Consider the following 57,671-nt stretch of genomic DNA (forward strand, 5'->3'; position numbering starts at 1 on the left):
TTCAGCAGTTCAGTACAGCGCATCACTTGAGACAACATCAGTAGTAAGAGCAAACGAGATCACAACTAAGTTCTCACACACAAGACCGGACGGGACAGACTGGTACACAGTTAATGCAAACCTTCAGTACGGCGAGAACCTTGCAGAAGGCTACAACACAGCGGATGACGTAGTTAACGCATGGATGGCATCACCTACACACAGAGCAAACATCTTAAAGCCGGACTTCAAAACATGCGCAATCTCAACAACAACTCAGAACGGAAGAACATACTGGGCACAGGAATTCGGAATCTGATAAAAAGATAATAAACCTCTCCTTATAAAATATACCTCCATACATAAAAGACTCTATCGGAACCAAATCCGGTAGGGTCTTTTAGCTGGTTTATTCACCTTTGTAAATAACCCTTTGGATGTTTTATCAGATAAATATTTGCCATGTAGTCTGTGATACAATAGAAATCAGTTCAGTTACTGAAAATATCATAAATTAGCAATATAAGGGAATTAAAAATGAAAAAAATATCCGACAAAAAAATAAAATCCTTACTAATATGTGTTGTGGTTATATTCACAGCGTTTTTTATTGTATCGTGTGGGGATGAGATGATCTTTCCAAGGGAATCAGACGCAGAAAAAGTTACTACCACGAATGCAGTGTATCTTGGGATTAAAAATTATGGACAGGAGGAGGTCAATAAGGATAATAAAGACAGCTTCCAGTACATGTTTGAAATAGATGGCAAAGAGAGTACTTTCCGGATGGATAATGGAACCGTAAATGAGGATGGGGCATATGATTATCCAATTCAGAATATTCTGAAGGAAGGATACAGCTATTTAGTTGGTATAAGCGGTAATACTATCATTTCGGCGGAAGAGACAGGAGACGAAGAAGTGAGCTATGTACCTAAGGTCCAGGGAACTCCGGGAAAACGTACGCTTTTAAATTTTTTAAAGACCGCAATGATGCCTGTCGGAACAACGCTGTATATTTATGGCGGTGGCTGGGACTGGCAGGATGTAGGTTCCGCAATACAGACGAGAACAATCGGTGTTTCGCCGGACTGGGTAAAGTTTTTTGATGAGCATGATGAGGATTTTACCTACAAGTCAAAAGACGGGAATGAAGATAATTCCGATCCTTCAACCAGCTATTATCCTTATGGCGGATATAATGAATACTATTACGCAGGTCTGGACTGTTCCGGGTATTTAGGCTGGATTTTGTATAATACCTTTGAAACAGAGAATGGGAGAGATGGTTATGTGGGTGGCTCCACCGGTATTGCAAAAAGGCTCTCTAAAATGGGCTTCGGCGAGTGGACACAAAATGTCAAAGCACCGGACGGAAAGAACGGATATGAGATGAAGGCAGGGGATGTCATGAGTATTAACGGTCATGTGTGGGTAAGCCTCGGTACCTGCGATGACGGTAGTGTGGTCATAGTCCACAGTACACCTGCAAACAGCAGAACAGGGCAGCCCGGAGGTGGCGTGGAGATCAGTGCAATCGGAACCACAAAAGACTGCAAGGCATATATTCTGGCAGATCACTATATGTCAGAGTACTATCCCAAGTGGTATGAAAGGTATCCGGTAAAACTGGCTGAACCTGAAGTGTACTTCACTTTTGAGGGTGAAAATGCCGGTCGTTTTACCTGGAATACTGAAAATACTACAGATGGAATTACGGATCCGGAAAGGGTAAGTGAGAAAAGCCCGGAGAATGTTCTGAAAATGTTGTTTGCAGAATGAATGATAAGGGTGCCAGGGACTCTTACATACCTGCCAGGCTTCAGGCGCTAATGGTGCCGGAACTCTTGTTATCACAACTCATGATATTGAAGATTACCAGATTGCAGCATAAGAGATGCTTTATTTTTGGGACGGAGGAACAAGTTTATGAATCAGAAATTATTAATAGAGTTTAAAAATCATATCGATTTGGGGGATCTGATAAAAAAATATAATCACAGCTTCGATGAGTATGTAACAATGCAGATCGGCTTTGATGGAAACGTTTATATTTTATTCAATAAAAACATTCCGGAACGAATAGATGGAATGTTTGTTCCAACAGAGTCAAACAGTAATTATTCTGTTTTGCTATTACAGATTGACTGGAATGAAGAAAAAATAATAAATGAAAAGTATTATGATCTTGGAGTTCAGAAGATGAATTACAGCTTTGTCCAGCCAATTTCTGAGGGCCTTCTTTTGGTATCTTCGAGATGCAGATTTAATAAAGGAAATCCGGAAAATAATGCTGCAATAGTTGATTTTAATGGAAATATAATCGATGAATTCTGTCTTGGAGATGGGATATCTCATTGCTTTGTTCATCCTGATTTAGGAATTGTTATCGGGTACTTTGATGAAGGTGTCTTTGGAAATTACGGATGGAATAATCCGCTAGGTGCATGTGGTGTCAGGGTCTGGGGAAGAGGCGGTCAGGATATATGGCAAGCAGACAAAAATATCTATGATTGCTATGCTATGAATATAAGTGAGACAGGGACTATCTGGTATTACTACTATGATGAATTTAAACTTGTCAATGCAAGTATAAACAATTCTTGCGAAAGAGAATACATTCCTGAAATAGACGGAGCGGTGTCTCTTATTATTTCAAAAGATAATCTCACAATAATGATGGATAAAGGATACGATGCCAATGATGAATTCGTGGCAAAAAAGATAATAGACGATAAGCTTTGCGATGAAGTGAATATTAGCTTTATGTATCAGGGGAAATGCCGTAAAGTCAGTTTGATTTCTTCATATGGTTCCAAAGCTGCATTTGTTGAAAATGGAACTTGTTTATTTTTAAGAAGTTTCTAGCTTGAGCCTTTGAGCAGATTCAGACATAAATCCTCTGAAGGGACTTTTGAAAAATGAGTATTGAAATAGACAGTATAGTAAACACTTTCGTTGAGCTTAGCCGAATCGATGGTATCAGCTGCAAGGAACGACAAGTTGCAGATCACCTCATAAAAATATGGGGTGATTTTGGCGTAAGATTAATCGAAGACTCAGTCGGAGTAAAATTCGGTGGTGATACCGGAAATCTTTACGGCTTTATTCCGGGAACCGGAACAAAAAAAGATGCGGAGCCGATCCTTTTCTGTGCACATATGGATACGGTATCTCCGGGCCTCGATAAAAAAGTGATACTTCATGATGACGGTCGTATAACAAGCGACGGAACCACTGTTCTGGGAGCCGATGACAGAGCAGCACTTACATGTATCTATGAGGCCTACAAAAAGATTCTTGAAGAAGGGCTCGATCATCCTCCGATCGAACTTTTATTCACCGTGGCTGAAGAGTCCTACGGATTGGGATCAGATGCCTTTGACTATTCCATCATTAAATCAGAAAAAGCCTTTGTACCCGATGCCAGCGGTGATTTTGGAGTCTACTCATCCCAGGAGCCGACACTTGTTAATTTTGAAATAGAGATTTCCGGACGCTCTGCACATGCGGGATTCGAGCCGGAGAATGGCATTAATGCATTGGCCATAGCGGCACAGGCTGTTAGTAAAATAAAGCAGGGCTGGACAAACGACCACACTACTTTGAATTTCGGGACCATCAAAGGCGGCACAGTTAGTAATGCGGTTCCCTCATCAGTAACCCTGACGGGAGAGGTCAGAAGTTCTGTTCATGAGGAGGCGCTCTCCACAGTAGAGCATATAAAAAATGTCTTTGAAACGGAGGCTGCACATATAGGCGGGAGCATCAGCATGGACAGTGCTCCAAAGATCTACACCTACAGGATAGATCCTGAATCCCAAAGTCTGAAGCTTTATGAAAAAGCTCTTGCTGCTTTTTCTCTAAAGCCCGTACCAAAAAATCCTTCGGAGGCAGCGACAACAATATGCTTATCAGAAAGGGTATAGATGGTCTTTGCATATTCAATGCCATGCACGATATACATACCGTAAACGAGTACACTACGGTGGAAGAGCTGAAAAAAACAACTGAGCTCATAAAACTATTGATGTCATGAAGTCATGCTTTTTGAATGAAATAAAATGTGATAAATAACGCTAAAAGTGCCTCATAAAATGTGATGATGTTTATTGAAGTGGCTATTATTTTGTGATAATATGTGCTTGGAGGTAAAGAAATTGTATTACAGACGAAAGATTGATGATTATTTAAGTAATTGGAAAGCGGATCCAGCGCATAAACCTCTTATAGTAAAGGGGGCACGACAGATTGGTAAAACAGAATCAATCATGCATTTTGCTAAGGCTAATTATGAAAATGTTGTATATATAAATTTTGCTTTAGAGAAGAAATTCTCGCAAATACTTGCAGATGGATATGATGTTGCAAGTGTTATAAAGAATATATCATTGGCTGATCCATCTATAAAGTTTGTCCCTAACAAAACGGTTATCATTTTTGATGAAATTCAGGAAAACCCCGATGTTGCAACAACACTTAAATCATTTAAGATAGACGGTAATTATGACGTTATTTGTAGTGGTTCTATGCTAGGAATTAATTATAAGAAGATTCATAGTAATAGTGTTGGGCATAAAACGGACTATGAGATGTATTCAATGGATTTTGAGGAATTCCTTTGGGCTAAGGGCTATAATCAAGAGCAGATTGACTCAATCTTATCTCATATGATAGAACTCAAGCCATTTAATGATAATGAGTTAGCTATTTTTAAGAGTTTATTCCTTGATTATTGTGTACTGGGAGGAATGCCGGATGTCGTAAAACTATATATTGAAACCGGAACATTTTCTGGAACTCTCGATGTACAGGAACAGATTAGGCTTGATTACGAAGAAGACATAAGAAAGTATGCAGAAGGTCTTGATCAAACTAAAATTATAAGCGTTTATAGAAGCGTTCCTGCTCAGCTTGCAAAGGAAAACAAGAAGTTTCAGTTTAATAAAATTTCGAAGAATGCCCGTTCAAGAGAATATACCGGATGTATAGAATGGCTTATTGATGCTGGCGTTATAACTGAGTGTAATTGTTTACAGTATCCTGAGTTGCCATTAAAGGGAAATATCGAGGAAAGTAAATATAAGTTGTACTATCCCGATACTGGATTATTGGTATCTGCATTAGACGCGGAAGCCCAAGAGGATTTGAGAGTTAATAAAAATCTTGGCGTATATAAAGGTGCTCTTTACGAAAATTTTGTGGCAGAGGCTTTTGTTAAGCAAGGTTTAGGACTCTTTTATTATAAGAAAGAAAACTCAACATTAGAGGAAGATTTCTTTGTAAGGACTCAGAATAATTTGATTCCAGTCGAAGTTAAGTCAAATAGTGACCAGTCAAAATCATTATCTTCGCTGATAAAAAATGAGAACTATAGCGATATCTCATATGGGATAAAGCTGGGAGACTTCAATGTTGGTAATGCAAATAACATATATACTTTTCCATATTTTTGTGCATTCAAGACGAAAGAGTATTTAAAGAAAAGGGATTGATCGAAAATTAACGTCGTAAGGAAAAGAGGCACAGGCAGCTATCGCCGAGTGGCGGGAAGATAATAGATGGGACAGGAGAGATTATGACAGAATATGAACGAATGAAGAAGGGTTTAATCTATGATCCCGGAGATGCTGAGATAATGAAAGAACAGGTCCCGTTCCAGGATAAACTCTGGGAATTTAATCAGCTAAAACCTTCTGATTATGAGAAGAAAGAACTATATATGAAAGAGGTTTTTGCAGAATGTGGAGAAAGATGTTATATAGAGCTGCCTCTTCATGCTAACTGGGGAGGACATCATGTTCACTTTGGAAGTGGAGTATATGCCAACAGTAATCTTACTCTGGTGGATGATGGTCATATTTATGTTGGGAATAAGGTGATGTTTGGACCAAACGTAACTATCGCTACTGCAAATCATCCTATAGAAGCTTCTTTAAGAGCCAAGGGACTGCAATACAATAAGGATGTCCATATAGGGGATAATGCATGGATAGGTGCTAATACTGTAGTCTGCCCCGGAGTAACAATCGGACATGATACAGTTATCGGCGCGGGAAGCGTTGTTACAAAAGATATCCCGGATGGATGTGTAGCATTTGGAAATCCCTGTAAAGTACATAGACGTGTCTCTGACCATGATATGGAATATTTCTATAGAGATGAGAAGATTGATTGGGAAAACCTGAAAGATTAATGTAATTACCCCGGCTCTAAAGAGTCGGGGTTTAAAAGGTTTATGATGATTATTTCTCCTCGGATTATAACACTTAAAATCTAAACGATTCCTAAGTGATTTTCATATATGTGACCGCGCAGTATCCGGGGGATAGGATCTGACGGACAGATAATCGGAAATTATCTCCGCTCACTATGTCTGTAAAGTCGTTCTCCACGGTCTCACCGTTTATTGCCGCGCGCTTTACGTTCTGGAACCATGATTCCTCAATATAGGGATAAAGCGTTCTGACTCTTTGCCCGATGACCGAAGCGGCCGAACACCTTCCGTATTCCTCATATTTGTGGTTAACGTAGATGATTTCTGCGTCATACAGCTCGCTGTGCTCCGAATGGATCACATGGTAAACGCTGTAAGAAATGGGAAGATCATCGAAGAGGTGAAAGTCTTCCGCCCTGGGTGTCTGCAGCCGATTCCTGTCAGCCGCCTTTTTCTTCTGTGAGATATACAGCACAATCAGGTACGCCAGCAACGCCGCGACAAGCATTGCAAACAGGATACCCGGATTCTGCCTGAGGAAGCTTTGCAGGCTGATTCCGGCATCTTTCGTGTAATAGTAGGTTAGCGCTGCATTGACGGAAGGCGCCGGAATAGCACCCGCAGTCTTGGTAAGGATAGAATACAGAACCGTATCCGTCCGGTTTACCGCAAAGCAGTAGTCCATCTCCACACCGGTAGACCAGGTGGTAAGGTGGTATTTGTCACACAGGTTGGAAATGTTATTGAAGCGGTAATTGCTGATCAGCAGGCAGTCAGCATGCCCGTCCGCAATTGCCTTGAGGCATTCAGGTGTATTTGAAAAGTAGATAGCGCGCCATTTGGGGAAATGATCCAGCAGGAACTTGTCGTAGTTGGGATTGCCCACGTTTACCGCAACGGTCACACGTTCTTTGCTTGCAAACAGATTCAGATCAGACTCGCGTATCACCGCTGACATATCCGTGCGCATCAGTGCTGGCGTAATAAATACGCCGCTCAGCTCGCCGTCATATTCGGTCAGATTATTGGGAAACACACAGTCTACCTCTCCGCGCTTCAGCGCCTCCATGGCGTCTTCAGCTGTGGCGTAGCAAGTCGGTTCAAAATCGATATGGGCATTTTCCATACAGTTTGAAGCGATGTCCAGATAATCCTTCAGTGCGCCGGTCAGTTCTCCCGTCTTCGGATCCTGTGCGCAGAATGCCAGATAGTTGTCCTGATACCCCACCCGGACAGAGCCGTGAGAGGAAAGCCATTTGATTTCCTCTATGCTGAGATAACGGTTCGGGGCAGTGGTCTGCAGGTACTTGGCGTGCAACTGATGGTTCAAAGACACATTCTCATCCTGCACCCGATTCATTGCGTTGTTCAGCTCCATCAGAAGATCGGGACGCGATTTGCTGACGGCAAAAAAGAAATCGGATGTGCCAATCCTGCATATCGGTACGGCATACTCCTTGTCGAAAAATCCGCCGGGAGATAAATACATATCTATATCGCCGTGAACCAGCTTGGCAATATTTTCATCCTCATTGCCAGTCATCTCCACGATTTCCGCTTGGACCCCGTTTGCCTCCATCCACTCCCGAAACAGGTCGATCTGGATGCTGTCACGGTTTGCGCCGACCTTTTTTCCGTTGAATGTGGAATAGTCCTCCGGGGAAATCTTCGTATGATTGGGCGATACGAAGAGATAATACTCCTCTGAGCCCATGGGAAGGGAAGAATACAGCATTTGTTCCGCCCGTTCTGCGGTATAGGACACATCGCTCAAAAGGTCAATCCTGCCATCCTCCAGCATTTGGAGAAGCTCAGGCCAGCTTTTCTCCACATATTCATAGGTCCAGCCCGAATAGGCGGCGAGCTTCTGCTGGTAATCATAGGAATAGCCGGAACGTCGGCCGAGTTCATCCTTCATGTTGAACGGTGATTCAAACCATCCTACGCGGACGATTTTTTCTGGCTCCTGCGCATAAGCGCAGGTCAGCGGAAGCAGTATCGCTGTCCATGCCGCCAGTGTCAGCAGAAGCGCCAAACGCAGTATTTTGGAGTTCTGTTTTGTCTGCTTCATCGGTAACCTCCCTATCGGCTCCGTTTGCCCTGCTTACGGATACGTTTGTTTTCGTACATGCACTCATCCGCGCGCCGAATGATATCATTCATACTGCGGTCTGTCTGCGGGTTATAGGCGGCGATTCCCAACGAGACGTGTACCTGCTCCCACTCATTCTTTGCCGAGGCGCTGATTTCGACCATGGCAGTCTGAAACCATTGGACGAGGTCACCCCTGTTCCGAAAATCGTCCTTCTGAAGAACAACTGAAAATTCATCACCGCCGATTCGAAATACGGGGCTGTGCGAAAAGACGTGACATATCAGGCGGCTCGCTGTTTGAAGGTAAATGTCGCCTTTTTCATGACCGTATTTGTCATTGATGTACTTCAGGTTGTCGCAGTCAAATACGCCGATTGCAAATTTTGTTTCCTGCCCTTCCGCATCATTAAGGCGCAATTGAAGTTCCTCGATGTAAGTTGTATAGGCGCCCTTGTTGCGCACGGAGGTCAGCGAATCGACATATACCCTCTTGTTCAGCTCGGAGATATGATCCTTCATATGTCCGGACAGCCGCTTGAAGGTGCTTGTAAGTCTGCCGAGCTCGTCGTCGCAGTCATAGGTCAGCGGGTAATCGTAATTGCCCCGGTCCACCTGATTTGCAGCCTCGGTCAGTTCTACCAGGGGCTTTGTGATTCGTTTCGTATAGAACATGATGAAAGTGCTGGATACGACCAGAACAATGAAGGCGAGAACCATGATTTCCATAAACAACAGCTGCCAGTCTCCCTGTGTTTCCGAAATAGGCGCCGTAACGTTCAGGTGCATTCCGTTGCTCAGCGGCAGCCACGCAGAGATTTTATCAACTCCTTCATAGTTGTATCGGATGAAGGTGTTCTTTGAGGCCGCGCCTTCGGAAAATACAGGCAGCTCCTCCTTGGGCAATCGGCTGACGTCGATCCGCGGGTGATAAAAGAGATTACCCTTCTCATCGCTCAAAAACGCATAGCCGTTGCTGTAAAGCCGGATGCTCTCCACCTGCTCTGCCATGGTGGAATAGTCGATCTCAATCCCCACCACACCGACAAACGTGCCTCTCCAATAGATCGGAACATTATAAGATATCACACGCACACCAAGATTGTCCGTGATATACGGTGGGAGCCATACGGGTACTCCCTCGTATTTGGGAACTGTGAACCATACGAGATTTGATGTATCCGCCGTATTATAAAGCGTGATATCGGTAACCTCATGAACTGTAAAGCCTTCCCCTTCGAGGTCTGTGTACCAAAAGCCCTTCACCTTATCGGAGATCTCAGGGTCAATGCGATAATAGTAGGTCAGAACGCCATTCGTCTTGGACGCCATCTCTTCAAATTCTTTTTCCACGCGCTCCATGTGGCGCGCAAGCCTGTTGTCATCGAGCCCGTCCAGATCTGCTTCCACGAAAGTCGCGATATTCCTGACCGATTTCTGCACACTATCGAAATAGTAATCGAGATTTTTCTCACCGGTTTCACACAGAAGCAGCTGATTGGATTTCTGCTGCTCGGTGCGGACGATAAAGACCACACTGAGCAGCGCCATGCTGGTAACTATGGCGACGATCATAAGAAGCGTCACCAGTGTCATTTTCGTTCGTATGGATCGCATAATCATAACCTCTTTGAATAACCAGCCGCCGCATTCTCGTGTTTTTAAACTCGTGTGAGGCTTCACTCTGAAAGTAAAACTGACTCAAAATCGCTCGGATGAAGCGGACGGGAGAAATAGTACCCTTGCGCCAGCTCGCACTATTAGCCTCCGGTCAAGTGTCTGTGCATTGCTTGTTATCTTCTGATAATACAGGTGAGTGCGCTATGGTGGCATCATATTTTTTCCTTTTATATACTGAGATTATACCACATTTCATCACGAACATGACGTTCCAAATATATTCCAAAGTACCGGGATTCGCATATTAGAGCAAAGTTTATACCATACTATTAGGGAGTGCTTTGTGAGTTTGCAGGATTACTTATATTTTATGAGAATGATTCCGATTTTCAGTATGTGGGTGTTATGCCATATCGGAAGTCCACAGTACGATGATTAAGGCATTAACGGTAGGCAGCTAGCTGTTTTATAGAAAGGATAACGAACATGAAAGCAGATAAGATAATTAAAAATGCAAAGATCTATACATCTGACAAAAACAAGTCGATCGTGACTGCTCTTGCTGTAAAGGACGGGAAGTTTGTCTATGTGGGAGACGAGGCCGGTCTTTCTCAGTACGAGGGAGAGGTAACTGACCTCGGAGGAAAATTTGTCATGCCCGGAATCATTGACAGCCATGTCCATGTGACCACCGGCGTTGCATTTGAGTACACTGACCTTGGCGTACCGGTCATGGAATCCACTAAAAAAGAATGTCTTGAGTTTATGGCTGATTATATCAAAAAAAATCCCGGGCTTGAACGCTACAGATTTATGATGGAGCGTACCTGCCTAGCCGGAGAAGAACTTACAAAGGCAGATCTCGATGCTATCTGTCCGGATGCGGAGATCCTGGTTTTGGAGGGTGAGGTGCACAGTAACTGGGTTAACTCCAAAATACTTACGGCTCATGGAGTCACCGATGACACACCGGATCCGGTACCGGGGCTTGCCTATTATGTGCGTAAAGACGGACATCTGACCGGAAACTCTTATGAAACCGCAAGCTGGCCTTTCCTTTTCGATGGTGTCGACAAACTCACGGATGAGCAGATTACCATAGCATTACTTCGCTGGCTGGACTCATCTTTAAAATATGGAGTCAGCGCTGTATTTGATGCCGGATTCCCTGAACACAACCATATGAATGAGCGGATATACTCTATACTTCGTGATCTGGACAAACAGGGACTACTGCCTGTTTATGTTGACGGATGTTATGTGCTCACTCAGCCTGGGAAAACAAAAGAAGCACTTGATGGAGTAAAGCGTTTCAGGGAAGAGTTCAACACTGAGCACATGAAGGTGCATACGTTGAAAATATTTATGGACGGAACTCTGAAGATCGAGACCGCGGCTATGGTCACTCCATACGTTGATACCGGTGCGCTGGGAGCACCGGCCTTTAAGGCAGAGGAGCTTGCCGATATCATTAAGGAGCTTAATGCGGAAGGCCTGGATCTCCATGTACATACCGTAGGTGAGGCTTCATCCAGGGTGGTCCTTGATGGCGTAGAGCTGGCAAGAAAGGAACTGGGAGACGAGTACCGTGTGAAGGTAACCTGTGCGCATCTATGGGTTCAGGACGATGCAGATCTAAATCGCTTTGCGAGTCTCGGTGTAACCGCCAATTTCACTCCATGGTGGCACAGCGGCAACGTAGGCGGCAACCCTGCTGAGTACTGGCCTCAGTTTATCGGGGAGAAACGGGGTCACAACATGTTCCGCTGCAAAACAATCTGGGATACCGGTGCACTTGTGACATGGTCAAGTGATGAAGTCTTTTACGGAGATTTCAGAAACTGGAGTCCTTATCTCGCTATGGAGACAGGTATGACTCGCTGGATCAATGAGCATACTAGATTTGAAGAAACAAGCAGAACTGTTGCCGCATTCCCTCCTTTAAGTGAGAGAATGAATATCGAGGAAATGATACAGGGTTATACCATCAATGGAGCTAAACAGCTCGGTATCGAGGCATCCAAGGGATCTATAGAAATCGGAAAGGATGCGGATTTCCTTGTGTTTGATAAAGATCTGCTCACTGCTGAGCATGAGGGATTCAGTTTCAACATGCCTTGTGAAGTTTATTTCAGCGGAAAAAGTATGACTCCGAAATCCGCACATCTTCTGGCAGAAGGCTATGAGATCATGAATGGCTTAACTGTGCCGGTGGGAACTTCCAACAAAAATAATCACTATTGAGTGTCCGCCTCAGGCAGCCCGTTTCCTCGAGCTGAGAAATCATGCTACCATAAGGATGCTTGGAACCGAAGAGAAATCACAGACTCCTGATGCAGGAATAGAGTTAGGAGACCTTTTAAAATATATCTCCGGCATGGGTAGTACAAAATAAGGTTATTTATGAATTATGAAAATATAGTCCCCGGAGTTTTCCTGAAAAGACCGAACCGTTTTATCGCGGAGGTTGAGATAGATGGCCGGAAGGAAACGGTTCACGTGAAAAATACGGGGCGGTGCAGAGAGCTTCTGGTGCCCGGATGTGAGGTCTGGCTTACGGCACCGGGGACTCCGGGAAGAAAAACAAAATATGATCTTGTGGCTGTGAGGAAAGGCACAGGGGTGTTGTTCAATATCGACAGTCAGGCGCCCAATAAGGTGGTGAAGGAATGGCTTTCGGAACAAGGCTTTGACAGGGTGATCCCGGAGTTCACCTTTGGTGACTCCAGGATCGACTTTTATATGGAAAAGGGTGACGAAAGGTTTCTGATGGAAGTCAAGGGCTGCACTCTGGAGATAGACGGTATGGGATATTTTCCTGATGCGCCCACAGAGCGTGGAGTTAAGCACATACGGGAGCTCATAAAGGCCAAAGCCAGGGGGTACAGTACTATCCTTGCATATGTTATACAGATGGAGGGGGTATCCGAAGTGAGACCTTACAGGGAGATGCATCCTGAATTCGGAGAGGCCATAGATGATGCCTTAAATGCCGGCGTGAAGATATTGTTTCTGAGATGTAAGGTTGAGCCGGATAAGCTGTGGATTGAGCCGGACTCTTTTTTGACAGAGAACAAAATCTTCAGCTTATTTCGCACCAATGCGAGGGAGGCATATGAACGTATACGATTTTGATGGGACAATTTTTTATTCGGATTGCTCGATAGGGTTTGCCCTGTGGTGCATAAAGCGTCACCCGAAGCTGTGGTTTACCTATCTGCCGGGAGTGATAAAGGCCTTTGTACTGCATAAAATGGGGATAGTTCCGAATTACCTGCTTCAGCGAAAAATGTTCAGTTATCTGACTATGATCGATGACTTTGATACTCAGATTGAGAAATATTGGGATAAATACGAGAGCAGGATTTCCGGGTGGTATCTGGCTCAGAAAAGGCCTGACGATCTTATAATCAGTGCCTCTCCGGACTGTATCATCGGACCGATAGCGAAGAGACTCGGTGTGAGGTACATGGCAACGGAATATGACCGTGAATACGGCGTATTTATGAATAATCTTATGTATGCCAGGGAAAAAGCAAAGTATATGATTGACCATGGCTTTCCTGTAATTGACAATTTTTATTCAGATTCACTCGCGGATACGCCCCTTGCTTTATGTGCTGAGAAGGCTCATCTGGTAAAGGACAATGCAACTACGGTAGTGGACTGGCCGGAACTCGATGATGAAACCATGGAAAGGGTAAAAGATAAGATAGACACAGGCTGGAATATACATCTGAAAGAGGATTGATATATGCATTGCATCATATATGACTTTGGTACCAGTAGCGTAAAAAGTTGTCTGTTTAAAATTGATACCGGAATAAATCTTATAGCCAGTGCGGTAGATGAATACAAACTTTATATTTCTGATGATGGCGGTGCCGAGCAGGATACAGAAGAATGGTGGACTGCAATTTGCTCTACAACGAAAGAGCTGTTCAAAAAATCAGATGTAAAACCGGAGGAAATAGAAGGAATTGCATTCTGCTCACAAATGCAGGGAACCGTTCTTGTTGATAAGGATGGAAATGCCTTGAGACGCCCTATGAATTACCTTGATCAAAAAGGAGCCGGGGAATATAAAAAGTGTATGGGTAAAGGGCTTATCAAGGTATCAGGCTGCAGTCTGTATAAGCTTTTGCGAAATCTGATTGTAAACTATGGCGCCAGTGTAAGTGCCAAAGATCCTGTCTGGAAATATAAATGGGTTGAAAATAACGAACCTGAAGTTTACAGAAAAATATATAAATGGCTTGATATAGGAGGCTATCTGGTAGCTCGTACCACCGGAAAGATCGTGCGTACGGCGGACGATGCATTTGCCACCTTTCTCTATGATACCAGAAAAGGAAAAGAGGGCTGGAACAAAGGTCTTCTGAAAATGTATGGAATAAATCCCGATCATATGCCGGATATCATTGACTGTACAGATCTGGTTGGTGGACTTACAAAAAAGGCTGCAGATGACCTGGGGCTTATGGAGGGAACACCTGTATATGGCGGGGGCGGAGATATGACCTTCGTTAATATAGGTGCCGGGTGCGTAAGACCCGGAGATACACATATATATGTGGGCACATCGGGTTGGGTGTCTACATACATGGATCATCAGACAGTCGATCTGAAAGCCATGATAACCGGTGTTTTGTCGGCTAAGAAGGGCTACTTCAGTTACTATGCGGAACTGGAGACCGCCGGTAAGTGTTTTGAGTGGTGTGCGGAGCATCTCGCCCTTGACGAGGTTGGAGTATACCTGGATAAGATCATGATCACTGATATTGAGAGCAAATACATAAGCCTTTATGACTATCTTTCCTCTGAAGTCAGCAAAGTTCCGCCGGGATCAAATGGTGTGATATTTACCCCCTGGCTTCATGGAAACAGATGCCCCTTTGAAGATTCCAATGCCGGTGGAATATTCTTTAATTTAAGGGTCAGTAATGGGAAAAGAGATATGATAAGGGCTGTCCTTGAAGGAATATGCTTTCATCTTCGCTGGCTTCTGGAATGTCAGGGAAGAAAGGTGAAAACTTCCGATCCCATAAGATTTGTCGGTGGTGGTGCATTGTCAGACGTCACTTGTCAGATACTGGCGGATATCACGGGAAGAACTATAGAGACAGTTGATAATTCCCAGGAGGTTGGAGCTGTCGGAACAGCACTTGTTGTTGCAGCCGGGATTATGGGAGAGGATGTCCTTGAGCTTTCACAAAGGCTGGTAAGAGTCAGACATGCTTATAAACCAAATGCTGCCAACAGGGAAATCTATGAGAGAAATTACAGGGTGTTTAAGAGGCTTTACCGTTCCAATGCAAAGAACTTTAAGCTGCTTAATTCCTGAAGATACGGCTGATGGATCCGTATGCTGCTCAATTTGATCAAAGAAGAACCGGTACATCAAATAATAGATGACCGGTACATAGTGTTTTGTTCAAATGCTGTACTAAAACCTATTCAATGGTGCTTCCTTTCGCCGGATTCGTGAACCTTGTGGCAGATTCCTATGGAATCTGCCACAAGGTTCACGAATCCGGCGAAAGGAAGATGTCAGAAGAGCTGACCTCCGACGCGCGGGCGAGTAGGGTGCGATCACATCTTCTCTACTCGTTTCTTGATGGTGTGATCATTTCTGTTTCCAGTTTCAGTATATTCCTGGCACCGTTGATAAAAACTTTTCCGGCATTGGTCGGGAGCAGCCGGTTGTGTTCACGTGTAAAAAGTGGAATTCCCAGCATATCCTCAAGGTTTCTGACATGTCTTGAAAGAGCGGGCTGTGCCAGTAAAAAGCGTTCTGCAGCCTGAGTAAGCCCTTTTTCATCTGCTATGGCAACGATATATTCAAGGATACGGGTATCCAGATGGATATCTTCGGATCTTTTTCTCTTACGGCCTTTTTCGTCCTTGGCTGTATTATTTTTATTGTTTAAGATGGTGCGTTTTCCGTCATCGGGAATTGCTTCTTCAGCGTTATCATAGTTCCCTAACCTGCTTGGACCAACAGGTGCTGACTTTTCGATTTCTTCAACTGTCTCAAGAAAACCCTTAAGCTCAAGAGATGAGATCGGTTCATTACCAGGATCTGAAAGCCTGTGCTGTATGAGAAGACCTGCAAGATAACGTTCAGGTTCTGTAAGGACATGACCCTTCGGGTAGCGTAGATGAGTGAGCTGATACTCAGGAGGATCAAGCGAGATATATCGAACCTCTTCGCAGGACTTAACATGAATTCTCGATACGAGCCCGGCACCCATTGACTGTCTGATAAGTGCGTCAATCAGTATAACGTCATCTGATTCAAATACTACAAGAGGATCAAATCCGGCTTTTCGAAAAAGTTTATCTGCGATCCCCCGGACGCTGTGTCTTTCTCCCTGGAGAACGAATGGCGTGTCTCTGAGTTCTGAAAGTTTTACTTCTTTTCGTGAAGAAAGAGGATGTGATGAAGGAAGTGCGATCAACAGTTCCTGTTTTGCAAAAGGGATGTCCTCCACCAGATCAGAGATAGAACCTGCTCCTAAAGCAATATCCGCAACTCCGCGTTTTATAAGTTCCGGCTGTTCACTTGCAAAACGCTCAATAAGCTCTAAGGCAATATCCGGGTATCTTCGGGAAAAACGCTGATATACCTCACTGTAAATGATGGCCCCTCTGTTGGGTGCTGTACAGAGACGTATCCTCTGACGGGCAGCTCCTGCAACGGTTTTCATGGAGAGGATCGTGCGGTTCTGTTCATCAAGGATCCGTTGCGCCTTCTCAAAAAATACAGAACCCTGTTCAGTAGGAAGGAGCTGTCTTTTCTCTTTTCTGAACAGACAGATACCATAGATCCTTTCCCATTCGGATAGCTGTTTTGAGAGTGCAGGTTGTGAGATGCCGAGAATCTTTGCAGCCGTTGAAAGATTCCCGCATTGTTTTATCGTGATGAGATAACGCAGCTGTTTGGTATTCACTTATCATTTCCTCCTGATCCATCTGAACACTAAACATTAGAATACTATAACTAAAGTGTTATGAAAAGAATAAATTATTCATAATGGTGATTCACTGAACGATGCATTAAAATCAACCCATACAATTAAATATCACGGAAAACATTAGAGGTTTTCAATAAAATAACTGTAGGAGGTCAAGATCCTCCACAGAAAAACAGGAGGAATACGATATGAAAAAAGGATGGATTTCATTGGTGATGGCTTCGTCTATGATGCTTGCACTTACAGCATGCAGCGGTGCAGCTTCCACACCTACTGCCGCAGCGACAGAAGCAAAAACAGAAGAAAAGAAGGAAGAATCAAAGGCTGAAGCAACTGATGCCGCAGCTGAACAGACAGAGAACAGTGATGACATAGGCTTCTTAAAGGATGAAACACTTACTCTTGTTGTACCCGGAAAAGCAGGCGGCGGATCAGATCTTGCGATCCGTTACTATGCACAGGCACTTACAGATGTATATGGACTGAAGACAACAGTCACAAACTACGATTCCAATACTATCGGTCACCAGATGGTAAAGGATGCAAAGCCGGACGGAACAACATTGACACTGGCAACAGGAGCCCTGAATATCCAGTATATCACAGGAAACAGTGATATAGATCCTATGAATGATTTCACCCTGATAGCCACAATGCAGGACAACGGCTTCAGTGCCCTGGGTGTTCCGGCCGATGCTCCTTATGATGACTTTGCAGGCTTTGTTGAGTATGCAAAAGCACATCCGGGTGAGATCAATGTAGGCATGCCGGCAGCAGGTGCAAACACATTCCTTTTCGGAAAGATCACCAGTGCTTTAGGTATAGAGCTTAATCCGGTAGAAATGGCATCTGAGTCAGACAGACTGACAAATCTTGCAGGTGGTTTCATAGATATCGGAGTAGTTGGTGTCGGTCATGGCATAGAGTATGAGCAGGCAGGAAAGCTCAAGATCATCGGAACTATGGCTTCGGACGGAACAACAATCGCAAGCTATCCTGAGGCTCTTCCTGATAACTATAAGACACTTCAGGAACAGGGATTCGAAGATTGCTATTTCAATGTTTACCACTATCTTCTCGGACCTGCAGGTATGGATGAGACTATGGTAAAAAACATGAATGCTTCCATGCAGAAAATCTACGAGACAACAAAGGATGATATATCAAAAATAGGAAACATCCCCGGATGGCATGATCTTGAAGAATCCAAAAAGATAAGACAGGCAGAATATGACAATCTGGTTGAGGTTGGTAAAGCTATCGGTCTTTATGTACAAGGCTAAATGCTAATACTTTCGGTAGTAGGTCCCTCCGAAGAAAAACTTCGGAGGGATTTTTATGCCAGAGACACACTATAACTCGTGGTTTTAGTTAAGTCTCTGTGAATCTCAGGAATAGGAGACATTGTAATGAAAATGAAACGTGACTCTGTAACAGGGATCGTGGGACTCATATGGTCACTCATATGGCTCCTGCTGATACAGATACAGACAAAACAACCTAAAAATCTACTGGAACCCGGGCCCAGGCTTCTGCCGTACGTTGCCTTTACAGTGGTATTTATCAGTTCATTAATGCTTTTTCTGAAGGGAGTAAGTGACTGGAAAAAGGATCCGACATTGGATAAACCATATTTTCCTGAAGGCGGAAAGCTAAAAGTTACAAAAAGCTACCTGATGCTGGTTTTAACCGGAATCCTAATGGCAGTTTTCGGATTTGTACCGGTAGCTCCTTTTGCGATTTTTGCATTTATCCATGACCTTAAAGGCAACAGCTCTGTGAAACCGATCCATGCTGCATTAATATCCGTTATCGTAACCATCGGGCTTTATGCCATGTTCGTGATCGGCTTCCAGGTAAAGCTCCCGACGGGCATCCTGTTTAAATAAAAGGAGGAAATCTTTCATGGCATTGTATCTTTCACAGCTGATGATATGTCTTAGGCCTATCAATCTCCTGCTTATATTTGGAATGGTATGCCTCGGTATCGTGTTCGGGGCAATACCCGGTCTTTCCGCAACACTTGGTATAGCACTGCTTCTGCCGGTGACATTCGGACTGTCAACTGAAACATCATTTATCCTATTGCTTGCTATCTGGATCGGCGGTGTATCCGGTTCATTTATCTCTGCGGTTCTGATCGGCATACCCGGGTCTTCTTCATCCATAGCTACTTGTTTTGACGGATATCCCATGACACTTAAAGGGGAATCCCATAAAGCTCTGGCAGTAGGTATCACAGCTTCATTTCTGGGCACATTCTTTTCGGTGATACTTGCAACGATCCTGTCCCCCATCATCGCAGATTTTGCCCTGACTTTGGGCCCATGGGAATATTTTTCTCTTTGCTTCTGCGCCATCACTTTAGTGGCATCACTTTCCAAAGGAAATATCTGGAAAGGTCTGATGGCTGCCGGACTTGGCCTCATGCTTGGGTGTGTCGGTATGGATCCTATAAACGGTACTCAGCGATTTACTTTTGGCAACACCAATCTTTCAGCCGGTATTTCCACTGTCGCACAGATGCTGGGAATGTTTGCTATGTGCCAGATCATCAGGGATTCGGCACGTGGTGAAGCCAAAATGCCTGATGCGGAAACAAGCAGAAAAAAAGGTTTTGGAATCACTATAATGGATTATTTTGAAAACCTGAGAATCTGTCTTTTCTCATTTTTAGTTGGACTTTGGATAGGTTTCCTTCCGGGAATGGGTTCGGGAATCTCCAATATGGTTGCTTACGGTTATGCAAAAAGCACAAACAAATCAAAAATTCCGTTTGGTGAAGGAAATCCTTCCGGTATCTGGGCTTCGGAAACGGCTAACAATGCATCCCTCGGCGGTGCACTGATACCGATGATGGCACTTGGAATCCCGGGCGACGGCATTACAGCTATGCTGATCTCAGCACTGACTATACATGGCCTTCAGGCGGGTCCTCTTTTTATGACCAGCCAGCCGGATCTGGCAATGCTTATCTTTGCATGTGTTCTGGTATCCGCTATAGTAACTTTCATTGTGCAGATCATGACTAAGAACTGGTTTGCATATATTCTCAGGATTCCATACCATTTCCTTTATTCCGTGATCCTGATCATAGCCTATATAGGAGGTTACGGTATATCAAACACGATGTTTAACATCTACGTGATGCTGGCACTTTGCCTTCTGTCTCTGTTCATGTCCATCGGAGGACTTCCCACAAGTCCGCTTGTTCTGGCTTTCATTCTGTCATCAAAGCTTGAAGGATACTTCCGCAGGGCTATAAGTATGGATAAGGGAAGCTATGAAAAATTCTTTACCCGTCCGCTGTCGCTTATACTTCTGCTCCTTGCTGTATTCTGCGTGATCTGGCCCTATCTTTCCGATTACCTTAAGAAACGCCGAGCGGACAAAGGATGATAAGTTACTAAGTATAATTATAAACAGTCATATTTGTCTGAGAGGAGATCAAAATGAATCAATTCGATTTTGAAGACGAGATCCGTTTTACAAAAGCGGTTTTTTATAATTTCCGTCCCATTCCATTACCGAAGCCCTTCAGAGACGCTACCGGTGGTATGGGAACCAATATTCCGGAACAAGGTTATATGGAACTTTATGATGACACCGGTGCATGCGCTCACTATACAGTTTCCAGGTCCTTTGTTCAGACCATGCTTCCGCGTATACTGAACGGAGAAAAGAAAAGCTATAATGCATGGAGACATGAACAGTACTGGAAGATCAGAAATGCCGGTTTTCAGAGTGGAGATGCAGTCAATGTAGGCACACTGGATCTTATGATGCTGGATATCCTGGCACAGCGTGCAGGAAAGACCATACATCGTTTTCTCGGTGCGGAAAAAGACTGGTGCGCAGCTTACAAAGGCGGCGGCGGAATCATTCGCGATGATGAAGAGCTTGTGGAAGAGATGTGTCGTTATGCGGAAGAAGGTACAGATACCGTAAAGTTCAAAGTAGGATCTTCTCATGGAGAACTTGGTGAGATCATTGACATGGATCGTGATCTCAGAAGAATTGAAAAAGTACAGAAAGCCCTGGGAGGAAGAGCACGGATCGCTGTTGACTGCAATCAAAAGTTTACTGTAGAACAGGCAGCCCGGTTCTGTCATCTTGCGGAACCTTTTGATCTTGAGTGGATCGAGGAACCCATCCACAGCGCAGATTACAACGGGATAAAGAAGCTGAAAGAAATGGGTGTAAAGCAGCGTCTTTCTGCCGGAGAGTCCATGAGAGTGTACTATGCTTATGAGACATATGTGGAAAAAGGGATCGATATACTTCAGCCATCTTTAGGCCGCATGAGTCATATCGATGATCTTCTCAAGATCCGTGATCTTTGCCGGGAACATGGACTTGAATTTCAGTCCGGAGGCCGTGGTGCATACAATGCATATTTCGGTGCTTTATATGGTGACAATGAAAGGATCGAATTCCACGCGCCTATATCAGAGCCGGTACATGAGCTGATGTTAAATGTCCCGGAGTTTAAGAACAGCAGATTTACTCTTCGTTCAGATATTCCGGGTATTCCGGTTCGCATGAACATCGAGAAGATCGAAAAGCTCGGATATCTGGAATCTGTATCATATCATACACCGTCTCGCGCATGAGATGATTAAATCCGCCGGTGGCTTAAATCAACTTAAGCCACCGGCGGATTTACTATTTTGGAGTTTAAATCATCTGAGACTGTAATATGTAAATGTTGCTCCTGAAGGTATGCCATGGGCACGAAGACCATCTTCGACGCCGGCACGTGCATCACCCGGAATAGATTCAGGCAGATGAACGGTTACATCATCAGGGATACCTTCAAAGGTATCAGGCTGATAGTGAGGAACTCCGTCAATGGCATTACTGTCATCTATCTCATCCATGATGGCAGTAGTAAACCATATGTCCTTAAGAGCAGTATTTCCTGCAAGGATCCTTGAACCGATTCCGTTTCCGCATTGTCCTCGGAAGTAGGCAGAAGTAAATGTAGAATCCTTGAAGGCTTCATCCGCGATTCCATATACATTGCCTGTCAGCCACCAGCCATCTTCTGTATACATATGATAGTTAGGGATACCAAGCTTATCGCTGTTGCCGTGATATCCGGTTATAATTCCCGGATTGATACAGTCAAAGTCAAAGGTGCTGTCAGGGATGAAATCTCTTGAAGAACCCATCCATGCAATCTCCGGATATCCGATAGAAAGCAGGTACTTATCAAGATTATCAGACTCTTCAATGGTTGCGTCAGACGGAAGGTAGATCTGATAATCGAAGCTTGTTGCATCATAGAAATTTCCCTGAATCTGTGAAGCAGGGTCATAAACATCATCGAGATACAGACAGCTTCCTTCAAGTTCCTCATGATCTGAGAATACATGCTTATAGGCATCTTCCAGATATACGTAGTCAGCCTGTATTGCGCGCTCGCCTATCTCTGCCTCAGGACAGAGGATGATGATGCAGGCAGCGCCAAATGTTGCATGGTCACCGATCTTTGTTACTGTAGAAGGAATGACAAGAGTGTCCAAAGTTGTGGAGTTGAAGCAGCCATCCGGAATCTCGGTGAGACCTTCCGGAAGATTAATATACGGAAGTCCGAACATGGATGAAAATGCACCTTCACCTATGGTTGTGACTGTCTCAGGAAGTTCGATCTTCTGGATGTTGTGACAGTTTACAAATGCTCCCTTGCCAAGTTCCTTAAGGTCTGACGGCAGCTCTATCTCAGAAAGCTGTGCACCGTCAAAAATATAATCCGCCGAAAGGATCGCACCGTCTGCAAAACTTATCTTATCAAATCCGCTTTCATCAAATGCGTGATAATCATATTCTGCGGCGCTGCCTTTAAATGTTCCTGTGCCGGAACCTTCATAAGCACCGGATCCTACATAAGAAACACCATCAGGCAGTACTACATCCTTAAGGTTAGGGCAGTCACGGAAAGCGTAAGGATATATGAAGTTCAGGGTTTCGGGAAGAACGACCGTTTCGAGATTTGTACATCCGAAGAAAGCATTGCCCTGGATCTCGGTGACGCCTTCGGGGATAACTATCTTCTTGATGGAAGTATTATCCTTAAATGCATTAAATCCCACGCTGACTGTGTTGTAATCACCGATAACAGAAGGGATAGTTACTTCTTCATCAGTGCCGGAGTATGACATGATACTGCCGCCGTCGGAAAGAAGACCGTTTACTTCTGCTGTACCCGGCTGGTGCCATGCCTCAGGATCAAGTTTCACAGAATTCATCAGATCCACAAACTGTTCGTTGTCAAGGAATGCTTTGAATTCCTCAGGACCGAAGCTGTTGTTGGAAACATGAACACAGGCACACATCCTGTCGCTGAACTTTGAGAACAGGTACATGGAGTAAAGGATGGTCGGCTCATCAGCGCCATCTTTTTCAAAGGTATGTTTTGCGATGACACCGAGCCAGTCATTGCTTCCATAGGTACGGTTGAACTGATCCCCTTCGTACATATCTGCATGATGCTGAGGATCCGGGTTGTACTGTGTTGTCATGGTGATACCACCGGTGAGAGCATTGGAATGCAGATTTGCCACCATGGAATTCTCACCTGTTTTTACGGGCCAGCGGGCAGGGAAGGTGGCGGTGATGCCGTTTACGGAATATTCATTGCCATCCGCGGTCTTTATACATTCAAAACTGTTCAGTACGGCACGAAGCTTACTGTTATACAGGTAGTGATAAATGTTTGTATCATCGGTTGGCTTCAGCGCTTCCAGACGGATATGCATGCCCAGCCATTCTCCTACCAGAGTTTCGCCGTAATCCATGACGATATCAACAGCAGGTGTATCACTTTCGTTGGAAGGGTGGAGCCATCCCTTTCGTGTATTATTGGCCCACACCCGTACAGGGAATCCCGCCAGAGTCCCTGATACGTCACGTGACCAGTCTGTTTTTACCTCGTTTCCGTCATAGATAACAGTATTACTCACATTGTTTATTATGTTGTTAAGTGAGAAATTATCAGGGCGGAACATAAGCTTCCAACCATCTTCTTCATCGGTAACTGTAATGTGACCCTTGTTCTCACCTTTGCCTTCATTAACAGCGGTGACGCCTTCAGGCAGCCTGAGGATGAGATTTTCATCTTCAAATTTCTGTTCCGTGAGATCATATTCCTTATTGATCCCGGGGATAGGTGACGCGGAATCCAGCTCGTTCTTCGCCGGCTCTTCTTCGACGAATGGAGCCTCTGTCTCAGCTGCTTTGGTGGTTGGAGCCGGACCATTATTCTTGTCGCCATTGCCGCTGTTGCAGGAAGCGAGACCTATGATCGTCACTGCCCCGATGATCAAAACCAGTGAATGTTTCTTCATAAATATCCTCCTTAAGATTTAAATCTGATAGATTTAGGAATCTTTTCCCCATACCGGTTTTAGTTTCGTTACTTTGTCTATTATACCACGAAAAAGGATGAAAATTTCAAAAAAGCATATATTAAGGATATATAATTCAAAAAGTGGAAATGCTGTTGCTCCGGTCTTTTTGGATGAGCACATATAAGGAACATTCCCTATATGAAATAAGAAACACGGGTAATGTTATAGTCTGTCAAAATTGACTAAAATTTAACGTGTAAAAAGATTGAGGGATAGAGGTCCTCTAAAGTCAACTACCCATCACCTAAAGGTAATGGGCTTGTAACTACCCAGTCGTGGTAACGGCTTACGCCTCCGACCTTTAACCCCGATAGGCTTTGCTACCTAAAGTGGCGTTACATCACAGGGTGGCTGACAACACCCTTTACGACAAAGTTTACTCTGCCGTAACTGTATCAGGTACTTGGCTATCTTCGAGATAGTTGATTCCCATACGGTACAGATTCATTGCTCCAATGCGGTCATCATTGGATCTATAGCTACAGTTCTTGCAGGAAAACAGATGTATCTTCTTGTCACGGTTGGTCTTTTCGATGTGTCCGCACACAGGACAGCATTGGCTTGTATATTTTGGATCAACCTTAATCACGGTGGATTGTCTCTGTTTTGCCTTGTAGATAAGCTTCTGTTCAAGGTCAAAGAAAGACCATGACACAGATACATAACGGTCTCTGGCTTTGACACGTTCTGTAGCTTTACGAACCCCAGACAGATTTTCAAGGACAAAGAGAGTATGCTTCGGGTTGTTTTCTACGAGTGCCTTTGATACACAATGGTTTACATCCTGCATCCAACGGTTTTCTCGCTGACCGATAGCCTTTAGTCTTCGTCTTGCAGACGCAGTCTGACGCATCTGGAGCTCCTTGCGCAGCTTTGAATAATGAGCACGCTTCTGTTTTATGGTTTTACCATTAACAAAACCGGACTTGTGCTTACTGTCATATGTGGCAACAACAAAGTTGATGCCCCTGTCAATGCCTACAACATTACAGATGTCGGAAATACTGCTTTCCTCGACATCATAAGTAACAGGGATATGCAAAAAATACTTGCCGTGATTATTTACAAGCTTGGCAGTACCAAACTTATACACAGTGTGGTCGAAGTATTTAGACATACCCTCAGTGAAATATGGGAGTTTTACACGTCCATTCAGGGTGTTTACTGAAAAACGATTCTGAGTCAGGGAGTAATCCCTGTTCCAGACAAGGTCGTACTGGGGTTTCCTGAAAGACGGACGTATCCACTTCTTTTGATTCTCAAGAATGGTCTTATACCTTGCAATAACAGTCTTGAATACAGACTGTGCCATCTGGGATTTGAGACCGAATTTATCTCTGAGCACAGAGTACAGAGTTTTGTTAAGAGAAAACTGTTTTAAGTCGTGAGTACGGAACACATAGGCAGATACGTAATTACAGGCATCAGAATAAACAGACATGGTTTTATTAAGTAAAGCCCTGCTGTCTGCATCGGCTGATATCTGAATTTTAGCTGTAACTGTGATTTGTTCCATAAAGCCCCCGTAAATATCAACAAATATAGTATAGCACATATGTTTGCCGAAAACAATACACAGGGCTCCTCCCACCTGCTAAAGCAAGTGGGTTTCCGCCTATGGCAACGAAAGCATTATAGTTATGAAAAATTTTTAAAATATAGAAATATTTACCTGATTTTTGTCGACAACTATATTGATAGAGTGAAGTATCGAGTATCAGTGGAATAGTTGATCAGAGAGTAACAAAATGGGTAAACGGTTTAATATAGCATATCTTATTTCTCATAAAACAGTAGGGTATCCCTTGGGGATTCAGAATGGTATAAGAAATGCCATAGAGGAACAGGGGCATAATCTCATCAACATCATGGATCTTTTACCGTCAAATACTTTTCTGGAGTGGTCACACAATTACATTCATGCAGCATTTGAGCTGGCTGCCCGGATGGATTTTGATGCTTATGTTGTTCCTGTAGGTGTTGTAAATGCCTTTAATTCCCGGTCTTCAGGAAAATTCGCTATGAAATATGTGGAGCTTCTGGATCCGAAAAAAACCCTTCTTATCGAGGAATACCATGAAGGTTACAGATGCATCACAAAAGATAATAAACCCGGTATCCGGCAATTGATCCGACATCTCATTGAGTATCACGGCTACAGAAAGATCTGTTTTTTAAGCGGTCCTGCCACAAGCTTTGGTGCAAAGGAAAGGGAGACGGTTTACTTTGAAGAGATGGAGCGGCACGGGCTTCCTGTGGAAGACCGTATGTTTGCCCGTGGGATTTTTTCGGGTGCCTGTGATGAGGTGGTTGAAGAGCTTCTGAGTAAAAATCCTGATGTTGAAGCCATCGCCTGTGCTTCCGATCATATGGCAGAAACTGTTTATCGTGTGATGAAAAAGCATGGTCTGACTCTGGGAAAGGATATAGCAGTAACCGGTTTTGATGATGTTTTGATTGCTGCCGAAATGACTCCGCCGCTTACCACAGTGCGCCTTTCGGCGTATGATTTGGCATATAAAGCGGGATATGAGGTAATTCGTCTCTGTGAGGGGAAACCTCAGGAAACGGATTGCATTGAAAGCCTTTTTGTTCACAGACTTTCTTGCGGAGAGACAGTAAAAGAAAATGACTCTAAGCTTGTACAGCTTATGTCTCAGACGCCGGTTGATCGTGAGGCTATGGCAAAACAGCTGTTGGAGGATGTGGCGGAAGCTGCTTCAAAACAGGTAAAACAGGAATGTTATCCACGCTTTAAGAATTTTATCGATAAAATTTATAACGTTCTCATGGACAGGGAGAACAGGGGATCAGGTCATATTGTGGGCCAGGACGATATCGTTGATATATTCCGTTATGATTACAGTAAGTTCTTTTCTCTCAAAAAATTTGGTGATGCAGTTACGGATTGTTATGATTACGCAGCATCCCGTTTGGAAGGAGACCAAAAGATTTGGATACTGAATGAGCAGGCGCGTTTTCAGCGTATAATGAGAAAGAACATCGCTGAACAGTATGATCAGAATATCTGGGACAGCCAGAAGCGTCAGCATTATATAACCCGTATCACTATGGATGCGTTGATGAATTCCATGGATAGGAAGAAAGCTTTCAAAGCGATGTTTGAGAATCTTATCAACCTTGGAGTCAAGGATGCTGCTCTTTTGAGTTTTTCTGAACCTATAGAGTACTTCCATCGTAACTCAATTCATATGGGAGATAACCTGTATCTTGAGGTGGCGTTGTCAGATGGGGAAATCAGGGTACCTGAAACCCCGGAATCGTATAAGATTTTCCGTCTTGTGGAAAACTTTATGTCACAGGATATGTCAAAACATGCGCTGCTTCAGCTGGATCCGAGTTTTACTGTCGGTGCTCTCCTTACCGGACGGGAGATGATAGGTGTATTGATCGTGGGGCCAAGCATAATTGATTCCACTGAACTCGTCAGGGTATATCATCAGATGGCGGTGGGTATGCAGCATCTTGAGCTTATACATCATGAGCAGGAACTTATCGAAGTATTGAACCGTAACAATCTGAGACTTTCACGGGAGTCAGAGCATGATATGCTGACAGGTGTTTTCAACCGGAGAGGCTTCATGAATAATCTGGAACAGCGTATCAGCCATGCCATTATGTATGATAAATTCAACTCGAAAGCAGCCATCTTCTACATGGATATGGACGGTTTAAAGCAGATCAATGATACATATGGTCATGATGAAGGAGATTTTGCAATCAGGAATTCGGCAGATATTCTGTCGAAAGCCTTTGGCAACGGTCTTGTGGGACGACAGGGCGGTGATGAGTTTTTAGGCTTTTGCCTGTTGGATGGGTCTGTTGTTGTGGAACCCGGGGATATGATCCCAAAGGTGGATAAGCTTATGGAGGAGTTTAATGAAAAAAGCGGAAAGCCATTCAAGCTGAGAATATCCATTGGACACATGGAATTTCCAATAGATTTTAATACCATGAAGAATCTGTCTTCTTATATGGAATCGGCAGATACCATGCTTTACGAAAATAAGAGAAAGCGTAAGGGGCTAAAATAGTTTAAAGTGACGTAAACCTTGAACAGAGCCGGAGGGCATCCATTTATAAGAGATTCGCTTATAAATGGATGCCCTCCGGCTCTGTTCATATCATTATGCAGTGTTTTTTTTCTTCAAGAATCCCAGGATAAGGGCAGCGACCACTGACCCTGTCAGGATGGATAACAGATAAAGCATCGGATGTTCAACCACCGGCAATACAAATATTCCTCCGTGCGGAGCCGGAAGCCTGCAGCCAAACAACGAAGACATTAACCCGGAAACTGCAGAGCCTGCAATGCAGGAAGGAATCACTCTTGCGAAATCCGTGATCACATAAGGAAGAGCTCCTTCTGTGATGAATGAAAGTCCCATGAAGAGTGCAAGTATTCCGCCGTTCTTTTCTTCTGTACTGAATTTTTCTCTGAAAAGAGCCATTGATATGGCGATTCCGATAGGTGGAACCATGCCTCCGGCCATGACTGCTGCCATGATCTGGGTGTCTTTTGCGGTAATGGACGCCAGTCCGTAGCTATAAGCTATTTTATTAATGATTCCTCCCATATCAACGGACATCATTCCGGCAGCCAGCGTACATACCAGAGGCTTGCTTATGGTTTTGGAGTAATCCAATAACGTGTTAAATACAGATCCCAGTGCCACAGCGGCGGGTTGTATCATAAAAAATGAAATAGCCTGTACTATGGTGAGACTGAATATCGGATATATAACTATGGGGGCAGCTCCACGGATGTATTTCGGCAGACGGTCTGTGAACAGGTTGATCTCTCTGCTGATTATCCCTGCGGCCAGACCTGCTAAGGCAGCGCCTATAAATCCCGAATTGGTATTTATCACCATATAACCGCCTACAAGTCCTGACATAAAAGCACTTTCACCTGCAAGACTGTAAGCCATAAAGGCCGAAAAAACAGGAAGCATAAAATTGAAGGTCGTATCCCCAAGGTATTTCAGATAGGTAGATATGGAAGTCATGGATCCCAGGGAAGATCTTTCATCAGCTGACAAGGTGGAAAGGTCAATGCTGGCGGCATCAAACAGGAATGCCAATGCTATGAGTATACCTCCGGCTGCCACAAATGGAGTCATCCATTTAACGGCAAATATGATTCCCGAAAGAAATCGCTTTTGCAAAACCTGCTTGAGACTGAGGCTTGCTTCCGCAGATTTCAAATTAATCTCAGTAGGTATTTCAAAAGATATGGCTTCCGGTCTGGTTTGATCCGGTACTGTACTTTTCTCGGTGACAGCAGAGGTTGCTTTCTCTGCTTTTGTCATGGATTCAGAAAAGGCTGTAACGGTATTTCTTCCATTCTCTTTTGACTGATATAAGGCAAGATCAGCATTTTCACAGACTTCCGATAAGGTCATATTGTTATTTACCGGAGTTATACCAACACTTATTGTAAAAGGAGCTCCTTCTTTTGGAGAATCCAGACGTATATTATTGCACAGTTCAAAAAGTAAGGCTTTGGCTTCAGTTAAAGGCAGATTAATGACACCGATGAACTCGTCTCCACCCCATCTTCCGGCAAAGCCATTAGCCTTCGATACAGTGGTTTTTATATAATTTGCAAGCATCGATAAAGCAGCATCACCGGCTGCGTGTCCGTACTTATCATTTATCTGCTTGAATAAATCTATATCCAGAAGAAACATTGAATAATCATGAGATTCATCTGTGAACAGTTTCAGTTTGCGGTTAAATTCTGCCGTAAAGTATTTTCTGTTGGCAAGACCTGTCAGTTCATCTGTTGTGGCAAGCTGTATAAGCTTATTTTTGTATCTGGAGAACATGTTGGAAATAAGAACCAGAAGTGTAATGATCAAAATTACACCTATAGAAAAAATCACAACATACTGCATCCTTTGAAGCTGTCGCTCTTTGGAACCGTCATTTTCCAAAATCAGACTATATCTGTTGCCGGCAAAGCTTCGTGCGATATAAAGAGTCTTATCTGCAAAAAATAATGAGTTTCCGCCATTATTCGCATCATAAAAAATCTTATCAGACTCTTTTACAGAGTCCAAAAAGTATGACTTGAATTCCAGTGTGTTGTCGGGGGCTTCTGCCACGATGTTTCCGGATGAATCAATAAGCCAAAGTGAAAACCCTTGTTCAGTATAAACCGAAGACTGGTCTCTGAAGTATTCTGAAAGCTCGGTATCCTTATCCGGAGATGAAATATTTAAGGCTTTTTCATTCAGAGTACGTGCCAATTCATGGGAAATCAGTTTTGTATCGGCTTCCAGATATCTTAGAGAAAGTGTGTTGCTAAGATATGCAAAAGAAAGAAGAATCAGCGAAAAGGTACCGATGATAAGCAGGAAAATGATATTTAATTGTCGTTCATTGGCCCTGTCGCTCACTTGAAGCTCCTTAAAAATATGACATAGTACAAGATACGATACTACTATATCGGCAGGCGTGGATGTTATTATAAGGTACAGGAGATGGTTTTTAAGTGAACATTTTGGGCTGAATGTCTATGCCTTTCGTGGGTCACTCTGCTAAACTTCTAAAAAATGTATAAAACCTCTTAAAAATGATTGGATTTGTGGCAGGGATCTATTTACAGACAGCCGGAGGGACATGGTATAATAAATATAATTATCTTCAGTCGTTTCTAACGTGTAATCTTATGGGAAAGGAGTATGATATGGCAATGAATCCTATCGGTGCGATCGGCACAGGACAGACGAGTAGTAATCCATATGGGAGTTATTACAGTGCGTACTATGGGAATGCCCGGAATTATCTGAACTACAGACAGATGATGCCCGGTAACGATCATAACTCCGTAAACAGTAGTGATGATACGGTAAAAAAGGCCGGAAGGACGAGTGCGCCTTCCGAATGTCAGACCTGTAAAAAACGCAAGTATCAGGACGGCTCAAATGAAATGGACGTTTCCTTCAAGTCGGCTTCACATATTTCTGTTAAAGATGCTCCTGCAATGGTTCGGGCTCATGAACAGGAGCATGTTGCCAATGCTTATCAAAAGGCGGAGGAGTCAGGCGGTAAGGTTTTGCAGGCTTCGGTTTCCATAAAAACCGCCATTTGTCCGGAGTGCGGGACGACTTATGTTGCAGGTGGTGAGACAACCACAAAGATAAAATATCCTGTGGATAAGAAAGCAGCTGAGGCTATGGCTGAAGATACCGGACTGGGAAAGATGTTTGATGCTTCGGCGTGAGAGCGTGTGAAAAAACTGTTTTTTGAATTCCGGTTCAGTGTTAAAGCCGTAAAGCATACCACCTGGGACGGTTCTCGCCGACGAGAACCGTCCCGGGTGGTATTGCGTAGAAATGAAAAGTTCTGAACAAGAAAGGATCCGCAGCATTTTCTCAGTAGGGGAGGGGGAGAAAATGTTTGGCGGATCCTTTTTCACACGGGCACTGCCATTGGATTGGTCACAGTGCATTAATTGGTTTTGGATTACCTTATATTGTGTTTCTGAAATTATAATAACACAATATATGGGTAATTGCATCTATTTTTAAGAGAATTTATAATTATTTCATTGATTTTATTGTTTGGTTACACTAACCTGTATTTTTGCGTCTGCAGTTTTCTTTTTTACTGTAATAACTACGCTTATTTTCGTACATCATCTCGTCAGCTACTGAGATGAGATTATTGATAGAACCGGGATGATCCTTCGCAACAGCATAGCCGGCAGAAACACTTATGCTGTCTATGTGCTCACCCTTCCAGGAAGCAAGAATATCATTAAATCCAATCAATGCTTCATCCAGAGACTCAGGCTCAACCTCTAAAAGAGCCACAAACTCATCTCCGCTTATATGGTAGCATTCGCCGTAGTCGCTGAAGGCTTTTCTGAGACATTCGCCTGCTCCCTGAACCAGTTCATCGCCGGCCTTGTGCCCAAGGCTGTCATTGACACGTTTAAGGCCGTTAACATCAAAAACCATGGCAGTAAAATTATCCGGAAGCTTATCAAGGTTTTCATATTTATCAAGAACATTGCTGTAAGCAAAGCGGCTTTTCAGTCCTGTAATGACATCTGTCTCAAGCAGCTTTTGTTTTTCCGAGAGATCCATCTCTTTTTTGAAAAGACAAAACGCCTGGTAATGGGTAAATAAAAGTATGGTTCCGTTAGTAATAGCGAGACAAATAGTACGCATATCGCCGCCAAAGTACATCTGCAGGCCAATGCCAACAGCAGTTACCAGCATAATATATACAGTAGAAATATCGTAGGAGTTTGATGAATCTCTAAAGGCCTTAAGGTAAGCCCAAAGTACACTGAAAAGGGCGAGTACAAAGGTAAGCATATATATCGGGAATAATGGCCCGTGATGATATATGTTTTGGGCATCTACATAAAATACGCAGCCGTTAAATATCGATAAGATTTCCACAAGGACATTTCCCACCATCAGATATTTAAGATAGTTCTGAAGTCTGCTGTCAGGCATGACGAGACTAACCAGTTCCAGTCCCAAAAGAGGTGTAAAGACATAATCTGCTGCTTTAATTACTGTATGAAGTGGAACTGTCCATGACGGTGCTCCGTTAAGAGCAACTCCGCCCCACTCAGCCAGCATGGCAATTATGATCACTAAAGAAGTCCGGAAAAAATTCGTTTTTGTTTTTCCATCTATTTGTTGGTTGTCATGTACCAATTTTGCAAACATAGATAGTGTTGCACACGACAAAAAAATAACAGCTGTATAGTAACCCATAATATCCTCTTAAAAATATATAAAAAACGAAAAAATTTAACATTTTATTAAAAGCTATTATCCGTTTTTCGATAATCTTGTGTATTTTAACACCCTGAATCAAAAAAGAATAGTAAAAAATAATATTCTTATTTGTTGCGAAAAGGGATATGTGATTTACCTATGGTGTTCTATAGAGAACCGGGCGGTGACAAAGGCACTGTGATAAAACCGGAAAGACAGAAACAGAAGAGAATAAACATGATAAAAGTTGAGTGATTTTACGGAATATTTAAAAAGTAAGTGATTTTACGTTTGCACCGGCTTGTTTTGCTTATTTTGTCTCCTATATAGTGTATAAAGCTGATTAAGACACAATATTTGGATGACGAACCGTAAATTCACTCAACTATTCCTTATAACGTCCTGTGCAACCGTATAATCACTCAACCTTTATGTTCATTTGAATTAAAGTTTATAATAGGTAAAGGTTCCCTCGGCGAAGGTCTCTCCGTTATCATCTTTGATATAAACTTTCATTACGATGACAGCTCTGCCGTTTCTTATAAGCTCTGCAGTTCCATACAGATACCTTGTTGTATTGCTTGTAAGGAAATGGAAATCACTGTCAAGTGTTACGAGGTGATCGGTGTAGCGGCGGGCATTGGCACCGCCTGTGGTATCTGCAATGGTAAACAGCATGCCTCCGTGTACATGGCCGGCACCATTCATGTGCATAGGCATGACTTCTGTGATTGTGGTTATGGAGCCATCCTGTGAGTTTTCTTCAAAATCGATGCCGCAGTGTTCAACAAAACGGCTTTTGATGTAATAATCGATGATATTTTTTCCTGTCATTTCATTCCTCATTCTGTACGTAAATTTACTCAACTTAAAAACACATAAGCATTTTCTGAGTAGTGACACCAAAGTATGGGTTTCTGATGTGCTTCTGACATGATACCACAGGTTGGGAGGAAAATGATCAAAAACTGAGCCGGAGGGCATCCATCTGTAACCGGGTCACACAACGGTTTCAGATGGATGCCCTCCGGCTCTTTAGCTTCTTATATTATATTCCGCGACTGATCTCTTATTCTGCAGAAGTAATCGTATTACCCATATCAGCAGGCATCTGTGCAGCAGCGATAGCTGTGGCTGTTGCACCGTCTTCTGAAGTGATCTCAACCATATCGCCTACTGCGAAGCTGCTTGTAAGTGAGCTGTCGATGGTGAAAGTCATAGTTGTCATTCCACCCATATTACCCATTCCGTTGGCTTCACCCTGGCCGGCATCAGCAGGAGGAGTCTCTGTTTCACCGGCTGCGTTTGTAGGAGCTGCAGGAGGTGTCTCAAGCTCGCCTGAAGCATTGTCAGGAAGTGCAGGAGGAGTCTCGAGCTCGCCTGAGGCATTGGTTGGCATAGTGCCATCTGCCTGCATATTTCCGTCAGGCTTTCCCATGCCTCTTCCGCCATGGCCCATGGTTTCGATAGTAATGGAACCGCTCTCGATGGCAGTGATTTTACCCATGTACATACCGTTGTTCATAGGTGGCTGACTTGCTTCGGTAGTAGTTGTCTCGTCGGCCAATGATGCCACAGCACCTACAGAAGCTACACCAAGAAGTGTGCAAAGACCGATAACTGCGATTTTGTTCTTTAAAATATTCTTTTTCATTTTAATCTCCATTCCGTGAGCATCCGGTTTTTAAACAGTAATCTGGAAACCGGAGCCACAATTTGATTCTTTGTATTCTGTTTTTCTGTTTCCCTCTCGGGATGGCATCACTATAAAAAACGAAACTGTAATGAAACTGAAAAAGAAAAAATATTTTGGAAATATTTGAAACTGTCAGAGCAAAATATTTTTGATTTAAAAGTTGAGCAAATGTTCGTACTAATTGAGCGGAATTACGGTAACTTGAGTAAATGCATGACTTAGGGTTAATTGTTATATAACCTCAGATTATTATGAATAAGCAAAATACCACTAATAACATAACTATATGGCATATTTGAGACTTTTGGGCCCTCAGAAACTCTTAAATTTATGGGTTTTCACGAATTAATTAATAATAATTGAATCCGCCGATTTAAAGTACTAAAGTGAATGGAAAGAGCTTTTATTATTCATTTTATTCATATTTATAAGGGGGCGAAAATAATGAATAGCTTAGTTATTTTACTCGTAGCAGGTATCGCACTTATCGCAGGATATCTGTTGTATGGAAGATACCTGGCAAAGACCTGGGGTATCGATGAAAAGGCAGTCACACCTGCAACAAAGTATGAGGATGGAGAAGACTATGTGCCATCATCAAAGCTTACTGTATTTTCACATCAGTTTTCATCAATCGCGGGAGCAGGCCCGGTGCAGGGACCTATCCTGGCTGCAGCCTTTGGTTGGGTGCCATGTCTTTTGTGGCTTCTGTTCGGTGGAATCTTTTTCGGAGCTGTGCAGGACTTCGGAGCACTTTATGCTTCAGTAAAGAATGACGGAAAGTCCATCGGTATGATCATCGAAAAGTATATCGGAAAAGCCGGAAGACGTTTCTTCTCACTGTTTTGCTGGCTCTTCACTCTGCTCGTTATTGCAGCATTTACATCCATGGTATCAAGCACCTTCAACGGATTCACTAAAGCAGCAGACGGATCCGCAGCACTTAACTTTAACGGCGCTGCAGCAGCAACCATTTCAATGCTGTTTATCTTTGTTGCCATGGCCTTCGGACTTGTTGAAAAGCATCATAAGAATATGAAGGAAAGCACCAGAGTTGTGATCGCCATCGTACTTCTTGTGGCAATGTTTGCATTCGGTATGGCAGCGCCGATCTATCTCACTGCACCTCAGTGGAACTATGTGATTATGATATACCTTTTTGCAGCGTCAGTCACACCTATGTGGCTCCTTATGCAGCCCAGAGATTATCTCACAACTTTTATGCTTCTCGGCATGATAGTCGGTGCGGTATTCGGCCTTGTGGTTGCTCATCCTGATATGAAGCTCAATGCTTTCAACGGCTTTGTTCTCACAGCAGCAAACGGTTCTCACAGCTACATTTTCCCGACACTGTTTGTAACCATCGCCTGCGGTGCGGTTTCCGGCTTCCACAGCCTTGTATCTTCAGGCACATCATCAAAGACTGTAAGAAACGAAAAGGATATGCTTGCAGTCGGTTACGGTGCAATGGCACTTGAAACACTTCTCGGTGTTTGCTCACTCCTTGTCTGCGGCGCAGTTGCGGTTAACGGAGCAGTACCTGCTGACCTGACACCTTTCCAGATTTTTTCACAGGGTGTTGCCGGCTTCCTTGAGACCTTCGGTGTTCCAAACAGCGTGGCCAATGTCTTCATGACCATGTGTGTGTCAGCATTGGCACTTACATCCCTCGACTCTGTAGCAAGAATCGGAAGAATGTCTTTCCAGGAGCTTTTCGCCACAGACGAAACAGACAAGTCAAAGATCCCTGTATGGCAGAAGCTTTGCCTTAACCAGTATTTTGCAACAGCCATAACACTTTTCTTCGGATATCTTCTCTGCCTTGGTGGTTATGCCAATGTCTGGGCCCTGTTCGGTTCCGCAAACCAGATGCTTGCGGCTCTTGTACTCATCGGAATCGCAGTTTTCCTGAGAGCTACCGGCCGTAAGAGTGTAATGCTTTATGTTCCTATGGTTATCATGCTGGTTGTGACATTTTCTGCTATCGTTCTTAACTTCATCGGTAATGTCAATGCTTTTAGAGCCGGCACAGCAACCTTCCTGGTTAACGGCCTCCAGCTTATCGTTGCAGCATTTCTTATGGTACTTGGTGTATTGGTTACGCTTACATGCGTAAATAAACTCCTTGGTACCAAAACTTCGGAAGAAGATGAAATGAAGAAAGAGCCATCATTGGCTTAAGATCTTTGTAAGGGGGTCAGACCCCCTTACGATTTTTTTGTTCTGCACGGTAAATGGACGGAGAATTACCGAATACTTTTTTATATGCTTTCGAAAAAGTGAATATGTCCTTATAGCCAACCAGGTTTGAAATAGTCTGAACGGACTCGTCCGTTTCTTTCAGAAGCCGGTTGGCTTTTTTCATGCGGTAATCCATAAGATATTCCTGGATGCTTGAACCGGTGGCATCTTTAAAGATTCTGGACATATAGCTTCTGTTGAGCCCGCAAAGCTCTGCAATCTGAGTGACTTGCAGAGGTTCTGAATATTTTATCTGGATGATGTGTATGATACGCTGCACAAAATCTAGTTGTGTGTTTGGTCTGGAAAGCTGCCGGTTTACGGAGGTTGAAGTGACATGATCCATGATTTCAAATAGCTTTGAAATGCAATACAGTTCTCTTTCTCGTTTTTCAGAAATATCCCTGTAAAGTTCAGGCATAGGAGAGGAGTCGACGTCTGAGACAAATACAGGATTATCCTCTGACAGACCCGCCTTTGTCCATATTTCAGCCAGTCTTGCACCGCCTATATGCAGCCAGAAATAGGACCAGGGATCATTCCTGTCAGCTGTATATAGAGCCTTGACTTCATGAGGGATGAGAAAGCCCTGACCGGCTTCTACAGTATACTCGCGGTTTTTTATATAAAGCTTACCCTTGCCTGAAAGAACAAAATGGAATATATCTCTGGGACGTGCAACAGGACCATAGGAATATAGCGGAGGGCAGTTGAAGTTACCTATTTCATAAAGTGAAAGATCATCGGACCAGTCATAATCAAGAAAGGCATGATCATCGAATCTTCCGACGGACGCAGTTGTCTGAACTCTCATAAACACTCCTTTGATAAGTCACAAAAAGACAAATTCTAAACGCATTATAACATACTAAAAGATGCAAAAATAGCGTAGTATAGCCATGTCCAAATATTATGAAATATAATTTGCAAGGCAAAAGGAGTGTCATTATGGCAATAGTTTTTGATGAAACAAAAAAGTTTTTCAGACTGCTTACAGAGAATACAGAGTACCAGATGAAGATAGATGACATCGGACTCCTCTTACATACATATTATGGAAGACCGACCTATGGGACTGATATGAGCTATCAGATCATACCTGTTGACAGAGGTTTTTCAGGAAATCTTTATGAGTACCGTCTCGACAGAGGACGTTCCATAGATGTTCTCCCTCAGGAGTTTTCGGGCTGCGGAGTTGGGGATTTCAGAGTCAGCTCTTTAAGTCTCATAGCTGAGAATGGCAGCAGAAGCTGTGATCTGAGATATAAATCATATAAGATACTTGAGAAAAAGCCTGAGATACCGGGGCTTCCCTCGGTGAGACAGTATGATGATGAAGTAAGTACACTTGTAATTACCTTAGAAGACAAGATCATCGGATTGACAGTTGAACTCTACTATTCTGTATTTGCTGAAAAAGATATCATCGTAAGACACACAAGATTTATCAATGCCTCAGACAATCCTATCCGTCTTGAGAAGGCTTCCTCAGCTACCCTTGACATTCTTTACGGAAGCTGGGACGAGATACACTTTGTGGGAAAGCACGCCATGGAACGTGAGATGACCCGTCATGAGCTTGATCAGGACATCAGAGTTATCAGCTCGAAGAGAGGCATGAGCAGTCACCATCAGAATCCCTTCGTGATACTTTGTGATCATGAGGCCACAGAAACAAAAGGCGACTGCATTGGCATGATGCTTATGTATTCGGGCAATCACAAGTTTGAGATCGAGCAGGATCAGGCCGGGGCCGTACGTGTGGTTACGGGTATAAACGATGAAGGTTTTTCATGGCTGCTTGAAAAGGGTGCATCATTTGACACGCCGGAAGCCATAATGACTTTCACGGATCAGGGCCTCGAAAAGCTCAGCCACAACTACCACAACCTTATCCGTGATAATGTCTGCGACCGGAAGTACAGAGACCTTAAGCGACCTGTTCTCATCAATAACTGGGAAGCTACCTACTTTGATTTCAATGCTGAGAAGATCATCGACATTGCAAGATCTGCTTCGGAACTTGGGGTAGAGATGATGGTGCTGGATGACGGCTGGTTCGGAAAGCGCGACGATGACAATTCAGGTCTCGGCGACTGGTTTGTTAATGAAAAGAAGCTTGTTGGCGGACTCAAGAGAATATCAGACGAAACCGATAAGCTTGGCATGAAGTTCGGTCTCTGGTTTGAGCCGGAGATGATCAATGAAGATTCTGAGCTTTTCAGAAAGCATCCGGAGTGGGCTTTGAGGGATCCGGACAGACTGCCGAACATGTCACGAAACCAGATGGTGCTGGATATGAGTAACAAGGAAGTGGAAGACTATCTTTTCGACTGCATCAGCAAAATCCTTGCAAGTGCTCATATTTCCTATATTAAATGGGACTTTAACAGATCTGTATGTAATGTTTACTCCAACAAGCTCCCGGCAGACCGTCAGGGGGAGGCTGCCCACAGATTTATGCTGGGAACCTACTCTCTGTTGGATCGACTCTTAAAGGCTTATCCGGAGCTTATGATAGAGGGCTGTTCAGGCGGCGGCGGACGTTTTGATGCGGGAATGATGTATTACTGTCCTCAGATATGGTGCTCCGATGATACTGATGCTATCGAGCGACTTGAGATTCAGGAAGGAACATCCTTTGGATATCCGATAAGCACTATGGGAAGTCATGTTTCTGCGGTTCCGAATCACCAGACCGGAAGAATCACACCTTTTGAGACCCGCGGCGTCGTTGCCATGTCAGGAACCTTCGGTTATGAGCTTGATATAACGAAGCTTACAGAGGAGGAGCGTGAGAAAGTAAAGTATCAGATAAAGACCTTCAACAGATTCTATTGGCTTATTCAGAAGGGAGACTACTATAGGATCACACCTGAGGATCAGCGTGAGATATATAAGGCATGGGAGTTTGCTGCAGCCGATAAATCTGAGGCTCTTGTTAATGTTGTAGTCAAGAAATCTCAGGCTAATGCAAAGATCAAGAACATAAGGCTCAGAGGCCTTGACGAGGAGGCAGTTTACAGACTTGAAGGAACAGAGCAGAAAATGTCCGGTGCTGCATTGATGTACGGAGGTTATGCCATGAACCTTTCCGTGGGAGATTATCCGGCGGTTCAGCTGCACTTCGTAAGGGTATAATGCAGCGCAGCAGTTGATTAAAAGCCTTCCAAAGATGAATGTAAAGTCATTTATCTTTGGAAGGCTTTTATTATTTGTGTCTGTTACGTGTCTGTTGTAAGGAGCCTATTAGATTTGCATCTGTATGTCAGAGATATACGGATGCGGATTTTTCGGTTTCTTTAAATTATCCTTTTATAAGGGGATTTGAAGTGTTATACTAAGCAAAAATGTAAGCGATTACACAATTATTTTTTATGACAATTTTGGAGGTATTTTTTATGGCACATGATATGGCGAAAGAGCATCCGGACTGCGCATATTGCGCAAAGGGCGAGCTGGTGGCAAAGTTCGGTTATGAAATCTGCGAGCTCCCTGCTTCAACAGTTTATCTTTTTAAGGAACAGAGCCATCCCGGAAGATGTATAGTTGCATCAAAGCATCATGTATCTGAGATGACGGACATTTCTCTCGAGGAGCGTAACGCATTTATCGCAGATGTGGTAGCCGTTGCCGATGCTATCCACAAGGTTTTCAATCCGGATAAGGTCAACTACGGAATGTACGGTGATACAGGCTGTCACCTTCACATGCATCTGGTTCCAAAGTACAAGGATCAGTTTGAGTGGGGCGGAACCTTCGCCATGGATCCAAACCTGAAAAAGATACAGGATCAGGCTGAGCTTGAGAAAATCGCAGCACCTCTTCGTGATGCAATACTTGGTAAGTGACGACTCTGAACAGACGATTGCCCGATATAATCAGTTCTATGTTATGATTAAGTAAATAATCACAAAACGGTGAATAAAGTAATATCGATAGGAGTCAGATATGAGCGAAAAATATTGTCAGGTCTGTGGATCTAAATTAATTGATAAGGAATTGGAAGGAGAAGGCATGGTGCCTTTTTGCCCTGCCTGCAATGAGTTCAGGTTCCCCATGTACAATGTGGCTGTAAGCATGATCGTTATCAATAAAAAGACTGATAAGATACTCCTGATCAAGCAATATGGCAGAGATGTCTATATCCTTGTTGCCGGATATGTCAACAGAGGTGAACAGTTAGAGCATGCTGTAGTAAGGGAACTTAAAGAGGAAACCGGTATGACTGCATCACATATCCGATTCAACAGAACTAAATTCTTCGAGCCATCAAACACCTTGATGTGCAATTTCACAGTATATGTTGATTCGGACAGCGAACTTTCCACCAATAAAGAAATCGATTCTTTTAATTGGTTCGCCTTTGATGATGCAAGAAAAAATATTAAACCGGGAAGTCTTGCCGCTGAGTTCCTTAATGCATATCTGGACGAGCTATAAAAATATCACATTTGGTTTGGCGCGGAGCAGCCTCTGTTAATGAACCGAAAGACCCTGTCGGAATTGATCCGGCAGGGTCTTTTAATATCGGTCAGTTTATGGAATTTTAAATTGAAAACGTTTATATTATATGTAAAATTGATTTTATAATATCTGGATAGGTAATAGCAAGAAGAAATTACATAAATTACAGTAATACCTGGTTTTGAGATAAGGAAAACAGTTTAGAATGAGAAGCAGAGATATATTAGGCAAATTCTTACATTTTATTGTGGACAACACTTTAATGTTTACTGTTGCCATAATGTGTATGGTACATGTGGTACTGCTGATGATAGTGTGGTATGCAGGTGTGATGCCGTTAACATTGTTTAATAGCATGAGTGTGATCATATACCTGGTTTGTATATTTCTTTGTAAGCATGATCACATAATGCCGGTTTATATGAGCATTATCTTAGAGGTTAGCATTTATTCGACCGTGGCGGTTTATTATATCGGATGGAAAAGTGGTTCTTACAATTTCCTGTTTTCCATCGTGCCCATAATCATATATTTTGGCAGCTATCTGTTTAAGGGGATAAGGAGATGGATGATAGTCCTGGTTCTGGCGCTGATATTTGCACTGTATGCATTATTGTATACCGCTTACTCGAATATAAATCCTGTTTATGAGATGGCAGGTACAGTAAGAACCATTATGATGCTTTTTTCATCATTTGTAATGTATTTCAGTGTCGTTTTTTACAGCTCCATATATATTATTTCAAGCGAGATCGAAAAGATGGGTCTCGAACTTACCAATGAACAACTGTCGGCTGATGCTTCGGAGGATGCTCTTACAGGTCTCTTGAACAGACGTGGTTTTATCCCGCGGATTGAATCACTTATGAAGAGTGACCAGCCAAAGCAATTTTGTGTAGCTTTCTGTGATATCGATAATTTCAAAGGAATTAACGATACCTATGGACATGACTGCGGTGATGAGGTATTGAGGCACACCACCGCATTGATAAAAAATGAAATGAGCGACTGCGATATATGCAGATGGGGTGGAGAAGAGATCGTCATCCTGATGAAGGATTATGATTTTGTTTCGGCAAGGCAGAAAATAGAAGACTTAAGAAAGCTCGTAGAAAAAACACCGACGGTGTTCTTTAATAAACGAATTAAAGTAACCATAACTATTGGACTTACCAAATATATGGAAAATTTCAGTAAAGCTGAGGATTTGATCAAAATTGCTGACGAACGTATGTATTACGGCAAGCAGCACGGTAAGAATGTATTGGTATCTGAGGATTGATAAAACCGCTCAAACTCACTCAGAGTCTGAGCGGCTTTTTTGTTTTGCCGTAAGACCACTGGGGAAGGTTCTCGCCGGCGAGAACCTTCCCCGGTGTTTTTTTGCTGTTATAAACCGTGACTATAACAAGAGATAAGAAATACCTAGTTTACAGATAGGTAATTGGCCAGTATAGTTCTACACAAGAAGTTCAAGAACAAATCCAAACCGAAGACAAAAGTAAAATTAATAAAGGGGGAGATAATTATGAGTACAAAGAGAGAACTGGTATTAAAGACATTTCACAATGAAGAAGTTGAGAGAATTCCTGTAGGCTTCTGGCACCACTATCTTGATGAAAGTGAGTTCGTAAGCGGTGTTGAGCATCCTGAGAATTTCAAAAGAATACTTGAGGGAGCCAGAAAGTTCAAAGAAGAATTCGATCCGGATTTCGTAAAGATCATGACAGACGGATACTTCTATCTTCCGTTGAAGCTTGATGCAAAGACCCCTGAAACACTTCCGGATTTCACACCGGTTTCCGAGGCTCATCCATGGTTCACAGATCAGGAAAAGCTTGCTAAAGGGTACAGAGAGATCTACGGTCAGGATATCCTGCTTTTCTACAATATCTTCGCACCGCTTTCTCATCTCCGTTTCGCACTTGCCAACGGACATGATCTCAGTGAGCAGGAAGCAAATGACCTGATCCTTCACTTTCTTAAAACAGATCCCGAGGCAGTGGAAGAGGCGTTGGATAAGATAGCTGACAATATCATCGACCTTCTCCCATACATAATTAATTCAGAAGGAGCCGACGGAATCTATCTTTCGGTAACAGACACACATCGTTTCATTCCGGATGCGCTTTATCGTCTGTATGTAACACCATCAGAAAAGAAAATCCTTGAAGCAGCCAACAGACTTACCGAGACAAATATCCTTCACATCTGCGGCTGGAGAGGAAATACAAATTACATAACTCTCTATCAGGATTACCCCGCACTTGTATTTAACTGGGCAGTTCATACCGAGAGCCTGAGCTTAAGAGAGGGTAGAAGGTTCTTTGGAGGCAAGGCAGTTATCGGCGGTTTCCTTAACACAGAAGAAAGCATTCTTTACAGAGGAAATAAGGCTGAGATCCAGAACGAGACCAGAAGCATCATCGAAGAGACAGGAAGAACCGGTCTTATCATCGGCGCAGACTGCACAGTTCCGAATGATACCCCTGTGGAGCATCTCAACTGGGTAAGAGAGGCAGCTGCTGAGAAAACAGCTAAGGTACATACCGTAAACACTTTAAGAGATGCACGTAGTTTCACGAATCTGAAAGCATCAGTCTGAGAAAAATTCCATTGAAATAATGTTGTCAAAATAGTGTTCAATCAAAAACCGTCAGCCCCGGAGGTAAGGAAGTCCGGAGGCTGACCATCGAAAAGAAGGGGAGATAATTATGAGAAAGAATATTATCAATATCATCGCAGCAGTTTCACTTGTATCACTTTCAGCTACGGCACTTTCAGCCTGCGGCTCAAATTCCGCACCTGAGGCTACAACCGCAGGGACAACAGCCGCGGCAGCAGAAGCAGCACACGCAGCATCATCAGAAAGTGCAGCATCGGCAGAAGGCGTGACAAAGAAGGTTATCGCTCATACCCAGTCCTACGTACCATACGATTTCATTGACAAGGACGGAAATCATGACGGATACGAGGTTGCGGTATGGAAGGCCATAGACGAGAAGCTTGATAATTACGAGTTTGAATATGTTGGAACCACCGACGACGATCTTCTGGTTGGCGTTGAGTCAGGCAAGTACAATGCCGGCAGCAAGGGTGTATGGTGGACCGAGGAGCGTTCCAAGAAGTACGTTTTCCCTAAGAATTACACCGGAGCTTCCATCATAGGCATTGCCATCCGTAAGGAGAATGCAGCTGAGATCACAGATCTTGAGTCCTTCGCAAAGTATTCAGGAAAGCTTGTTCCCATCGGACCTGCAAACGCACAGTATAACATCGTCGAGAACTACAACACAAAGCACCCGGACGCAAGGATCGACCTTGTGGCAGGCGATTCCTTCGAAGCAGCCGACGCTTACCAGTGGGTACTGGAAGGCCGCTATGATGCTTACTTCAACATCAAGACTTCCTTTGAGGCCAATGTTGAAAAGGAGGATGGTGAGTACCATGATTTTTCAGACAAGCTTGCCTTCGTTCCTTATGAGGGCATCCCAATCTGGTCACTCTTCAACAAGGATGAGCAGCAGTTTGCGGATGATTTTGATAAGGCTTTTGAAGAATTGAAAGCCGACGGAACCATCGAAGATTTACAGAAGCAGTATTTCGGTTACAGCTTATTTGATTATGTACCTGAAGGATATCAGAAAGGTGATACACTGTGAGACCATTTAAACCAAGCTTCATTTTTGAAGTCTTGCCCCAGATCATCCCATATACACTTGTTACCCTCGGTATCATGCTGGGAACAGTATTATTCGGAAGCCTCCTGGGGCTCCTCCTTGCAGCAGGAAAGCTTAAGGGCGGAAAAGTTCTTTGCGGCCTGGCCAATGGCTACACCTATTTCATCCGCTGCGTTCCTTCCATCGTTATGCTTTTCATCATATATTACGGCCTTCCGGAGCTGTTGCTTAGTTTCGGAATCAACATAAATAATGCAGGCAAGGCGGTATTTGTCATCACTACATTCACGTTAATGTTCAGCGCCTCCATGTCGGAGGTATTCAGAAGCTCGTATCTTGCGATAGATCCCGGACAAAGTGAGGCAGGTCTCAGCATTGGCTTAAGCCGCTGGCAGACCTTCAGAAGAATCATTTTCCCGCAGGCTTCGGCGGTGGCACTTCCGAACTTTACCAATGCACTCGTGAATCTCATGAAGGAAGGAACCCTTGCTTATACCATAGGACTCATCGACATCATGGGAAAGGGACAGCTCATCATCGGTCTTAACCACGGGTCCTATGCATTGGAAACCTACATAGCGATGTTCATCATCTACTGGGTGCTGACGCTGGTGATAGAGGCTCTTTCAAAGAGACTGGAGAAGCATCTTTTGAGAGGATTAAAGCCACATGCGGAGGCAGTAAAGGCATCAAAAGTATCAAAAGAGGGAATCAGATTCAGAGAACCGGTATTAAGGAATCCTTTAATATCCGGTGAATCAGAGGAATCTGTAGTGCTTCGAAAAGTAAAGCAGACCTCAGGATTTTTACGGATATCTGTAAGGGACCAAAGGTCAGCGAAAATGGAAAGCTTTTTTTCAAAAGATTAGTGAGGAGGTTCACTCATGGAAATTGAATTAGGATTTATGTGGGAGACCTTCCTGGTGGCTCTTTCCGGAATACCTGTCACATTGAAGCTTACTTTTGTGACATTGCTCATTTCCACGCCGCTGGCATTTTTTATGGCACTGGGAAAGCTTATGGATCATAAGATTTCTTCAAAGGTGATCGGCTTTTATGTATCTTTTGTCCGTGGAACCCCCATCGTGCTCCAGATACTGTTTTTCTACAGTCTTTTGCCCACAGCCCTTAACTACTTTTTTAAAAACGTACTTCATTCCGGGTACAATGTTTTCGCCTGGAACCCAATCATTTACGCCTATACGGTATTTTCCCTGAACACCATCGCTGTTCTTTCTGAGGTATTCAGATCGGCACTTCTTACAGTAAACGCCGGTCAGCTTGAGGCGGCAATGTCTATAGGAGAAACCAAATTTCAGGCCTATACGAGGATCATCATTCCCCAGGCTCTGGTGGCAGCACTTCCGAATATCGGAAACACAACTGTGAGCCTTTTAAAGAATACATCTCTTGCATATATGATGACGGTCAAAGACATTACCGCACTTGCAAAGATAGAGGCAGCCATCGGATATAACTACATCGAAGCGTATCTGGTGATACTAATGATTTATGTACTGCTATGCACGGTGGTGCAGCTTATCTTCAGATTTGCGGAGAATGTGCTGTCAGTTTACAAGAAACGTATAGAGGTAATACCATGCTTAAAATAACCAATATTCATAAATCCTTCGGAAACAATCAGATATTGAAGGGAGTGGACCTGGAAGTAAACAAGGGTGAAGTGATAGTAGTCCTTGGGCCTTCGGGATCCGGAAAGACCACCATGCTCCGCTGCATTAATTTTCTTGAGCGTGCGGATCAGGGTTCCATCGAGTTTGATGATATAAAGACAGATTTTCGTGTGGCAAGTCAGAAGACCATACGTGACATAAGAAAGAAATCAGGTTTTGTTTTCCAGAACTACAATCTTTTCGCTAACAAAACAGCGCTTGAAAATGTAATGGAGGGACTTACCGTGGCCCGGGGTGTTCCGAGGAAGGAAGCTGAGGAACGCGCGAAGAATGCATTGGACAGAGTGGGACTTAAGAACCGCTATGATTACTATCCTTCACAGCTTTCAGGCGGACAGCAGCAGAGAGTGGGAATCGCGAGAGCGGTGGCTCTGAATCCCGAAGTTATTCTTTTTGATGAACCGACTTCAGCCCTTGATCCTGAACTTGTGGGAGAGGTTCTCAATGTCATGAAGGATCTGGCAGAATCCGGGGCAACCATGGTGGTGGTAACCCACGAGATGGATTTTGCAAGAGATGTTGCCAGCAAGGTCATCTTCATGGATAAAGGCGTCATCGTGGAAGAGGGGGCACCGGAGGAGATATTTACACATCCTAAGGAAGAAAGGACCGCACAGTTTCTGAAGAGAATTCTCAAGGAGGACTATAGAGCTGATCAGGATTCGGATTTTCCTGAAAGGGATGAGTCTTTGCTGGCGAAAGTATTCGGCGGTGGTTCGGGGAAGAAGACCTATAATTGGGGAGTTTGCTAAAGATTATTATAAACAAGTCTTATAGCTGATTATGGATTTTTTGTTATTCCCCGGGGGCTGATGGTCTGATAGTATTCGAATCATAAATAACATTGAAGCAAGATGTAAAGTTAAAGATAACCATTTTAGTGTTTCTGGACGGGGGGATAGATATGGCCGAGAACAGTAATGGAAAAGTATATGATTTTGATAAAGCTATAGATCGACACAATACAAACTGTCTAAAGTACGACTTTGGAAGGGAGAGGAAAGGCCGTGAAGATCTGCTCCCCCTCTGGGTGGCCGATATGGACTTCCGTCTTCCGGAGGAAATCCTGGGGGATTTAAAAGCACGAATCGATCATGGGATATTTGGATACACCGATCCGAAGGACAGCTATTTTGATTCCTTAAATAATTGGACAGAGAAACATTATGGATACTCTGTTGACAGAAAATGGGTAACGGTGGCGCCTACTGTGATTTTTGCGCTTGCGAACTGTGTAAATGCTTATACAGAAGCCGGAGACAAGATTCTTATTCAACAGCCGGTATACTATCCTTTCGGAGAAGTGATTACTGATAATGGAAGAGTTCTGGTGGATTCACCTTTGAAGATAGTTAATGGACATTATGAAATCGACTTTTCTGATCTTGAACGGAAAATTTCTGATACTGAGCTTAAGCTGTTTATTCTCTGCAACCCCCACAATCCGGTTGGTCGTGTATGGACAAGAGAAGAGCTTCTTCAAATAGCGATTCTATGCGTGAAGCATGATGTTATTCTCGTCAGTGATGAAATTCACTGTGATTTCATATATCCGGGATATGAGTTCACATCAGCCCTTTCTCTGGGGGCAGCGTATCGGGATCATCTCTTGGTTCTCCACTCTCCAACCAAAACTTTTAATATAGCGGGTCTTCAGATAGCCAATGCCATAATTCCGGATAAAAAACTCAGGCTGAAATATCAGAAAGCCAATGCCGCAAATGGTTACAGTCAGGCAAATATCGTAGGGCTTAAAGCATTGGAATCAGTTTACACAAAAGGTGAAAGATGGCATCAGGAGATGCTTCATTATCTGAAGGGAAATGTTGATTTCGTTAGAGATTATATACAGAAACATTTGCCTAAAATCAGACTTATAGAGCCGGAAGGTACGTATCTTTTATGGATAGACTTTTCGGGGCTCGAATTAACTGATGATGAACTTGAAGACCTGATAGTGGACAGAGCGCATCTGTGGCTGGATCCGGGCGCCATCTTCGGTCCTGAGACAGCGCAGTTCGAAAGGTTTAATATAGCGTGTCCGAGAAAGACATTGGAAAAGGCATTTGAGCAGTTGAAAGAAGCGATAGATGAATTAGAACAGGAAAATCAAGAGGTAGTTGCTCAAGCTATTTGATACCCCGGTTTTAATCCACCGGTAGGATTACAACAATAGCCTCCGGAAGTGGCTGGCCTGAATGATGGTAGAACCGGTGATGCTGATTTAGAAAATACAGGGGGATGAATATATGGAGTACAGTGTTGAAACACGATGTCAGCATTTAGAGGGAGCAGATATAAATGAGCATTACGGTGCGGTCAGTTTTCCTATATATCAGTCGTCGACATTTGCACATAAGGGATTCGGAGTGAGTTCGGGGTATGATTATTCCAGACTTCAGAATCCTACGAGGAATCATCTTGAAAGGATAGTTGCAGGACTTGAGCATGGGACAGACTGTATAGCATTGGCAAGTGGAATCAGTGCAATAGGATGTGTGATGGAGCTGTTCGGGCCGGGAGATCATGTACTGATAGATGAAGACCTCTATGGCGGAAGCATCAGACTTTTCCGTGAGATCAATCAGAAAAACGGAGTTGAGTTTAGTTCAGCAGCTCTGCATGAAACAGATGTGGAGAATCTGATAAAGGATAATACAAAGGCAATTTATCTTGAGACTCCTACCAATCCCATGATGAATGTGACAGATCTCAGAAAGCTTTCCGGGATAACAAAACGTCATGGTATTCTCCTTATCGTTGACAATACATTCATGTCTCCCTATCTTCAGAATCCTTTGGACCTTGGCGCCGACATAGTTATCCACAGTGGTACCAAGTTTTTGGCGGGACATCATGATGCCATAGCCGGGTTTATAGTAGTGAAGGATCAGGCTCTTTCCGAGCATCTCAGATTTCTTTTCAAAAGTACCGGTGCAGGACTTTCTCCTTTTGATTCATGGCTCATTATACGAGGCATTAAAACACTGGCTGTAAGACTGGACAGAGCTGAGGAAAATGCTCACAAAATTGCGGATTTTCTAAAGAACGATAAACGTGTGACACGCGTTTTATATCCGGGATTAAAGGAACATCCGGGACATGCCATCATGAAGGAACAGGCAAGGGGCTTCGGTGCCATGATAACCTTTGATGTACCATCAAAGGAATTTGCCGTAAAGGTCCTGGAAAACCTTGACATCATCCTTTTCGCCGAAAGTCTCGGAGGTACGGAATCACTTATCACATATCCCATAACCCAGACCCATGCTGATGTACCGTCAGAGATTCTTGAGAAAAACGGCATTCATGAAACCACACTTCGTTTGTCTGTCGGAATTGAAAATGTGGATGATCTGATAGAGGATCTGAGACATGCCTTTGAGGTTGCTGAAAATATGGATAATGCTGATTATCAGACAAATAAAGAAATAGCCTGATGCTTAAAAAAATAAGTGATGTAATGTAAGGTCAGTGGAGATCAGATGCTCTGCTGACTTTTTTCTTGAATAAAAAATATGTAAATAATATTATTTTATTGATGGTTTGAATCGAAAGGTAAAGTATAGAGTTTTGATGAAAAATTCATGAAAATTATTGAAAACATGTAACAGGTAGTTATTTAAGAGGATAAATCGGTATGGAAACCAAAAAGTCATTACGCCGCAGGATTTCGGATTTGAAAATCCGTCTCAAACTGTATAAAAGACGTGTACGTAATCCGGAATTCACAAAGCGTCTGAGTTCTGTGCTTAAACATTACATTACCATTTTTTTGGCTATAATGTATGTATACCTTATCCTTTTACTCTTGTTGATCCGGGCAGAACAGGCAAGTCCGGATGCCTCTATACAAACCCTTGGGCAGGCAATATGGTATTCCATTACCACTTTTACAACTGTTGGATATGGAGATTTGTATCCGGTGACAACTGGCGGCAGAATTATCTCATCCATTTTTCTGATTATAGGCATCAGTTTACTGGGTTTCTTTATTGGTTTTACGATGGAATTCGTTGTGCGGATGAGGCCGGTCATAACTTTGACGATGAAATCAGATCGTCCGTGGTATATTTTTACGGCAAAAACCGGAAATGCCATGTTGTTTGCGGAGAATTTGAAAAAAGTGCGGCCGAACGCCATGATAATCTATGCGTCAACTATCAATGATGATAAGAACTTCCCGGATCTTTGTGTTTCATGGACTCCTGAGGCACTGCTTGATCGCCGCGGATCTCTGTATGACGCTCATCTTATGTGTACCAAAGATAATGATATGGATAATTTCCTGGACGCTGTGGGGCTTGCGGATTTTGAAGTTCCCATCATCTGTTTTTCCAGCTTCACACCATCCTATCATCCTATGAATATCAACTTTTTCTCTTTGGATGATTGCACCGCCCGGGCTTTCTGGCAGCAATATCCTGTGAAAAAGTACGATGAAGAAATCGTAATCATCGGTTTCGATAATGCCGGTCAGATGATGTTGGACCGTGCACTTGAGCTGAACGTGCTCTTCGAGAAACAAAAGATCAAGTATCATGTTTTCGGAGACAGCAGTGAGTATTGCCGGAACCGTAAAATGCTGGGAGAAATAGTATCTCTGAACCAGCCGTCGGAAGAAATGGACAGTGTTTTTTTTCACAATGAACTTTGGAATGAGGATGGTCGGCTTCTGGGTTCCGCAGATCGTATCGTGCTCTGTTCGGATTCGGAGGAGGAGAATATCAAGATACTGCATACGATTCAGACATTCTTTGCTATCCGTGGAAACCTGTATATCTATAACAGCAATGTTCGAGGCATTGCAACTTCTTTCGGAAGAGCCGAGAATATGCTTACTCCTGCATATGTGCTTCATAACCGGTTAACGGATATGGCTATGTGCCGGCACGAGATGTTCCGCTATACAGTAGACGAATCGATTCCCATGTGGGAAGATCTGAATTCACTGACCAAAGATATGAACTACATTTCCACAGACCATATCAGCATGAAAGTCCACATCCTTCTCAAGGACGAGGCTCCTGATAAATCCTTTGATGAATTGGATCCGAAGCTTCTTAGAAAAGCATACGATATTTTCCAAAATTCCTCAGAAGAAGAAAAGGAGGTTTTTCGAAAGATCGAACATACGCGAACCATGCGGTATTACAAGCTGCATAATTATAGCTATGGTGATACGGTGGATGATGACAAACGTATCAACCTGATGATTCGTCCCTATGAAGAGCTTGGGGAAAATGAAAAGCAGGCAATCGATATTTCCTGGATGCTGCTGAACGAATTGGCGTCTCATAAAGAGGCGAAGCGTGGAAGCAAAAAGTGAAAATCATAAGTTTATAATGGAGGCTTAAAATGGCAAGTGGAAGAATGGAATTTCATGCTCAGAGTATAATGCAGCATGCGAACTTTTCTTTTGTGTTACCCAATGATGTTGAAATGGCAGAAGTTAAAGATCCAAAACACTATGAACGACCAACAAAAAGTCTGATGCTTCTTCATGGATTAACCGGTACGGATACAGACTGGCTGTTCGGCGGAGTAGCCCAGGAAATGGCCATACAGTATAACCTTGCTGTATTTATGCCCACAACCGGCAATTCATTTTACCTGGATAAGGGATATGTCGGCGGCAATTTCTGTCAATTTGTAGGTGAAGAGCTGCCGGATTATATCCATAAGGTTTTCGGATACTTCTCGAAACGGGAGGACAACCTTATTGCAGGTTTATCCATGGGTGGATATGGAGCTATCCATACCGCGTTTTCCTATCCTGATAGATTTTCTCAATGCATTGCCTTATCTTCTGCATTACACATAGAGGACATAGCAAAGACAGATGCTTCAGCTGCAAGCCTTATGCCGGTCGAAATGCTCACGGATGTATTTGGTGATCTGTCTAAACTTATTGAATCGGATAAGAATCCAAAGGTTCAATATAAGAATCTAAAGAAAGAAGGTAAAAAAATACCAAAATTATATATGGCAATCGGTACTGAAGATTCTCCGGAATTATATAATGCAAATACGGATTTCAGAGACTTCCTCAAGAAGGAAAATGCCGATTTCTTCTATGAAGACGGCCCCGGAAAGCATAATTGGACATTTTGGAATGAGTATTTAGACCGTGGGTTATCCCGGATGCTTGGATGATATCATGGTGAGATCTTAAATAACATGATCTCTTATAGTATTGAATAAGGAAAGTGAACGAAGAGTATTATGCCATTTCAAATAATCAGAAATGATATAACCAAAGTTAAAGCAGATATTATCGTGAATACTGCAAACCCGAATGTAACGGTCGGTGGCGGTGTTGATTCTGCCATATATCTGGCTGCCGGGAAGGATAAACTCCTTGCCGAGAGGAATAAGATAGGCGTCCTGGCACCGGGTAATGTTGCCATTACGCCGGCTTTTGACCTGGATGCCAAGTACATAATCCATGCAAGTGGCCCATGGTGGAATGGCGGCAAAGAAGGTGAAACAGAACTTCTTAAAGCCTGCTACGATAAATCTTTACAGCTTGCGGCAGAATATAAATGTAATTCGATAGCATTTCCATTACTTGCTACGGGAGCGTATAAATTCCCTCAGCGTCTTGCAATGGAAATCGCAGTCAATGCTTTTACCGAATTCCTGGAAGAACATGATATGGAAATCATCCTTGTTGTGTTTGAGGAGCAGTCAGTAAAGATATCCGGAGAGTTGGGAGAGGAAGTCAAGAGCTTTATTGATGATGACTACGTTACGGAAACTCTGTCCCGGGAATATGAATATGACAGTGCATCACAGACGGTATTCAGCCAAAGTGTTTGTTTTGACGAGGAAACACTTGACGAAGTAGTTTCTGATGAAAGTGCTCCTGAGAAAGAAGCCCCGGGAGCAGCAGGTCCGGGCAGGCTTACGAGTGTTTTAAGGTCTGCAGGATTACCGGCTTTCAAACCATTTTCGGCTAAAGGCGCTCCTGCAGCAGGCTCCTCGGGAACCCTGGATGACATGCTGAAGAGCATATACAAAGAATCCTTCGAAAAACACCTCCAGAAACTCATTAACAAGAAAGGTCTCAGGAATTCCGAAGTATATGCGGCTGCCAATATCTCAAAACAGTATTTCTCACGTATCATGAAAGGAACGGTAAACCCTTCCAAGAAAAAAGTGCTTGCACTGGCTGTCGGACTTCGTTTGAACCTTGATGAGACCGTTGATTTCCTGAGAATCGCGGGATATGCTTTATCACCTATTTCCCAGACGGATGCGGTTGTAAGGTATTTCATTGAACATAAGGACTATAATGTTATAAAAATCGATATTGTCCTCTTTGATTACGGCCTGGACCCTCTGTCAAAAGACTGAATTTTTAAAGGTAAACATGATCGTGTCGGAATGCTCAACGTATAAGATTGAGTATCTTGATATTAATAATGATATACAGGGGATTGAGATGAAGAAAAGAATAATTTATGCAGCGGCAGCAGGAACTTTAGCTTGTATGATGTTGGTCGCCTGCAGCAATAAAAAAATAGCTGAGACTGTTTCTGATCAGACTTCAGAAGCGATTGAGACAGAGGCGCAGGGTGGGGCTCCATCAGAGGAATCTGTAAAAGATATTAGTGAAAGCAGCGAGGCGCCGGCAGATGCACCAGAGCAGAAAAGTGATGAAAAGGCAGCATCTGAAATGCAGTCAGGAGAAGCTGTGCACTATGATGGACAGATACTTTTCCGCAACTATTCTTCACAGGCCCCGGGCTATGGCGCTATGTGGGGAAAGTTCCAAAGAAATTCTACTGTATATGTTCCGGGAAGCCTTTGCACCTTTGATCCAAAGTCTCCCGAAAAAGGAATAACCACTGTCTGTGAAGACAGCGGAAATGGCTGTTTGTACCTTAAGGATGGCAATATCCTATATTCCCAGAAAGTGACTGATTATTCAGCTGAAGGCGAGCAAATGAGTCATGTATATAAGAAGGAACTCCCGGACGGTGAAGATAAAGATATATGCCCCGGTGAAATTCAGGGATTTTCTCTTGACGGCGGGCATTTTGTTGTCTATACATACACCCTTGATCCATATAAGGTGCAATATTATATTTACGAAACCGGAGACATAGATACAGACACCGCTCATTATGAGCCGGAGGATAGTGCTTTATTCCTGACCATGGATGATGATAATGCATACTTCCTGGAGAAAAAGGAGGGTAATATCCATACAATCGTCCAGGTCAGCAACAATGGAAATATCTACAGGCTTGGAGAGTGTGACTTTACAGAGCTTGCTGAATACGGTATCTCCTATCCGGAATTTTCAGGAGATATTACGACAGATAACGGAAAACTTGAAGCGCAGTTTGATTTCTATGAAGGTACCGGGCATTTCTACTATACAAGTGCAAAAGTAAGTGTTCCGATCTGTCAGGACACGGAAACCGAAGCAGGAGATTCTGTGTTATTTGATGCAGAGGTTGAAGATATTCATTTTGAGGAAGATCCTCAGTCTGTTTATCCTGACGGAATTAAAGATATGATGTATGACTATCCGGCCCCGGATTCCGGAAAGGGAGTTGCCAATGTCATTCAGAATTACGAGGAACTTGATGAAGGTATATTTTTCACCAAGGCACAGAGCCACAGGGATTCCTTTGAGGATGTAGGCTGGAGAGAGTACTATTGTCTCCTTAACTACTATTATTACTTCCTTCCGAAGGGCGAAAAAGATCCTGTGCTCCTTTATACCATGTTTGAACCTCTGGGTAAAAAAGGAACTCTCGATGAATACGAGTACTATGAAACACAGCCAACTCTGTACGCCTATGCCGGATTCTATGAAGATAAGGATGGCAAGCTTGTCGGAGCATACTATGAAGAAATATATACCGGAGGTCCGGAAACTCCGATCGAGGAATCAAACCTGTATAATATGGCAGAGTTTTCTGATGAGTTTTATTATGAGCATCTTAAGGATGATTATAGTCTGGATGACTTCGTTGTTTCGGATCTTCATGAATTTACGGATTATATTCATTCCTGGGTACCACAGAATAGTATACCTGTCAGACCGGCACAGTATGATGAAAATGGCAATCTGAAATTTGAACCGGAGCTAAGTATAAAAGACGGCGACAGCGTATACATGTGCCATTTAGGATTTGATAAGGATGGAAAGATATATTACATACGTCCGGTGATCATGGATTGAAATGATTCAAAAACCCCGTCCCCTGAGAACTATGGGTACGGGGTTTTGACTCGTTTTGCAAACTAATGACACATTAACCCGTGCCCGGGATCATTCCACTCCAATAACCCTTGCTATATGCATTGCAAGGTAGCCTATCTCTGCATCCTGGTACGATTTCTTCAAAAGCCTGCTCATCTGATTGCAGATGTCAGCGGAAAGTTTAAATGTGTCCGGATACTTCAGCTCCATGTAGTCATTAAGATTCATTTTCAGAAGCTCTCCGGTTTCGATGCGTGTCACCATATAGCGGATATGATTCATCATACGATTATATCCGAGGGAAGTGACTTCGAGCTTGTGCCCGGTCTTTTCTTCTATATAAGAGATACAGTTACGTACTATCTGTGCGGTCTGAAGAGATCTGGCAACATTTTCATTAACGATGGCAGAGTGAACGTGCAGCGCGATAAATCCGATCTCATCTTCATTTATGACGAGTCCGAATTTTTGCTCCAGAACAGGTGCAACGGTTTCCGCCACCTGATATTCCATATGAAAAAGAAGGCGAATGTCATCCTTCAGAGGATTTCTGATACTTTCGCCTTTTTTTATTCTCTGAACAGCAAATGCCAGGTGATCAGCCATAGGGAATACTATGGTTCTGTCTACCTTCCCAAAAGCTTTTTCTGCTTCATCAAGAACGGCATCCGAAATCTCAAGACATACAGGATCCACCGCGTTGACGATGGACATAGCATTGCCACGTTCCGTTGTCTTTTCCAGTGAGTAGATGGAGGCATCTTTGGGAAGGTCCAGTCTCTCAGAGATCTTTACACCGAATCCTATACCCTTATGGAGAACCAGATAAGATTTAAGCCCCTCATCATTTTCCGGGTCAGCCGAAATATTGTTATCAACACCCACAACAATGATAGAATTATGATTTAAAACTTTTCTGACACGATACATAGTTTATATTTATCCTTCGTCTAAAAAACCCCTCCCAGGCAGTTCCTGAAAGGGGTTGTGAATCTCGAATCTAAAGCTGATCAGGGTTTTAGCTCTGTATCGCCATTATATGTTTTTTATCCGAGAATGTCGATAGCAATTAAATCTTCGCCCATATTCACCTTTCCGGTCTTGATGAGACGAACCTGCATGTTGTCATCGAGGTCGGTGCAAAGAACAGGAGATGCGGTTGAAGGAGCATTCTTGCTGATGAAATCAAGATCCATCTTAAGCATCGGATCACCCTTCTTAACCTTCTGACCGTTCTCAACAAGAACTGTAAAGCCCTGACCGTCAAGCTTAACGGTATCGATACCCATATGGAAGAGCATGTTGATGCCATCCTCGGTTTCGAATCCGATAGCGTGCTTTGTGTCAAAAACAAATGTTACTTCGCCGTCGCAGGGAGCATAGAGAGTACCGTCTCCCGGAATCATGCATGCACCCTGTCCCATCATGCCGCCGGCAAATGCCTCATCCGGAGTCTCTGAAAGTTCCTTGGCTTCACCGTTGAGAGGGCTTCCGATAATTATGGTTTTAGTTACTGTCTTTTCTGAAGCAGAAGCGGTTTCCTGTGATAATGTTTCTGCATTGGCATTAGCATCTCCATGATACTCTGTTGAAGGCTGTGTCTCGA

The 57,671-nt window shown here is 43.3% G+C and carries 45 protein-coding genes and 1 pseudogene (1 of these 46 running past the window's edge); 34 read left to right on the forward strand and 12 right to left on the reverse strand.

Annotated elements, in window-relative coordinates:
- From BLV86_RS12995 to BLV86_RS13025, 7 genes are all read left to right on the forward strand, one after another.
- Positions 1-298: CAP domain-containing protein (locus BLV86_RS12995; protein ID WP_090818224.1), on the forward strand; the 298-nt coding region annotated here is incomplete at its 5' end.
- Positions 299-609: 311 nt separating this feature from the next.
- On the forward strand, positions 610-1,761 hold the full coding sequence (locus tag BLV86_RS13000; RefSeq protein ID WP_090818227.1) for a hypothetical protein: 1,152 nt from the start codon (positions 610-612) through the stop codon (positions 1,759-1,761).
- Between the two features lie 147 nt (positions 1,762-1,908).
- Positions 1,909-2,847: a hypothetical protein gene (locus BLV86_RS13010; protein ID WP_090818232.1), complete on the forward strand. Its 939-nt coding sequence runs from the start codon at positions 1,909-1,911 to the stop codon at positions 2,845-2,847.
- Positions 2,848-2,900: 53 nt separating this feature from the next.
- The gene (locus BLV86_RS13015; protein WP_090818235.1) at positions 2,901-3,908 is read left to right on the forward strand and encodes a M20/M25/M40 family metallo-hydrolase; all 1,008 of its coding nucleotides are present in this window, start codon (positions 2,901-2,903) and stop codon (positions 3,906-3,908) included.
- Positions 3,887-4,018: a hypothetical protein gene (locus tag BLV86_RS18460; RefSeq protein WP_278308793.1), complete on the forward strand. Its 132-nt coding sequence runs from the start codon at positions 3,887-3,889 to the stop codon at positions 4,016-4,018. Before BLV86_RS13015 ends, BLV86_RS18460 begins: the two co-directional genes overlap by 22 nt.
- Before the next feature lie 121 nt (positions 4,019-4,139).
- Positions 4,140-5,474: an ATP-binding protein gene (locus BLV86_RS13020; protein ID WP_090818238.1), complete on the forward strand. Its 1,335-nt coding sequence runs from the start codon at positions 4,140-4,142 to the stop codon at positions 5,472-5,474.
- Positions 5,475-5,557: 83 nt separating this feature from the next.
- Entirely contained in the window at positions 5,558-6,175 is a 618-nt protein-coding gene (locus tag BLV86_RS13025; protein ID WP_031554454.1) for a sugar O-acetyltransferase, read from the forward strand.
- 91 nt (positions 6,176-6,266) lie between these two features.
- Here BLV86_RS13025 and BLV86_RS13030 read toward each other — a convergent pair whose 3' ends face one another.
- Together BLV86_RS13030 and BLV86_RS13035 are read right to left on the reverse strand one after the other, a co-directional pair.
- A complete protein-coding gene (locus tag BLV86_RS13030) occupies positions 6,267-8,267 on the reverse strand; it encodes a transporter substrate-binding domain-containing protein (RefSeq protein WP_090818241.1) in 2,001 nt (666 codons plus the stop codon).
- Positions 8,268-8,278: 11 nt separating this feature from the next.
- The gene (locus BLV86_RS13035; protein WP_242873311.1) at positions 8,279-9,862 is read right to left on the reverse strand and encodes a sensor domain-containing diguanylate cyclase; all 1,584 of its coding nucleotides are present in this window, start codon (positions 9,860-9,862) and stop codon (positions 8,279-8,281) included.
- Positions 9,863-10,393: 531 nt separating this feature from the next.
- Between BLV86_RS13035 and BLV86_RS13040 the strand changes: the two genes are divergently transcribed.
- The 4 genes from BLV86_RS13040 (at position 10,394) to BLV86_RS13055 (ending at position 15,251) form a co-directional block, all read left to right on the forward strand.
- Positions 10,394-12,151, forward strand: a complete 1,758-nt coding sequence (locus BLV86_RS13040; RefSeq protein WP_090818246.1) for an amidohydrolase — start codon at positions 10,394-10,396, stop codon at positions 12,149-12,151.
- Positions 12,152-12,310: 159 nt separating this feature from the next.
- Positions 12,311-13,042 (forward strand): DNA/RNA nuclease SfsA, encoded by a 732-nt coding sequence (gene sfsA / locus BLV86_RS13045; protein WP_090818249.1) that lies wholly within the window; start codon positions 12,311-12,313, stop codon positions 13,040-13,042.
- On the forward strand, positions 13,023-13,658 hold the full coding sequence (locus BLV86_RS13050) for a haloacid dehalogenase-like hydrolase (RefSeq protein WP_090818253.1): 636 nt from the start codon (positions 13,023-13,025) through the stop codon (positions 13,656-13,658). Before sfsA ends, BLV86_RS13050 begins: the two co-directional genes overlap by 20 nt.
- A gap of 3 nt (positions 13,659-13,661) precedes the next feature.
- On the forward strand, positions 13,662-15,251 hold the full coding sequence (locus BLV86_RS13055; protein WP_090818255.1) for a xylulokinase: 1,590 nt from the start codon (positions 13,662-13,664) through the stop codon (positions 15,249-15,251).
- A 259-nt stretch (positions 15,252-15,510) separates the two neighbouring features.
- Here the strand turns inward: BLV86_RS13055 and BLV86_RS13060 are convergent, their stop codons facing one another.
- Positions 15,511-16,860 carry a LysR family transcriptional regulator gene (locus tag BLV86_RS13060; RefSeq protein ID WP_090818258.1) on the reverse strand — a complete coding sequence of 450 codons (1,350 nt, stop codon included), beginning with the start codon at positions 16,858-16,860 and terminating at the stop codon, positions 15,511-15,513.
- 212 nt (positions 16,861-17,072) lie between these two features.
- Here BLV86_RS13060 and BLV86_RS13065 point away from each other — a divergent pair, with 212 nt between their 5' ends.
- The 4 genes from BLV86_RS13065 to BLV86_RS13080 all read left to right on the forward strand — a co-directional run bounded on the left by BLV86_RS13065 (position 17,073) and on the right by BLV86_RS13080 (position 21,497).
- On the forward strand, positions 17,073-18,167 hold the full coding sequence (locus BLV86_RS13065) for a tripartite tricarboxylate transporter substrate binding protein (RefSeq protein WP_090818261.1): 1,095 nt from the start codon (positions 17,073-17,075) through the stop codon (positions 18,165-18,167).
- 126 nt (positions 18,168-18,293) lie between these two features.
- Positions 18,294-18,773 carry a tripartite tricarboxylate transporter TctB family protein gene (locus BLV86_RS13070; protein ID WP_090818263.1) on the forward strand — a complete coding sequence of 160 codons (480 nt, stop codon included), beginning with the start codon at positions 18,294-18,296 and terminating at the stop codon, positions 18,771-18,773.
- Positions 18,774-18,789: 16 nt separating this feature from the next.
- Complete coding sequence (locus BLV86_RS13075) at positions 18,790-20,283, forward strand: tripartite tricarboxylate transporter permease (protein ID WP_090818266.1); 1,494 nt, start codon at positions 18,790-18,792, stop codon at positions 20,281-20,283.
- A 53-nt stretch (positions 20,284-20,336) separates the two neighbouring features.
- On the forward strand, positions 20,337-21,497 hold the full coding sequence (locus BLV86_RS13080) for a mandelate racemase/muconate lactonizing enzyme family protein (protein ID WP_031554483.1): 1,161 nt from the start codon (positions 20,337-20,339) through the stop codon (positions 21,495-21,497).
- A 69-nt stretch (positions 21,498-21,566) separates the two neighbouring features.
- On the opposite strand, the gene BLV86_RS13085 is transcribed toward BLV86_RS13080, so the two are convergent.
- On the reverse strand, positions 21,567-24,233 hold the full coding sequence (locus BLV86_RS13085; protein ID WP_090818269.1) for a leucine-rich repeat domain-containing protein: 2,667 nt from the start codon (positions 24,231-24,233) through the stop codon (positions 21,567-21,569).
- A gap of 439 nt (positions 24,234-24,672) precedes the next feature.
- Complete coding sequence (locus BLV86_RS13090; RefSeq protein WP_090818355.1) at positions 24,673-25,812, reverse strand: RNA-guided endonuclease TnpB family protein; 1,140 nt, start codon at positions 25,810-25,812, stop codon at positions 24,673-24,675.
- A gap of 232 nt (positions 25,813-26,044) precedes the next feature.
- Between BLV86_RS13090 and BLV86_RS13095 the strand changes: the two genes are divergently transcribed.
- Entirely contained in the window at positions 26,045-28,351 is a 2,307-nt protein-coding gene (locus BLV86_RS13095; protein ID WP_090818272.1) for a diguanylate cyclase domain-containing protein, read from the forward strand.
- A 93-nt stretch (positions 28,352-28,444) separates the two neighbouring features.
- Here the strand turns inward: BLV86_RS13095 and BLV86_RS13100 are convergent, their stop codons facing one another.
- On the reverse strand, positions 28,445-30,721 hold the full coding sequence (locus BLV86_RS13100) for a fructose-specific PTS transporter subunit EIIC (protein WP_090818274.1): 2,277 nt from the start codon (positions 30,719-30,721) through the stop codon (positions 28,445-28,447).
- 290 nt (positions 30,722-31,011) lie between these two features.
- On the opposite strand from BLV86_RS13100, the gene BLV86_RS17925 reads away from it, so the two are divergent.
- Positions 31,012-31,548 (forward strand): hypothetical protein, encoded by a 537-nt coding sequence (locus tag BLV86_RS17925; protein ID WP_175456555.1) that lies wholly within the window; start codon positions 31,012-31,014, stop codon positions 31,546-31,548.
- A 349-nt stretch (positions 31,549-31,897) separates the two neighbouring features.
- Here the strand turns inward: BLV86_RS17925 and BLV86_RS13110 are convergent, their stop codons facing one another.
- From BLV86_RS13110 to BLV86_RS13120, 3 genes are all read right to left on the reverse strand, one after another.
- Entirely contained in the window at positions 31,898-33,061 is a 1,164-nt protein-coding gene (locus BLV86_RS13110) for a GGDEF domain-containing protein (RefSeq protein ID WP_090818277.1), read from the reverse strand.
- Between the two features lie 447 nt (positions 33,062-33,508).
- The gene (locus BLV86_RS13115) at positions 33,509-33,898 is read right to left on the reverse strand and encodes a PaaI family thioesterase (protein WP_031554505.1); all 390 of its coding nucleotides are present in this window, start codon (positions 33,896-33,898) and stop codon (positions 33,509-33,511) included.
- A 235-nt stretch (positions 33,899-34,133) separates the two neighbouring features.
- Positions 34,134-34,718, reverse strand: a complete 585-nt coding sequence (locus BLV86_RS13120; RefSeq protein WP_031554506.1) for a hypothetical protein — start codon at positions 34,716-34,718, stop codon at positions 34,134-34,136.
- Between the two features lie 486 nt (positions 34,719-35,204).
- Here BLV86_RS13120 and BLV86_RS13125 point away from each other — a divergent pair, with 486 nt between their 5' ends.
- The gene (locus BLV86_RS13125) at positions 35,205-36,941 is read left to right on the forward strand and encodes a carbon starvation CstA family protein (protein WP_090818280.1); all 1,737 of its coding nucleotides are present in this window, start codon (positions 35,205-35,207) and stop codon (positions 36,939-36,941) included.
- Between the two features lie 16 nt (positions 36,942-36,957).
- Here BLV86_RS13125 and BLV86_RS13130 read toward each other — a convergent pair whose 3' ends face one another.
- Positions 36,958-37,815: an AraC family transcriptional regulator gene (locus BLV86_RS13130; RefSeq protein ID WP_090818283.1), complete on the reverse strand. Its 858-nt coding sequence runs from the start codon at positions 37,813-37,815 to the stop codon at positions 36,958-36,960.
- Between the two features lie 134 nt (positions 37,816-37,949).
- On the opposite strand from BLV86_RS13130, the gene BLV86_RS13135 reads away from it, so the two are divergent.
- From BLV86_RS13135 to BLV86_RS13205, 16 genes and pseudogenes are all read left to right on the forward strand, one after another.
- Complete coding sequence (locus BLV86_RS13135; RefSeq protein ID WP_090818286.1) at positions 37,950-40,142, forward strand: alpha-galactosidase; 2,193 nt, start codon at positions 37,950-37,952, stop codon at positions 40,140-40,142.
- A gap of 260 nt (positions 40,143-40,402) precedes the next feature.
- Entirely contained in the window at positions 40,403-40,852 is a 450-nt protein-coding gene (locus tag BLV86_RS13140) for an HIT family protein (RefSeq protein ID WP_242873312.1), read from the forward strand.
- Positions 40,853-40,952: 100 nt separating this feature from the next.
- A complete protein-coding gene (locus tag BLV86_RS13145; protein WP_090818290.1) occupies positions 40,953-41,444 on the forward strand; it encodes an NAD(+) diphosphatase in 492 nt (163 codons plus the stop codon).
- A 592-nt stretch (positions 41,445-42,036) separates the two neighbouring features.
- Positions 42,037-42,750: a GGDEF domain-containing protein gene (locus BLV86_RS13150; RefSeq protein ID WP_175456556.1), complete on the forward strand. Its 714-nt coding sequence runs from the start codon at positions 42,037-42,039 to the stop codon at positions 42,748-42,750.
- A 246-nt stretch (positions 42,751-42,996) separates the two neighbouring features.
- Positions 42,997-44,073 carry a uroporphyrinogen decarboxylase family protein gene (locus BLV86_RS13155; protein WP_090818296.1) on the forward strand — a complete coding sequence of 359 codons (1,077 nt, stop codon included), beginning with the start codon at positions 42,997-42,999 and terminating at the stop codon, positions 44,071-44,073.
- A 109-nt stretch (positions 44,074-44,182) separates the two neighbouring features.
- A complete protein-coding gene (locus BLV86_RS13160; RefSeq protein WP_090818301.1) occupies positions 44,183-45,130 on the forward strand; it encodes a transporter substrate-binding domain-containing protein in 948 nt (315 codons plus the stop codon).
- A complete protein-coding gene (locus tag BLV86_RS13165; RefSeq protein WP_090818304.1) occupies positions 45,127-46,017 on the forward strand; it encodes an amino acid ABC transporter permease in 891 nt (296 codons plus the stop codon). Before BLV86_RS13160 ends, BLV86_RS13165 begins: the two co-directional genes overlap by 4 nt.
- Before the next feature lie 15 nt (positions 46,018-46,032).
- On the forward strand, positions 46,033-46,761 hold the full coding sequence (locus BLV86_RS13170) for an amino acid ABC transporter permease (protein WP_090818306.1): 729 nt from the start codon (positions 46,033-46,035) through the stop codon (positions 46,759-46,761).
- Positions 46,749-47,594, forward strand: coding sequence for an amino acid ABC transporter ATP-binding protein (locus tag BLV86_RS13175; RefSeq protein WP_090818309.1), 846 nt, complete (start codon positions 46,749-46,751; stop codon positions 47,592-47,594). The genes BLV86_RS13170 and BLV86_RS13175 overlap by 13 nt, the downstream gene beginning before the upstream one ends.
- A 152-nt stretch (positions 47,595-47,746) precedes the next feature.
- Positions 47,747-48,979 (forward strand): MalY/PatB family protein, encoded by a 1,233-nt coding sequence (locus BLV86_RS13180; protein ID WP_090818312.1) that lies wholly within the window; start codon positions 47,747-47,749, stop codon positions 48,977-48,979.
- A 112-nt stretch (positions 48,980-49,091) separates the two neighbouring features.
- Positions 49,092-50,282, forward strand: coding sequence for a trans-sulfuration enzyme family protein (locus BLV86_RS13185; RefSeq protein ID WP_175456557.1), 1,191 nt, complete (start codon positions 49,092-49,094; stop codon positions 50,280-50,282).
- A gap of 344 nt (positions 50,283-50,626) precedes the next feature.
- Positions 50,627-50,803: pseudogene (locus BLV86_RS18800) on the forward strand (potassium channel family protein); the annotation flags it as partial.
- Positions 50,804-50,959: 156 nt separating this feature from the next.
- Positions 50,960-52,171 (forward strand): hypothetical protein, encoded by a 1,212-nt coding sequence (locus BLV86_RS13190; protein ID WP_242840131.1) that lies wholly within the window; start codon positions 50,960-50,962, stop codon positions 52,169-52,171.
- Between the two features lie 29 nt (positions 52,172-52,200).
- Positions 52,201-52,998: an alpha/beta hydrolase gene (locus tag BLV86_RS13195; protein ID WP_090818322.1), complete on the forward strand. Its 798-nt coding sequence runs from the start codon at positions 52,201-52,203 to the stop codon at positions 52,996-52,998.
- 69 nt (positions 52,999-53,067) lie between these two features.
- On the forward strand, positions 53,068-54,201 hold the full coding sequence (locus BLV86_RS13200; RefSeq protein ID WP_090818326.1) for a macro domain-containing protein: 1,134 nt from the start codon (positions 53,068-53,070) through the stop codon (positions 54,199-54,201).
- An 88-nt stretch (positions 54,202-54,289) separates the two neighbouring features.
- The gene (locus BLV86_RS13205) at positions 54,290-56,044 is read left to right on the forward strand and encodes a hypothetical protein (protein ID WP_139297925.1); all 1,755 of its coding nucleotides are present in this window, start codon (positions 54,290-54,292) and stop codon (positions 56,042-56,044) included.
- A gap of 90 nt (positions 56,045-56,134) precedes the next feature.
- On the opposite strand, the gene BLV86_RS13210 is transcribed toward BLV86_RS13205, so the two are convergent.
- Together BLV86_RS13210 and BLV86_RS13215 are read right to left on the reverse strand one after the other, a co-directional pair.
- Positions 56,135-56,995 (reverse strand): PRD domain-containing protein, encoded by an 861-nt coding sequence (locus tag BLV86_RS13210; protein WP_090818332.1) that lies wholly within the window; start codon positions 56,993-56,995, stop codon positions 56,135-56,137.
- 116 nt (positions 56,996-57,111) lie between these two features.
- Positions 57,112-57,671: the 3' portion of a PTS sugar transporter subunit IIABC gene (locus BLV86_RS13215; protein WP_090818335.1), read on the reverse strand. It continues 1,597 nt past the right edge of the window; 560 of the gene's 2,157 nt are visible here — the last part of the coding sequence; the start codon falls outside the window, past its right edge; it ends in the stop codon at positions 57,112-57,114.

Source organism: Oribacterium sp. KHPX15 (assembly GCF_900107835.1).
Lineage (GTDB): Bacteria > Bacillota > Clostridia > Lachnospirales > Lachnospiraceae > Oribacterium.

Coding starts and splice junctions, on each gene's coding strand:
- BLV86_RS13205 (WP_139297925.1), top strand. CDS start 54,290: ATGAAGAAAAGAATAATTTATGCAGCGGCAGCAGGAACTTTAGCTTGT.
- BLV86_RS13210 (WP_090818332.1), bottom strand. CDS start 56,995: ATGTATCGTGTCAGAAAAGTTTTAAATCATAATTCTATCATTGTTGTG.
- BLV86_RS13025 (WP_031554454.1), top strand. CDS start 5,558: ATGACAGAATATGAACGAATGAAGAAGGGTTTAATCTATGATCCCGGA.
- BLV86_RS13075 (WP_090818266.1), top strand. CDS start 18,790: ATGGCATTGTATCTTTCACAGCTGATGATATGTCTTAGGCCTATCAAT.
- BLV86_RS13090 (WP_090818355.1), bottom strand. CDS start 25,812: ATGGAACAAATCACAGTTACAGCTAAAATTCAGATATCAGCCGATGCA.
- BLV86_RS13200 (WP_090818326.1), top strand. CDS start 53,068: ATGCCATTTCAAATAATCAGAAATGATATAACCAAAGTTAAAGCAGAT.
- BLV86_RS13030 (WP_090818241.1), bottom strand. CDS start 8,267: ATGAAGCAGACAAAACAGAACTCCAAAATACTGCGTTTGGCGCTTCTG.
- BLV86_RS13195 (WP_090818322.1), top strand. CDS start 52,201: ATGGCAAGTGGAAGAATGGAATTTCATGCTCAGAGTATAATGCAGCAT.
- BLV86_RS13115 (WP_031554505.1), bottom strand. CDS start 33,898: ATGACAGGAAAAAATATCATCGATTATTACATCAAAAGCCGTTTTGTT.
- BLV86_RS18460 (WP_278308793.1), top strand. CDS start 3,887: ATGCTTATCAGAAAGGGTATAGATGGTCTTTGCATATTCAATGCCATG.
- BLV86_RS13000 (WP_090818227.1), top strand. CDS start 610: ATGATCTTTCCAAGGGAATCAGACGCAGAAAAAGTTACTACCACGAAT.
- BLV86_RS13130 (WP_090818283.1), bottom strand. CDS start 37,815: ATGAGAGTTCAGACAACTGCGTCCGTCGGAAGATTCGATGATCATGCC.
- BLV86_RS13095 (WP_090818272.1), top strand. CDS start 26,045: ATGGGTAAACGGTTTAATATAGCATATCTTATTTCTCATAAAACAGTA.
- BLV86_RS13070 (WP_090818263.1), top strand. CDS start 18,294: ATGAAAATGAAACGTGACTCTGTAACAGGGATCGTGGGACTCATATGG.
- BLV86_RS13155 (WP_090818296.1), top strand. CDS start 42,997: ATGAGTACAAAGAGAGAACTGGTATTAAAGACATTTCACAATGAAGAA.
- BLV86_RS13125 (WP_090818280.1), top strand. CDS start 35,205: ATGAATAGCTTAGTTATTTTACTCGTAGCAGGTATCGCACTTATCGCA.
- BLV86_RS13035 (WP_242873311.1), bottom strand. CDS start 9,862: ATGATCGTCGCCATAGTTACCAGCATGGCGCTGCTCAGTGTGGTCTTT.
- BLV86_RS13040 (WP_090818246.1), top strand. CDS start 10,394: ATGAAAGCAGATAAGATAATTAAAAATGCAAAGATCTATACATCTGAC.
- BLV86_RS13050 (WP_090818253.1), top strand. CDS start 13,023: ATGAACGTATACGATTTTGATGGGACAATTTTTTATTCGGATTGCTCG.
- sfsA (WP_090818249.1), top strand. CDS start 12,311: ATGAATTATGAAAATATAGTCCCCGGAGTTTTCCTGAAAAGACCGAAC.
- BLV86_RS13110 (WP_090818277.1), bottom strand. CDS start 33,061: ATGGGTTACTATACAGCTGTTATTTTTTTGTCGTGTGCAACACTATCT.
- BLV86_RS13055 (WP_090818255.1), top strand. CDS start 13,662: ATGCATTGCATCATATATGACTTTGGTACCAGTAGCGTAAAAAGTTGT.
- BLV86_RS13145 (WP_090818290.1), top strand. CDS start 40,953: ATGAGCGAAAAATATTGTCAGGTCTGTGGATCTAAATTAATTGATAAG.
- BLV86_RS13120 (WP_031554506.1), bottom strand. CDS start 34,718: ATGAAAAAGAATATTTTAAAGAACAAAATCGCAGTTATCGGTCTTTGC.
- BLV86_RS17925 (WP_175456555.1), top strand. CDS start 31,012: ATGGCAATGAATCCTATCGGTGCGATCGGCACAGGACAGACGAGTAGT.
- BLV86_RS13140 (WP_242873312.1), top strand. CDS start 40,403: ATGGCACATGATATGGCGAAAGAGCATCCGGACTGCGCATATTGCGCA.
- BLV86_RS13065 (WP_090818261.1), top strand. CDS start 17,073: ATGAAAAAAGGATGGATTTCATTGGTGATGGCTTCGTCTATGATGCTT.
- BLV86_RS13015 (WP_090818235.1), top strand. CDS start 2,901: ATGAGTATTGAAATAGACAGTATAGTAAACACTTTCGTTGAGCTTAGC.
- BLV86_RS13170 (WP_090818306.1), top strand. CDS start 46,033: ATGGAAATTGAATTAGGATTTATGTGGGAGACCTTCCTGGTGGCTCTT.
- BLV86_RS13150 (WP_175456556.1), top strand. CDS start 42,037: ATGATAGTCCTGGTTCTGGCGCTGATATTTGCACTGTATGCATTATTG.
- BLV86_RS13135 (WP_090818286.1), top strand. CDS start 37,950: ATGGCAATAGTTTTTGATGAAACAAAAAAGTTTTTCAGACTGCTTACA.
- BLV86_RS13175 (WP_090818309.1), top strand. CDS start 46,749: ATGCTTAAAATAACCAATATTCATAAATCCTTCGGAAACAATCAGATA.
- BLV86_RS13085 (WP_090818269.1), bottom strand. CDS start 24,233: ATGAAGAAACATTCACTGGTTTTGATCATCGGGGCAGTGACGATCATA.
- BLV86_RS13160 (WP_090818301.1), top strand. CDS start 44,183: ATGAGAAAGAATATTATCAATATCATCGCAGCAGTTTCACTTGTATCA.
- BLV86_RS13185 (WP_175456557.1), top strand. CDS start 49,092: ATGGAGTACAGTGTTGAAACACGATGTCAGCATTTAGAGGGAGCAGAT.
- BLV86_RS13080 (WP_031554483.1), top strand. CDS start 20,337: ATGAATCAATTCGATTTTGAAGACGAGATCCGTTTTACAAAAGCGGTT.
- BLV86_RS13010 (WP_090818232.1), top strand. CDS start 1,909: ATGAATCAGAAATTATTAATAGAGTTTAAAAATCATATCGATTTGGGG.
- BLV86_RS13180 (WP_090818312.1), top strand. CDS start 47,747: ATGGCCGAGAACAGTAATGGAAAAGTATATGATTTTGATAAAGCTATA.